General features: G+C 73.6%; 53 protein-coding genes and 1 pseudogene (1 of these 54 cut by a window edge). 25 read left to right on the top strand and 29 right to left on the bottom strand.

Annotated features, from left to right (window positions below; genetic code table 11):
• Window positions 1-1,723, top strand: a pseudogene (locus HIR71_RS02780) (hypothetical protein); the annotation flags it as partial.
• Here the strand turns inward: HIR71_RS02780 and HIR71_RS02775 are convergent.
• The gene (locus HIR71_RS02775; RefSeq protein WP_249051473.1) at window positions 1,720-2,238 is read right to left on the bottom strand and encodes a hypothetical protein; all 519 of its coding nucleotides are present in this window, start codon (window positions 2,236-2,238) and stop codon (window positions 1,720-1,722) included. The pseudogene HIR71_RS02780 and the gene HIR71_RS02775 sit on opposite strands and share 4 nt — an antisense overlap.
• A 200-nt stretch (window positions 2,239-2,438) precedes the next feature.
• On the opposite strand from HIR71_RS02775, the gene HIR71_RS02770 reads away from it, so the two are divergent.
• Complete coding sequence (locus HIR71_RS02770; protein ID WP_169323165.1) at window positions 2,439-2,687, top strand: WhiB family transcriptional regulator; 249 nt, start codon at window positions 2,439-2,441, stop codon at window positions 2,685-2,687.
• A gap of 89 nt (window positions 2,688-2,776) precedes the next feature.
• Here HIR71_RS02770 and HIR71_RS02765 read toward each other — a convergent pair whose 3' ends face one another.
• Window positions 2,777-4,231, bottom strand: coding sequence for a sensor histidine kinase (locus HIR71_RS02765; protein WP_169323229.1), 1,455 nt, complete (start codon window positions 4,229-4,231; stop codon window positions 2,777-2,779).
• Window positions 4,232-4,391: 160 nt separating this feature from the next.
• On the opposite strand from HIR71_RS02765, the gene HIR71_RS16650 reads away from it, so the two are divergent.
• From HIR71_RS16650 to HIR71_RS02720, 9 genes are all read left to right on the top strand, one after another.
• Window positions 4,392-4,895: a DUF2505 domain-containing protein gene (locus tag HIR71_RS16650; protein ID WP_311836044.1), complete on the top strand. Its 504-nt coding sequence runs from the start codon at window positions 4,392-4,394 to the stop codon at window positions 4,893-4,895.
• Between the two features lie 285 nt (window positions 4,896-5,180).
• Window positions 5,181-6,476: an ABC transporter substrate-binding protein gene (locus HIR71_RS02755; RefSeq protein WP_396030862.1), complete on the top strand. Its 1,296-nt coding sequence runs from the start codon at window positions 5,181-5,183 to the stop codon at window positions 6,474-6,476.
• Window positions 6,477-6,595: 119 nt separating this feature from the next.
• Window positions 6,596-7,585 (top strand): carbohydrate ABC transporter permease, encoded by a 990-nt coding sequence (locus HIR71_RS02750; RefSeq protein WP_169323161.1) that lies wholly within the window; start codon window positions 6,596-6,598, stop codon window positions 7,583-7,585.
• Window positions 7,582-8,490, top strand: a complete 909-nt coding sequence (locus tag HIR71_RS02745; protein WP_169323159.1) for a carbohydrate ABC transporter permease — start codon at window positions 7,582-7,584, stop codon at window positions 8,488-8,490. Before HIR71_RS02750 ends, HIR71_RS02745 begins: the two co-directional genes overlap by 4 nt.
• Window positions 8,487-9,938: a GH1 family beta-glucosidase gene (locus HIR71_RS02740; RefSeq protein ID WP_169323157.1), complete on the top strand. Its 1,452-nt coding sequence runs from the start codon at window positions 8,487-8,489 to the stop codon at window positions 9,936-9,938. The genes HIR71_RS02745 and HIR71_RS02740 overlap by 4 nt, the downstream gene beginning before the upstream one ends.
• 33 nt (window positions 9,939-9,971) lie before the next feature.
• Window positions 9,972-10,988: a LacI family DNA-binding transcriptional regulator gene (locus HIR71_RS02735; RefSeq protein WP_169323155.1), complete on the top strand. Its 1,017-nt coding sequence runs from the start codon at window positions 9,972-9,974 to the stop codon at window positions 10,986-10,988.
• Window positions 10,985-11,449, top strand: coding sequence for a fluoride efflux transporter FluC (locus HIR71_RS02730; RefSeq protein WP_311836043.1), 465 nt, complete (start codon window positions 10,985-10,987; stop codon window positions 11,447-11,449). The genes HIR71_RS02735 and HIR71_RS02730 overlap by 4 nt, the downstream gene beginning before the upstream one ends.
• Window positions 11,446-11,838: a fluoride efflux transporter FluC gene (locus HIR71_RS02725; protein WP_169323153.1), complete on the top strand. Its 393-nt coding sequence runs from the start codon at window positions 11,446-11,448 to the stop codon at window positions 11,836-11,838. Before HIR71_RS02730 ends, HIR71_RS02725 begins: the two co-directional genes overlap by 4 nt.
• A gap of 92 nt (window positions 11,839-11,930) precedes the next feature.
• Window positions 11,931-12,458, top strand: a complete 528-nt coding sequence (locus tag HIR71_RS02720; RefSeq protein WP_311836042.1) for a TspO/MBR family protein — start codon at window positions 11,931-11,933, stop codon at window positions 12,456-12,458.
• Window positions 12,459-12,473: 15 nt separating this feature from the next.
• Here the strand turns inward: HIR71_RS02720 and HIR71_RS02715 are convergent, their stop codons facing one another.
• Window positions 12,474-15,812, bottom strand: a complete 3,339-nt coding sequence (locus tag HIR71_RS02715; RefSeq protein ID WP_169323149.1) for a proline dehydrogenase family protein — start codon at window positions 15,810-15,812, stop codon at window positions 12,474-12,476.
• Between the two features lie 163 nt (window positions 15,813-15,975).
• Here HIR71_RS02715 and HIR71_RS02710 point away from each other — a divergent pair, with 163 nt between their 5' ends.
• The 4 genes from HIR71_RS02710 (at window position 15,976) to HIR71_RS02695 (ending at window position 19,783) form a co-directional block, all read left to right on the top strand.
• Window positions 15,976-16,584, top strand: a complete 609-nt coding sequence (locus HIR71_RS02710; RefSeq protein ID WP_169323147.1) for a dihydrofolate reductase family protein — start codon at window positions 15,976-15,978, stop codon at window positions 16,582-16,584.
• Between the two features lie 79 nt (window positions 16,585-16,663).
• Window positions 16,664-17,497, top strand: coding sequence for an AraC family transcriptional regulator (locus tag HIR71_RS02705; protein WP_249051472.1), 834 nt, complete (start codon window positions 16,664-16,666; stop codon window positions 17,495-17,497).
• 70 nt (window positions 17,498-17,567) lie between these two features.
• Window positions 17,568-18,365 (top strand): aldo/keto reductase, encoded by a 798-nt coding sequence (locus HIR71_RS02700; protein ID WP_311836041.1) that lies wholly within the window; start codon window positions 17,568-17,570, stop codon window positions 18,363-18,365.
• A 146-nt stretch (window positions 18,366-18,511) separates the two neighbouring features.
• Window positions 18,512-19,783, top strand: coding sequence for a Glu/Leu/Phe/Val family dehydrogenase (locus tag HIR71_RS02695; RefSeq protein WP_169323146.1), 1,272 nt, complete (start codon window positions 18,512-18,514; stop codon window positions 19,781-19,783).
• A gap of 43 nt (window positions 19,784-19,826) precedes the next feature.
• Here HIR71_RS02695 and hemQ read toward each other — a convergent pair whose 3' ends face one another.
• Both hemQ and HIR71_RS02685 read right to left on the bottom strand, forming a co-directional pair.
• Window positions 19,827-20,570 (bottom strand): hydrogen peroxide-dependent heme synthase, encoded by a 744-nt coding sequence (hemQ, locus tag HIR71_RS02690; protein WP_169323143.1) that lies wholly within the window; start codon window positions 20,568-20,570, stop codon window positions 19,827-19,829.
• Window positions 20,567-21,772: a ferrochelatase gene (locus tag HIR71_RS02685; protein ID WP_169323219.1), complete on the bottom strand. Its 1,206-nt coding sequence runs from the start codon at window positions 21,770-21,772 to the stop codon at window positions 20,567-20,569. The genes hemQ and HIR71_RS02685 overlap by 4 nt, the downstream gene beginning before the upstream one ends.
• Window positions 21,773-22,063: 291 nt before the next feature.
• Between HIR71_RS02685 and HIR71_RS02680 the strand changes: the two genes are divergently transcribed.
• Window positions 22,064-22,975, top strand: coding sequence for a serine/threonine-protein kinase (locus HIR71_RS02680; RefSeq protein WP_311836040.1), 912 nt, complete (start codon window positions 22,064-22,066; stop codon window positions 22,973-22,975).
• Window positions 22,976-23,017: 42 nt separating this feature from the next.
• Complete coding sequence (locus HIR71_RS02675) at window positions 23,018-23,587, top strand: NYN domain-containing protein (RefSeq protein WP_169323140.1); 570 nt, start codon at window positions 23,018-23,020, stop codon at window positions 23,585-23,587.
• Window positions 23,588-23,760: 173 nt separating this feature from the next.
• Here the strand turns inward: HIR71_RS02675 and HIR71_RS02670 are convergent, their stop codons facing one another.
• The gene (locus tag HIR71_RS02670; protein ID WP_169323138.1) at window positions 23,761-24,492 is read right to left on the bottom strand and encodes an ABC transporter permease; all 732 of its coding nucleotides are present in this window, start codon (window positions 24,490-24,492) and stop codon (window positions 23,761-23,763) included.
• Window positions 24,489-25,274, bottom strand: coding sequence for an ABC transporter ATP-binding protein (locus HIR71_RS02665; protein ID WP_169323136.1), 786 nt, complete (start codon window positions 25,272-25,274; stop codon window positions 24,489-24,491). Before HIR71_RS02665 ends, HIR71_RS02670 begins: the two co-directional genes overlap by 4 nt.
• 192 nt (window positions 25,275-25,466) lie before the next feature.
• Here HIR71_RS02665 and HIR71_RS02660 point away from each other — a divergent pair, with 192 nt between their 5' ends.
• From HIR71_RS02660 to HIR71_RS02650, 3 genes are all read left to right on the top strand, one after another.
• The gene (locus HIR71_RS02660; RefSeq protein WP_169323134.1) at window positions 25,467-26,153 is read left to right on the top strand and encodes a hypothetical protein; all 687 of its coding nucleotides are present in this window, start codon (window positions 25,467-25,469) and stop codon (window positions 26,151-26,153) included.
• A 1-nt stretch (window position 26,154) separates the two neighbouring features.
• Window positions 26,155-28,515, top strand: a complete 2,361-nt coding sequence (locus HIR71_RS17340; protein WP_169323132.1) for a hypothetical protein — start codon at window positions 26,155-26,157, stop codon at window positions 28,513-28,515.
• A 213-nt stretch (window positions 28,516-28,728) separates the two neighbouring features.
• On the top strand, window positions 28,729-30,354 hold the full coding sequence (locus tag HIR71_RS02650) for a molybdopterin-dependent oxidoreductase (protein ID WP_169323130.1): 1,626 nt from the start codon (window positions 28,729-28,731) through the stop codon (window positions 30,352-30,354).
• A gap of 139 nt (window positions 30,355-30,493) precedes the next feature.
• On the opposite strand, the gene HIR71_RS02645 is transcribed toward HIR71_RS02650, so the two are convergent.
• The 12 genes from HIR71_RS02645 to HIR71_RS02590 all read right to left on the bottom strand — a co-directional run bounded on the left by HIR71_RS02645 (window position 30,494) and on the right by HIR71_RS02590 (window position 42,096).
• Window positions 30,494-31,681, bottom strand: coding sequence for an acetyl-CoA C-acetyltransferase (locus HIR71_RS02645; protein ID WP_169323128.1), 1,188 nt, complete (start codon window positions 31,679-31,681; stop codon window positions 30,494-30,496).
• Window positions 31,682-31,769: 88 nt separating this feature from the next.
• Window positions 31,770-32,432: a CoA transferase subunit B gene (locus HIR71_RS02640; RefSeq protein WP_169323126.1), complete on the bottom strand. Its 663-nt coding sequence runs from the start codon at window positions 32,430-32,432 to the stop codon at window positions 31,770-31,772.
• A 2-nt stretch (window positions 32,433-32,434) separates the two neighbouring features.
• Complete coding sequence (locus HIR71_RS02635) at window positions 32,435-33,220, bottom strand: CoA transferase subunit A (protein ID WP_169323124.1); 786 nt, start codon at window positions 33,218-33,220, stop codon at window positions 32,435-32,437.
• Window positions 33,217-34,176, bottom strand: coding sequence for an alpha/beta fold hydrolase (locus tag HIR71_RS02630; RefSeq protein ID WP_311836039.1), 960 nt, complete (start codon window positions 34,174-34,176; stop codon window positions 33,217-33,219). The genes HIR71_RS02635 and HIR71_RS02630 overlap by 4 nt, the downstream gene beginning before the upstream one ends.
• Window positions 34,173-34,937, bottom strand: a complete 765-nt coding sequence (locus tag HIR71_RS02625; RefSeq protein WP_169323120.1) for a 3-hydroxybutyrate dehydrogenase — start codon at window positions 34,935-34,937, stop codon at window positions 34,173-34,175. Before HIR71_RS02625 ends, HIR71_RS02630 begins: the two co-directional genes overlap by 4 nt.
• The gene (locus HIR71_RS02620) at window positions 34,934-35,671 is read right to left on the bottom strand and encodes a TetR/AcrR family transcriptional regulator (protein WP_311836038.1); all 738 of its coding nucleotides are present in this window, start codon (window positions 35,669-35,671) and stop codon (window positions 34,934-34,936) included. Before HIR71_RS02620 ends, HIR71_RS02625 begins: the two co-directional genes overlap by 4 nt.
• Window positions 35,668-37,236, bottom strand: a complete 1,569-nt coding sequence (locus tag HIR71_RS02615; RefSeq protein ID WP_311836037.1) for a class I adenylate-forming enzyme family protein — start codon at window positions 37,234-37,236, stop codon at window positions 35,668-35,670. Before HIR71_RS02615 ends, HIR71_RS02620 begins: the two co-directional genes overlap by 4 nt.
• Window positions 37,233-38,429, bottom strand: coding sequence for a branched-chain amino acid ABC transporter permease (locus tag HIR71_RS02610; RefSeq protein ID WP_249051471.1), 1,197 nt, complete (start codon window positions 38,427-38,429; stop codon window positions 37,233-37,235). The genes HIR71_RS02615 and HIR71_RS02610 overlap by 4 nt, the downstream gene beginning before the upstream one ends.
• Window positions 38,426-39,301, bottom strand: coding sequence for a branched-chain amino acid ABC transporter permease (locus HIR71_RS02605; protein ID WP_169323118.1), 876 nt, complete (start codon window positions 39,299-39,301; stop codon window positions 38,426-38,428). The genes HIR71_RS02610 and HIR71_RS02605 overlap by 4 nt, the downstream gene beginning before the upstream one ends.
• Window positions 39,298-40,062 carry an ABC transporter ATP-binding protein gene (locus tag HIR71_RS02600; protein WP_169323210.1) on the bottom strand — a complete coding sequence of 255 codons (765 nt, stop codon included), beginning with the start codon at window positions 40,060-40,062 and terminating at the stop codon, window positions 39,298-39,300. Before HIR71_RS02600 ends, HIR71_RS02605 begins: the two co-directional genes overlap by 4 nt.
• Window positions 40,063-40,067: 5 nt before the next feature.
• Complete coding sequence (locus HIR71_RS02595) at window positions 40,068-40,832, bottom strand: ABC transporter ATP-binding protein (RefSeq protein ID WP_169323116.1); 765 nt, start codon at window positions 40,830-40,832, stop codon at window positions 40,068-40,070.
• Window positions 40,833-40,881: 49 nt separating this feature from the next.
• Window positions 40,882-42,096 carry a substrate-binding domain-containing protein gene (locus HIR71_RS02590; RefSeq protein ID WP_169323114.1) on the bottom strand — a complete coding sequence of 405 codons (1,215 nt, stop codon included), beginning with the start codon at window positions 42,094-42,096 and terminating at the stop codon, window positions 40,882-40,884.
• 281 nt (window positions 42,097-42,377) lie between these two features.
• On the opposite strand from HIR71_RS02590, the gene HIR71_RS02585 reads away from it, so the two are divergent.
• Window positions 42,378-43,412, top strand: a complete 1,035-nt coding sequence (locus HIR71_RS02585; protein ID WP_169323112.1) for an EAL domain-containing protein — start codon at window positions 42,378-42,380, stop codon at window positions 43,410-43,412.
• Here HIR71_RS02585 and HIR71_RS02580 read toward each other — a convergent pair.
• The 4 genes from HIR71_RS02580 to HIR71_RS02565 all read right to left on the bottom strand — a co-directional run bounded on the left by HIR71_RS02580 (window position 43,384) and on the right by HIR71_RS02565 (window position 46,254).
• Complete coding sequence (locus HIR71_RS02580; RefSeq protein ID WP_169323110.1) at window positions 43,384-44,028, bottom strand: YgjV family protein; 645 nt, start codon at window positions 44,026-44,028, stop codon at window positions 43,384-43,386. The two genes, HIR71_RS02585 and HIR71_RS02580, sit on opposite strands and share 29 nt — an antisense overlap.
• A 6-nt stretch (window positions 44,029-44,034) precedes the next feature.
• The gene (locus HIR71_RS02575) at window positions 44,035-44,274 is read right to left on the bottom strand and encodes a MoaD/ThiS family protein (RefSeq protein WP_169323108.1); all 240 of its coding nucleotides are present in this window, start codon (window positions 44,272-44,274) and stop codon (window positions 44,035-44,037) included.
• Window positions 44,274-44,738, bottom strand: coding sequence for a DUF6457 domain-containing protein (locus HIR71_RS16645; RefSeq protein WP_211373682.1), 465 nt, complete (start codon window positions 44,736-44,738; stop codon window positions 44,274-44,276). The genes HIR71_RS02575 and HIR71_RS16645 overlap by 1 nt, the downstream gene beginning before the upstream one ends.
• Before the next feature lie 85 nt (window positions 44,739-44,823).
• Complete coding sequence (locus HIR71_RS02565; RefSeq protein ID WP_169323105.1) at window positions 44,824-46,254, bottom strand: ThiF family adenylyltransferase; 1,431 nt, start codon at window positions 46,252-46,254, stop codon at window positions 44,824-44,826.
• Between the two features lie 63 nt (window positions 46,255-46,317).
• Between HIR71_RS02565 and rraA the strand changes: the two genes are divergently transcribed.
• The 4 genes from rraA (at window position 46,318) to HIR71_RS02545 (ending at window position 50,923) form a co-directional block, all read left to right on the top strand.
• On the top strand, window positions 46,318-46,887 hold the full coding sequence (rraA, locus tag HIR71_RS02560; protein WP_169323103.1) for a ribonuclease E activity regulator RraA: 570 nt from the start codon (window positions 46,318-46,320) through the stop codon (window positions 46,885-46,887).
• A gap of 86 nt (window positions 46,888-46,973) precedes the next feature.
• Window positions 46,974-48,032, top strand: coding sequence for an alpha/beta hydrolase (locus HIR71_RS02555; RefSeq protein WP_169323102.1), 1,059 nt, complete (start codon window positions 46,974-46,976; stop codon window positions 48,030-48,032).
• Window positions 48,033-48,135: 103 nt separating this feature from the next.
• A complete protein-coding gene (locus HIR71_RS02550) occupies window positions 48,136-48,921 on the top strand; it encodes a 3-hydroxybutyrate dehydrogenase (protein ID WP_169323100.1) in 786 nt (261 codons plus the stop codon).
• Between the two features lie 43 nt (window positions 48,922-48,964).
• Window positions 48,965-50,923, top strand: coding sequence for a helix-turn-helix domain-containing protein (locus HIR71_RS02545; RefSeq protein WP_211373681.1), 1,959 nt, complete (start codon window positions 48,965-48,967; stop codon window positions 50,921-50,923).
• Here HIR71_RS02545 and HIR71_RS02540 read toward each other — a convergent pair.
• From HIR71_RS02540 to HIR71_RS02515, 6 genes are all read right to left on the bottom strand, one after another.
• Window positions 50,895-51,485: a GNAT family N-acetyltransferase gene (locus tag HIR71_RS02540; RefSeq protein ID WP_169323096.1), complete on the bottom strand. Its 591-nt coding sequence runs from the start codon at window positions 51,483-51,485 to the stop codon at window positions 50,895-50,897. The two genes, HIR71_RS02545 and HIR71_RS02540, sit on opposite strands and share 29 nt — an antisense overlap.
• Window positions 51,486-51,742: 257 nt before the next feature.
• Window positions 51,743-52,744, bottom strand: a complete 1,002-nt coding sequence (locus tag HIR71_RS02535) for a branched-chain amino acid ABC transporter permease (RefSeq protein ID WP_169323094.1) — start codon at window positions 52,742-52,744, stop codon at window positions 51,743-51,745.
• Window positions 52,741-53,610 (bottom strand): branched-chain amino acid ABC transporter permease, encoded by an 870-nt coding sequence (locus tag HIR71_RS02530; protein ID WP_169323093.1) that lies wholly within the window; start codon window positions 53,608-53,610, stop codon window positions 52,741-52,743. The genes HIR71_RS02535 and HIR71_RS02530 overlap by 4 nt, the downstream gene beginning before the upstream one ends.
• An 88-nt stretch (window positions 53,611-53,698) precedes the next feature.
• Window positions 53,699-54,964: an ABC transporter substrate-binding protein gene (locus HIR71_RS02525; RefSeq protein WP_169323091.1), complete on the bottom strand. Its 1,266-nt coding sequence runs from the start codon at window positions 54,962-54,964 to the stop codon at window positions 53,699-53,701.
• 110 nt (window positions 54,965-55,074) lie between these two features.
• A complete protein-coding gene (locus tag HIR71_RS02520) occupies window positions 55,075-55,800 on the bottom strand; it encodes an ABC transporter ATP-binding protein (RefSeq protein ID WP_169323089.1) in 726 nt (241 codons plus the stop codon).
• Window positions 55,793-55,858, bottom strand: partial view of an ATP-binding cassette domain-containing protein gene (locus HIR71_RS02515; RefSeq protein ID WP_311836036.1) — the end only. 744 nt of this gene lie beyond the right edge of the window; 66 of the gene's 810 nt are visible here — the last part of the coding sequence; its start codon lies off the right edge, out of view; it ends in the stop codon at window positions 55,793-55,795. Before HIR71_RS02515 ends, HIR71_RS02520 begins: the two co-directional genes overlap by 8 nt.

The following is a 55,858-nucleotide window of genomic DNA, read 5'->3' as shown; positions in this document are numbered from 1 at the left end:
CCCGTCGCCGCGCCGCGGCGCGGTCGTCGACGCGCTGGTCGAGGCGTGTCGCTCAGCGGCCGTGGCCGTCGGCGCGCCGGCACCGTCGGCGCCATGGCTGCCTCCGCTCCCCGCCCGCGTGCTCGCCGACGAGCTGGCCGCGTGGGCGGACCCGCAGGCGGCGCGCGGCGGCCTCCCGATCGCACTCGTCGACCTGCCGTCGGAGCGCCGCCAGCTCCCGCTGCGATGGGTCCCGTCGTCCGGGCACCTGCTGGTCGTGGGGGCGCCTGGATCGGGGCGGAGCACCACGCTCCGGACTGCCGCGGTGGCCGCGCTCGGGCTCGGGTGGCATGTCCATGCCGTCGGACTGCCCGCCGACCTCACCCACGACCTCCTCCCCCACGTCGGCATGGGCACGGTGCTGGGCCTCGACGAGCCCCGAGCGCTGGCGCGCCTGATCGAGCTGCTCGGCGCCGAGCCCGACGCGCGGTCCGATCGCGATGCGCCACGTCGGCTGCTCCTGCTGGACGGGCTGGACGCCGTCGCCGAGCCGCTCGGCTCGATGGCGCGGGGCGCGGGGCTGGGCCGTCTGCTCGACCTGCTCCGCACGGGTCGCTCGCACGGGGTCGCGGTGGCCGCGTCCGCGGGTCCGGCCATGGGTGCCGGCGCACGGTGCGCCGCGCACCTCCCCGCGCGGCTCGTGCTCCCCGTGGGTGACCGTGGCGCCGAGGCGATCGCCGGCGTGCCCGCCGGACTCACCGGCGTCGGCCGACCTCCGGGCCGGGCGGTCTGGCTCCCGCCCCCCGCTGCGGCCGCCGAGCCGGCGGCGTGCGAGGCGGCACTCTGCCAGGTCGCACTCGCCCTCGCGCCGGCTGTGGTTCACGGGCCCAGCGCACACGGGTCCGCACCCGCTGGTCGAACGCAGGAACGCCCCGGTCGCGCGACCCGCCTCCTGCCGCTGCCCACCCGCGTGGGGCGGTCCGAGATGACCGCCGCCAGAGCGATCGCGCCGCCAGGCGTGGGTGGGCGGGCAGCTGCTCCGCGCCGATCGCCGGACGAGGTGGTCGTCGGCCTCGGCGGCGACACGGCCGAGCTGGTCCGGCTCGACGTGCGGCGCGGCGCGCTCGTCGTCGGACCGCCCGGGTCGGGCCGGTCGACGGCGCTGGCGGTCCTCGCGGAAGAGCTCCTCGCCGCGGGCAGGCCGGTCGCGATCCTCGCGCGCGACGGTCCCCTCCGGAGGCTCGGCGACGCACGCGTGCCGCAGTCCACCTGCGGGTTCGCCGTCGGCCGCGCCATGGAGCTCCTCAGCAGGACGGCGCCTGGGACGGTCGTGCTCGTGGACGACCTCGACGCGCTCGAGCAGCTGGCACCGACGGTGGCCGACCGCCTGACCTCGCTGGTCACCACCCTCGATCTCGCGAGCGCCGCCGCGGACGCCCACGACGGTGCTGATCGTGCGACCGGCCCGCTCACCGTGGTGGTCGGCGCGGCGCAGACGGTGCGGGCCGCGACGGCGTTCCGCGGCACCGTCGCGGCACTGCGCGGGGTCCGCTCCGGCATCGTGCTGTCACCCGGCGAGCCCGGGAGCGACGACGTCTTCGGGAGCGCGCTCGCCTGGCACGTCGACCCGGTCCGTCCGCGCGCGCCCGGTCGCGGTGTGCGTCAGCACGGCAGCGACCTCGTGCCCGTCCAGCTGCTCGACCCGACCGGCCCCGACGACGCCGGGCCGCGGCCTGGTCGCTAGGAGACCCCGCCCTCCCGCTCGCGACCGTGCACGGTGTGCGCGACGACCGACGGCAGCAGGAGGCCGATCACCACGACCACCGTGCTCACGAGCACGAGCGCTGCCCAGATGCTCGGCTCGACCCCCAGCCAACCGATCGCCATCACCGCGAGCAGGAGCTGCCACGTGATGACCGGTGACCGCGCCCACCGGTTCCCGCGCCACAGCGACCGGATCCCACCGACCAGCACGGCGGCGACCCCGAGCGCGAAGACGACGAGGAACACCGTCGCTGCGGGCAGCTCCGCCGCGCCGCGCACGAGGTCCACGAGCCAGGCGATCCCGAGCCCGACGAGAGCGGCCGCCTGCACGATGACCAGGAGCGCGACCGCGGCGAGTGCCCCCGGGGGCCGCACCGCGCCGGCAGCCGCGCCACGCGGATCGCTCGCCGCCGCGCCGCGCGGATCGCCCGCCGCGGGGACCGACGGATCGGGACCGGGTGTCGACGAGGCGCCGGGGCGCGGCTTTCGGGGCACGGGAACGACCCTACGGCGAGCGTCTCGGCAGGTCACTGCAGCGCGGAGTGTGATCAACGCCTCGCCGTCACGAGGACGAAACCTCCCCGTCACCCCTTGTGCGCCCTGTGCAGCAGGTGTGAACCTGTTGCAAGTTGTTCTCACCCCTGAACGAGCAGGCCCCGGTGGGCCTACTCGATGTGTGCCTTTGAGGAGATGTGATGGACTGGCGCCACCGCGCTGCGTGCCTCGACGAGGATCCCGAGCTGTTCTTCCCGATCGGCAACACCGGTCCTGCCCTGCTCCAGATCGAGGAGGCGAAGGCGGTCTGCCACCGTTGCCCCGTGATCGACACGTGCCTGAAGTGGGCGCTCGAGTCCGGTCAGGACGCGGGCGTCTGGGGCGGGCTCTCCGAGGACGAGCGCCGCGCGCTCAAGCGTCGCACCGCGCGCCAGCGCCGCGCCGGCTGAGCCTCTCGCCGAGCCGTCACGCAGACCCCGACGGCCGACGTCGTCGACGTCTCGTGCTCGGGGCTCGCCACGCTCGTGGGCTGGGCCGGTCACCTGGCCTCCCGCAGCGTGACCTCCAGAACCACCTGGGTCCCACCGCCCTCGCGCGGCAACCACTCGATCATCCCGCGCAGCTCGTTGGTCACGAGCGTCGAGACGATCTGGGTGCCGAGCCCGGTGCCCGCGCCTGCCCCGGCCGCGATCCCCGCGCCGTCGTCGGACACGACCACCCGGAGCAGCGGCCCGTCGCGCTCGGCGGACACCTCGACCGTGCCGCCGTCCGTCCTGGCGAGCCCGTGCTCGACGGCGTTGGTCACGAGCTCCGTGAGGACGAGGGCGAGCGGCGTCGCGTCCGCTGCGGGCACCATGCCGAAGGACCCGGTCGTCACCGTCCGCACCTGCCCCCCCGCCGACGCGACGTCCGCGGCCAGTCGCAGGCTCCGACCGACCAGGTCGTCGAACGGCAGCGACTCGTCGAGCGTCTGCGAGAGGGTCTCGTGGACGAGCGCGATCGTCGCCACCCGCCGCATCGCCTCCTCGAGCGCCGCGCGCGCCTCCGGTGACTCGAGCCTGCGGGCCTGCAGCCGCAGGAGCGCCGCCACCGTCTGCAGGTTGTTCTTGACCCGGTGGTGGATCTCCCGGATCGTCGCGTCCTTGGTGATGAGCTCGCGCTCGCGTCGTCGCAGCTCCGTCACGTCCCGGCACAGCAGCGCAGCACCGGTGCGGTGGCCGTTCTCGGTGAGCGGCATCGCGCGCAGGGACAGGCAGACGCCGCGCGTCTCGATGTCGGTCCGCCACGGCGCCCGCCCCATGACGACGAGCGGCATCGACTCGTCCACCGGCATCTTGTTCTCGATCAGCTCGGTCGTGACCTCGATGAGCGACCGACCGACGAGCGAGCCGAGCACCCCGAGCCGGTGGAAGCAGCTCAGCGCGTTGGGGCTCGCGTAGAGCACCTCCCCCTCGGAGTTGAGGCGGATCAGCCCGTCACCCACGCGCGGAGCACCCCGGCGCGAGCCGGTGGCCGAGTTCGGGACCGGGAACTCGCCCCGCCCGACCATCCCCATGAGGTCGTCCGCGACCTCGACGTAGTTGAGCTCGAGCCGGCTCGGGGTGCGCGCCCCGCCGAGGTTGGTCTGCCGGGCGACGACGGCGATCGCCCGCCCGTTGAAGACGACCGGCATGGCCTCCTCGCGCACCGCGTACGACCCGAACCACCGCGGCTCCCGGGAGCGCTGCGGTCGCACCTCGGTGAGCGCGAGCTCGAGCTGCGGACGCAGCCCTTCGGGGGCGTGCGACCCCACGATGTCGTCGTAGTGGACCGTCGGCCCGGTGCTCGGCCGGCACTGCCCGATGGCGACGAAGTCGCCGTCGCGCGTGGGGAGCCACAGCACCAGGTCGGCGAACGCGAGGTCGGAGACGACCTGCCAGTCGCCGATGAGCAGGTGCAGCCAGTCGGCCTCCGCGGCGTCGAGGTCGGCGTACCGCGACACCAGGTCCGTCATCGTGGGCACGCCGCACAGCCTAGACAGCCGCCGGAGCCGTCCGAGCCGCCGTCCGGCACACGGCCGGCGCAACCCTTCGATAGCCTCGGGGCACAGATCCACGGTCCCGCGCGGACCAGCCGGTCGCGCTGCGACCGGCGTCGAAGGAGGCCGAGTCCCGGTGCACGTCCATGTTGAGCTGCGCTACCCCGCCCCGGTCGACGCCGTGGTGCGCATGCTGGCCGACCCGGGGTACGGGCGGGCCAAGGTCGAGGCGAGCGGCGGCGTCGTGCAGCAGGTCGACGTGACCGACGAACCCGGCGGCGGGTTCGCCGTCACCATGCGCCGGTCGATGCCCACGGACGACATCCCCGCCAACGTCCGGCACTTCGTCGGCGCCAGCCTCGACGTCCTGCAGGTCGAGGCGTGGGAGGGGCCGGGACCCGACGGCAGGCGCGGAACCGTCGTCGTCGAGATCGCCGGGGCGCCCGTGCGCCTCACGGGCACGGTGCGGCTCACGGCGGACGGTCCGGACGCCAGCGTGGTCGTGTACGACGGCGACGTGAAGGCGTCCGTGCCGCTCTTCGGCGCGGCGATCGAGGAAGCCGCGGCGCGTGCCGTGCGGCACGCTCTCGAGGCCGAGCAGCCAGTCGGCGTGGAGTGGCTGGCCTCCCCAGGCGCGTAACGATCCGGTCACGGCTTACCAACGAGGGCTCGCTGATCTGCACAGACGCGCGCTCGCAGGGGACCGGCCGCGCTCCCCCAGCGCCAGGGCTTGACACCGCAGCGCTCCGGGGTGGAACCTCCACGCAATCCGTGGGAGCGCTCCCACGTCCCCATGGTGAGAGCGCTCCCACACCGCGCCGGGACCTGCCGGCCACGAAGCACCACCGCGATCCTCGGCGTCCTCGAGGCCGCGCTTGCAACGCACGCACGGTGACGACGCCGTGCGCCTGACGAAGGAGTCATCGTGCGCAAGACCACCAGCAAGACGTGGGCCCTCGCTGCGGGCGCGACCGGGATCGCGATGATCGCCGCCGCGTGCGGCGCCGGGACGGACGACGACGGCGCCGCCGGAACCGGGGGCGACAAGATCACGCTGACCGTCGCGACCTTCAACGAGTTCGGGTACGAGGAGCTGTTCGAGGAGTACATGGACCTGAACCCGAACGTCGTCGTCGAGCACAAGAAGGCCGCGACCTCGAACGAGGCACGGGACAACCTCAACACCCGCCTGGCGGCCGGCTCCGGCCTGTCCGACATCGAGGGCATCGAGGTCGACTGGCTCCCCGAGCTGATGCAGTACCCCGACAAGTTCGTCGACCTGACCGACCCCGAGGTCGACGGCCGGTGGCTCGGCTGGAAGACCGAGGCCGCCACCACCGAGGACGGCACGCTGATCGGCTACGGCACCGACGTCGGCCCCGAGGCGGTCTGCTACCGCGCCGACCTGTTCGCGGCGGCCGGCCTGCCGACCGACCGCGCGGAGGTCGCGGAGCTGCTGGAGGGCGACTGGGATCGCTACTTCGAGGTCGGCCAGCAGTTCACCGCCGCCTCCGACTCGGCCTGGTTCGACTCGGCCGGCGCCACTTACCAGGGCATGATCAACCAGGTCGAGAACGCGTACGAGAAGGACGACGGCACCGTCATCGGGATCGACAACCCCACGGTGAAGCGCCTCTACGAGGACGTCCTGACCGCCTCGGTCGACGACGACCTGTCGGCCCACCTCGCCCAGTGGAGCGACGACTGGTTCGGCGCGTTCCAGGACGGCTCGTTCGCGACCATGCTGTGCCCGGGCTGGATGCTCGGGATCATCGAGGGCAACGCAGCCGGCGTGACCGGCTGGGACATCGCCGACGTCTTCCCCGGTGGTGGGGGCAACTGGGGCGGCTCCTACCTCACCGTGCCGACGCAGAGCGAGTACCCGGAGGAGGCCAAGGAGCTCGCGAAGTGGCTCACCGCCCCGGAGCAGCAGATCAAGGCGTTCAAGGCCAAGGGCACGTTCCCGAGCCAGGTCGAGGCGCTCGCCAGCGACGACCTGCTGAGCACCACGAACGAGTTCTTCAACGGCGCCGAGACCGGGCGGATCCTCGCCAACCGCGCCGCGGCCGTCACGGCGTCGCCGTTCAAGGGCCCGAACTACTTCGCGATCCACCTCACGGTCTCCGACGCCCTCACGCGGGTCGACGTGGACGGGACGGACGACGCCGCGTCGTCGTGGCAGAAGGCGCTCGACGCCTACGCGACACTCGGCCTGAGCTGACCGCTCGTCCCGGGCCGGGTCGCGCACGTCGCGCGACCCGGCCTCCGGCGGAGCCGCGGCCGCACCCGCACGGTCGCAGCCGGCCCGCGCCGTCGTCGTCCCCCTCCGTGAGGAGCGTCATGTCCGTCATCACTCCGCCGAGGCGGGCCACGCCGCCCGAGCCGGCCCACCGCGAGCCGCGCCGCCTCGGGCTCGCCGGCCGCACCGGCCGGTGGGACGTCCGGCTGTCCCCCTACCTCTACATCTCGCCGTTCTTCCTGCTGTTCGCCGTCACCGGCCTGTTCCCGCTGGCGTACACCGCGTTCGTCTCGGTGCACGAGTGGCACCTGATCGGCGGTCAGGGGGCGTTCGTCGGGCTCCAGAACTACGTCGACGTGGTGCAGGCTCCACGGTTCGCGACCGCGCTGCGCAACACGTTCAGCATCTTCCTGCTCTCGTCCGTCCCCCAGGTGATCGCTGCCATCGCGATCGCCGCGATCCTCGACGCGAACATCCGGGCCCGGACGTTGTGGCGCATGGGGGTGCTGCTGCCGTACGTCGTCGCGCCCGTCGCGGTCTCGCTGATCTTCTCCAAGGCGTTCGCCGACCAGGGCGGGATGGTCAACACGCTGCTGGCGACGGTGGGCGTCGGCCCGATCCGCTGGCACGCCGACCCGCTGTCCAGCCACGTCGCCATCGCGACGATGGTCAACTTCCGGTGGACCGGCTACAACGCGCTCATCTTCCTCGCGGCGATGCAGGCCGTGCCGCGTGACCTGTACGAGGCCGCGGTGATCGACGGCGCGAACCGGGTCCGCCAGTTCTTCTCCGTGACGGTCCCGATGGTCCGCCCGACCGTCGTCTTCGTCGTCATCACCTCGACCATCGGCGGCCTGCAGGTCTTCGACGAGCCGCGCCTGTTCGACCAGCTCGGCCAGGGCGGCGCCGACCGGCAGTGGATGACCGTGACCATGTACCTCTACGAGCTCGGCTGGGGCGCCCAGAAGAGCTTCGGCAAGGCGGCCGCGGTCGCCTGGATCCTCTTCCTGATCATCGTGGTGATCGGGCTCGTCAACTTCGCGCTCACCCGCCGTCTCGTGTCGGGTTCGGGTCACGGGGGCAGGCGATGACCTCGGTCCCGATGATCCAGCAGACCGCAGGCGCCGGGGCGGCGCGGGCGGCCGCACGCCGACGCGGGCTCACGGGCGGGACCCACCGTCGGCCGGGGTGGGTCACGTACGCCCTCCTCGCCGTCGTGCTCGCGGCCTCCGCCTACCCGCTCTACTACGCGCTGCTCCTCGCGTCGTCCGACGCCGTGACCATCGCGCAGAACCCCGTGCCGTCGCTCGTCCCCGGACCGAACCTGGTCGAGAACATCGGCCGGGTTCTCGGCTCCGACATCAACTTCTGGCCCGCCGTGCTCAACAGCGTGGTCGTGGCGGTCGTGACCTCGGTGTCGGTGGTCATGTTCTCGACGCTCGCCGGGTTCTCGTTCGCGAAGCTGCGGTTCCGCGGGCGGGCCCCGCTGCTCGTGTTCGTCATCGCGACCATGGCGGTGCCGACGCAGCTCGGCATCGTGCCGCTGTTCATCGTGATGTCGAAGCTCGGGTGGACCGGCTCGCTGACGGCGGTGATCGTCCCGGGGATGGTCACCGCGTTCGGCGTGTTCTGGATGACCCAGTACCTGCGCGAGGCGCTGCCCTACGAGCTCGTCGAGGCCGCGCGGATCGACGGGTGCTCGATGATCCGGACGTTCTGGCACGTGGCGCTGCCTGCGGCCCGGCCGGCGGCGGCCATGCTCGCGCTGTTCACGTTCGTGGGCTCGTGGACCAACTTCTTCTGGCCGTTCATCGTGCTCGGCCCGGGCAACCCGACGCTGCCCGTGGCGCTGCAGCTGCTGCAGGCGTCGTACTTCAAGGACTACTCGCTGATCATGGCGGGGGTCGTCGTCTCGACGCTCCCCCTGGTCCTCGTCTTCATCGTCGCCGGCAGACAGCTGGTGTCCGGAATCATGCAGGGAGCGGTCAAGGGATGACGAACCACACGCAGGTCGACGCGACGCAGGCGGTGCACTTCCCGCCCGGGTTCCTCTGGGGAGCCGCCACCGCCGCCTTCCAGATCGAGGGTGCGGCGCACGAGGACGGGCGGCGGGACTCGATCTGGGACACGTTCAGCCGCGTGCCCGGCGCGGTCGCCGACGCCCACCACGGTGACGTGGCGTGCGACCACTACCACCGCATGCCCGAGGACGTCGCGCTCATGGCGGACCTGCACCTCGCCTCGTACCGGTTCTCGACCTCGTGGGCGCGGGTCCGGCCCGACGGCGGCGCGGTGAACCCGCTGGGCCTGGACTTCTACTCCCGTCTGGTGGACGAGCTGCTGACCCGCGGCATCGCGCCATGGGTCACGCTCTACCACTGGGACCTCCCCCAGGCGCTCGAGGACCGGGGGGGCTGGACCAACCGCGACACGGCCTACCGCTTCGCGGAGTACGCGGTCACGATGCACGAGGCCCTCGGCGACCGGGTGGACGTCTGGACCACGCTCAACGAGCCGTGGTGCTCGGCGTTCCTCGGCTACACGGCCGGGGTCCACGCACCCGGGCGGCAGAGCCGCGAGGACGGGCTCGCCGCCGCCCACCACCTGCTGCTCGGCCACGGGCTCGCGGTGCAGGAGCTGCGCTCGCGCGCGCCTCAGGCCAGCCTCGGGATCACGCTCAACCTCACGGTCGCGGACCCGCTCGACCCGACGGACCCGCGCGACGTCGAGGCGGCACGCCGGATCGACGGCCAGTTCAACCGAATCTTCCTGGACCCCCTGCTGCGCGGCGCCTACCCCGCCGACGTGCTCGACGACGTCGCCCCCTACGGGCTCCTCAGCCACGTCAAGGACGGCGACCTCGCGGTCGTCTCGACCCCGATCGACGCTCTCGGCGTGAACTACTACCACGGCGAGGCCGTCAGCCACCGACCGCCGCCCGCCGGGCACAGCGGGCAGGCTCCGGTCAGGCGGCCGACGTCGTCCCCCTTCCCGGCGGCGCACGACGCGCACAGCCACCCGCGCGGGCTCCCGGTCACCGGGATGGGGTGGGAGGTCCAGCCCGAGGGGCTGACCCGCCTGCTGCTGCGCCTGCAGGAGGAGTACACGGGGCCGGCGGGCGTCGCGCTCTACGTGACGGAGAACGGCGCGGCCTACGACGACGTCCCGGACGCGGACGGGTACGTGCAGGACGACGACCGCCTCGCCTTCGTCGACGCGCACCTGCGCGCGGTGCACGACGCCGTCGCGCACGGCGTCGACGTGCGCGGGTACTTCGCGTGGTCGCTGCTCGACAACTTCGAGTGGGCCTGGGGCTACCACCAGCGCTTCGGTATCGTCCGGGTGGACTACGACACCCAGGTGCGGACCCCCAAGGCGAGCGCCCGCTGGTACTCGTCGGTGGCTCAGACGAACGCCGTGCCCCCGCGGGACCAGCGCGCCTGAGCGCGGGGCCACCACGACGAGAGAGGCCAGGGCGTGAGCGCAACCCGCCGTGCCGCGCCCACCCTGGAGCAGGTCGCCGAGCGGGCCGGCGTGTCCCGATCGACGGCGTCGCGCGCGATCAACGGAGGACTGCGGGTGTCCCCCGAGGCCCAGGCCGCCGTGGACGCGGCGGTCCTCGAGCTCGGTTTCGCGCCCAACCGTGCCGCGCGCTCGCTCGTCACGCGCCGGACGGACTCGATCGCGCTCGTGATCCCCGAGCCGGACGAGCGGGTGCTGTCCGACCCCTTCTTCGCGGGCACCATCAACGGCCTCGGCTCCGTGCTGCACGAGACGGACCTCCAGCTCGTGCTCGTCATGGCGCGGCCGGCCGACGTCGCGACGCGGACGGTGCGGTACCTGCGCGGCGGGCACGTGGACGGCGTCGTCGTCGTGTCGCACCACCGCGACGACGTGCTCGCGACCGAGCTCGAGCAGGCGGGCGTGCCCACCGTGTTCGTGGGCCGGCCGTTCCAGCACGGGCACGTGCGGTACGTGGACGTCGACAACACCGCCGGCGGCCGCATGGCGGCGGAGCACCTCGTGCGCGCCGGGCGTGCCCGCATCGGGACCGTCGCCGGGCCGCAGGACATGTCCGCGGGGCTCGACCGCCTCGCGGGCTGGTCGGCCGCGCTCGCCGACGCGGGCATGGCCGCCGACGCCGTCGCGTACGGCGACTTCACGAGCGCCGGCGGCGCCCGTGCCGCGTCGCGCCTGCTGGCCGAGCACCCGGACCTGGACGCACTCTTCGTCGCCTCGGACCTCATGGCCGCGGGGGCGCTGGGCGTCCTGGCCGACGCCGGTCGACGGGTGCCCGACGACGTCGCCGTGGTCGGCTACGACAACCTCGCCGTGGCGACGTCGACCACGCCGGCGCTCACGACCGTCGTCAACCCGGTCGTCGCGATGGCGCGGACGGCGGGCGGGCTGCTGCTCGACCTGCTCGCGGGCGAGGCGGTGCCCGAGGCGCCGGTGGTGTTCGCCCCCGAGCTCGTCGTCCGGGCCTCGGCGTGACGGAGCCACGCACGCCGCCCGGGGTCGCGGCCGCGCCGGCGGCCGTCCCCACCCTGGCGCGGCCCCACCGGTTCGCGCTCGTGGGCCTCGGTGGCGCCGTCGGCGGGGTGCTGCGGCACGGTCTCACCCTCGCGGTTCCCGACCCGCCGGCCGGGTTCCCCTGGACGACCTTCGCGATCAACGTCGTGGGGTCGTTCGCCCTCGGGCTGCTGCTCGCGGGACTCGTCGGGCGGCGGGGGGCGTCCGCGTGGGTCCGACCGGCCCTCGGCACAGGGCTGCTGGGCGGTTTCACCACGTTCTCCGCCTACGCGCACGCCGTGGACCTGCTGGCGACGGGCGGGCACGTCGCCGTCGCCGCGACGTACCTCGTCGCGTCCCTCCTCGGCGGGATCGGCGGAGCCGCCGTCGGTCTCGGGCTGGGCGCCCGGCTGCCGGTGCGAGACCAGAGGCGGGTCGCGTGACCGAGCTGCTCGTCGCCCTGGGTGTCGGCGTGGGGGCCGGCGTCGGCGCCCAGCTGCGGTACGCCGTCGAACGTGTCCACGCGCGGGCCCGGACCCGACGCGGGCTGACCGTGCCGACCTTCCCCTGGGCGACCCTCACGGTGAACGTCGTCGGGTCCGCGCTGCTCGGCCTCGTCGCGGCCCTCGTCGTGCGCGCCGGCCTCGACGCACGCTGGCTGACCGTGCTCGGAACCGGTGTCGCGGGTGGCCTGACGACGTTCTCGACGCTCAGCCTGGACCTCGTCGAGCTCGTGCGGCAGCGGCGGTACGGAACGGCGGCCCTCGACGTGGCTCTCCACGTCGTGCTCGGGATCGGTGCCGCGGTCGGGGCGTTCCATCTCGTGCCCTGACTGCGGCGTGCCCTGACTTGCGGCGTCCCTGACTTGCGGCCCAGATGCTCATGGGCACGTCGCGGCGTAGCGTCCTGGGCATGGTGCCTGGGGTGGCGAACGCACAGCGTGACTTCGACCGACGCCGTGCCGCGGTCGCGCGCACGCAGAAGGCGCGGCGACGGTGGCGCGGCGTGGTGGTGACCGGCGCCGTCGCGGCTACCGCCGTCGCCGGGTCGATCGGCACGTCCACGGACACCGCCTGGTTCCGGAACCTCGACAAGCCGCGCTGGTACCCGCCCGCGGTGGCGTTCCCGACCGCGTGGACGGTGCTCTACGCGCTGATCGCCTGGGCCGCGACGCGGGGGCTGAACCGCGCGGACCGCCGAGGACGGCGGCGCATCGCGGCGCACCTGGCGGCCAACCTCGGGCTCAACGCGGCGTGGTCGTGGACGTTCTTCCGCGCGCGGCGACCGGGGCTCTCGCTCGGGACGATCCTGGCCCTCGACGCGTCGAACGTGGCGCTCGTCCGCGCGGTGGGCCGGCACGACGCGACCGCCGGGGCGGCGCTCGTGCCCTACGTCGGCTGGACGGCGTTCGCGACGGCCCTGACCGAGGAGCTCTGGTACCGCAACCGCTGACGACGACCCACGCCCTCAGGACCCGCGCGGGTCTGGCGCGACGTGGCCGAAGCGGTGGAGCGTGCGGCTGATCGCCTGCTCGCGCACGACCGTCAGCAGCTCGCGCCGACCGCTCGCGAGGACCGGCCCGTCGAGCACCGTCACCTCGCCGACCCGCGTGCGGGCCGCCTCGCGCAGCCCGGGCGCGGCGCCGATCGTACGGATGCGCCCCGTGACCTCGCCGGCCCGGACCCGGGTGGCGAACGCCGCGTCGTCCTCGGCCGCCGCGCGGCTCACGGTGACCGGGACCCCGGCCCGCCGGGCAGCCGCCACCACGCGCGTCACCTCGCGCTCGCGAGCGCCCGCGCCCACCCGGACGGTCAGGTGCGGCACGGGCCGGTACCGGAACACGTTCGCCTCGACGTGCAGGCCGCTCGGGTCGTGCTCGACGCCGAGCTCTCTGCCCCACCACCGCGCGTCGTCAGCCTCCGCCCACGCCAGCCACGCCGCGTCGGCGTGGGCTCCCTCGCCCGCCGGGACCTCGGGGCCGTCCGACCACGTGCCGAGCGCCGCGACGTAGTTCGGACCGCCCGCCTTGGCGCCCGGGCCGACCGACGACGCCTTCCAGCCGCCGAACGGCTGGCGCCGCACGATGGCCCCGGTGATGTGCCGGTTGACGTACGCGTTGCCGACCTCGACCCGGTCGAGCCACGTCTCGATCTCCTCCTCGTCCAGCGAGTGCAGCCCACCGGTCAGCCCGAAGGTCGGAGCGTTCTGCAGCGCGATCGCCTCGTCGAGCGTCTCGACGCGCATGACCCCGAGGACCGGCCCGAACACCTCGGTCAGGTGGAAGGACGACCCGGGCTGCACGCCGTACTTGACGCCCGGCGTCCACAGCCGGCCCTCGTCGTCGAGGCGGCGCGGCTGCACCAGCCACTCCTCCCCCGGGTCGAGCGTCGTCAGCGCGCGCAGCAGCTTGCCCGACGCCGGCTCGGTGAGCGGGCCCATCGTCGTCGCGAGGTCGGTGGGAGGGCCGACGGCGAGCGACGTCACCGCGTCGGCGAGCTGGCGGCGCAAGCGGTCCGAGCGCCCGGCCGAGCCGACGAGGATCAGCAGCGACGCCGCGGAGCACTTCTGCCCGGCGTGCCCGAACGCCGACCGCACGACGTCGGCGACAGCGAGGTCGACGTCGGCCGAGGGCGTGACGACCAGTGCGTTCTTGCCCGACGTCTCCGCGAGCACGTCGAGGTCCGCGCGCCACGACGAGAACAGCTCGGCCGTCTCGATCGACCCGGTGAGCACGACGCGCGCGACGTCCGGGTGCGTGACGAGGCGCCGGCCGATCTCGCCCTCGGGCGACAGCACGACCTGCAGGACGTCGCGCGGCACCCCGAGCTCGTCCATCGCCCGGTGCACGGCCCCCATCGCGACCTGGACGCAGCGCGGGGTCTGCGGCGCGGGCTTGACCAGCACCGGGCTGCCCGCGACCAGCGACGACAGCACCGAACCGACCGGGATGGCGACCGGGAAGTTCCACGGCGGCGTGACCACGGTCAGGCCCTCGGGCCGGAAGCGCGCGCCGGGTACCGCGCCCTCGGCGAGCTGCGCGGCCTGCTCCGCGTAGTACCGCGCGAAGTCGACCGCCTCGCTCACCTCGGGGTCGGCCTCGCCGACGGTCTTGCCTGCCTCCTGGACCATCGTGGCCACGAGGTCGCCGCGCGCCTCCTCGAGGTGACGGGCCGCGAGCCGCAGCACCTCGGCGCGGTCGTGCGGGGAGGTCGCGGCCCAGCGCTCGCGCACCGCGTGCGCGCGGGCGACCGCCGCGTCGACGTCGTCCACCGACGCGATCCGGATGCCGTCCGGCACCCGCACGTCCCGCACCAGCACCTCGGCGGCCCAGCGCCGCGACCGCGCGACGGCCGGGTCCGTGTCGGCGGCGTTCTCGAACGGCGCGTCTGCCGGTGCGGCGACGGCGGGCCGACGCGGCTGACGTCGCGGGTCGAGGGACAGGCCGACGCTGTCGCGCACCGACGCCAGGAACGCCGCGCGCTGACCCGCGAGGCGGTCGCCCGGGACCGCGCCCTCGCTGCCCGCGGTGCTCGCGAACAGCGCGTGCAGGAAGTTCTGCTCCGCCGCGTTCTCCTCGAGCCGGCGGATCAGGTACGAGATCGCGACGTCGAAGTCCTGGCGCGCGACCACCGGCGTGTACAGCAGGACCCGGCCGACGTCGTCGCGCACCGCCCGGGCCTGGGCGGGGGCCATGCCCTGCAGCATCTCGACGTCGAGCGACTCGCTCACCCCGCGCGCCTCGGCGAGCAGGTGCGCGTACGCGACGTGGAAGAGGTTGTGGCTCGCGACGCCGATCCGCACCGCCGCGGTGCGCTCGGGGCGCAGCGCGTGCTCGACCAGACGCACGTAGTTCGCGTCGACCTCGGCCTTGGTCCCGTAGGGCGCCTGCGCCCAGCCGTGCAGCTCGGCCTCGACCCTCTCCATCGCGAGGTTGGCACCCTTGACGAGCCGCACCTTCACGCGCGCGCCCCCGCCGGCGACCCGGCGCTCGGCCATCGCGGTGATCTCGTCGAGCGCCCCGAGCGCGTCGGGCAGGTAGGCCTGGAGCACGATCCCCAGGTCGAGGTCGCGCAGCTCGGGGTCGAGCAGCAGCTGCTCGAAGACCTGCGTCGTCAGCGCGAGGTCCTTGTACTCCTCCATGTCGAGGTTGAGGAACGTCCCGCTGCGCTGCGCCGCCAGGTACAGCGGACGAAGCCTCGCGACGACGCGATCGCGGCTCGCGGCCGTGTCCCAGGTCGAGAGCTGGCTCGCCACCGCGGAGACCTTGATCGACACGTAGTCGACGTCAGGGCGCTCGACCAGCGCGCGCACGCGCTCGAGGCGGCTCGTCGCCTCGGCCTCGCCGAGCACCGCCTCGCCGAGCAGATTGAGGTTGAGCCGGAAGCCCTCGGCCCGTGCGGCGGCGATGTGCGCGCCCAGCCCCGGCCCGGCGTCGGCCACGAGGTGACCGACCAGCTGGCGCAGGCGCGCGCGGGCCGCGGGCACGACGACGCCCGGCAGCACGGGCGCGACCCGGGTCCCGACGCCGAGCATCGCCCGGTCCACGGGACCCAGGAAGCCGCCCGCGGCGTCGGTCCACGCGGCGAGGCCCGCGAGCTCACGCGCCGCGACCGCCTGGTCGTCGGGCCGCGCGACCCGGTCCACGAACCGCACGGCGAGCTCGAGCCCCGCGGGGTCGGAGACGAGCGCCGCGAGTCGTCCGGTCGTGCGCTTCTCGCGCGCCGTCTCGCCGGCGGCGGTCGCGGCGACCCAGCGGTCGGCGAGCGCGACGGCGGACTCGGTGAGGGTCGTGGTGTCGATGGTCATGCGACGAGTCTGCTGCTCGGGCAGCCGGTCGTCTTGTACCGATCCCTCGGGATGCCTGGGGGACGCGTACGACGCGACCGCGAGCCCAGCGATGAGTCCCGGCGTCGGGGGCGGTCTGACGAGTGCCGGACGGACCGGCGCACCGCACCAGGAGGAACCCCTCATGCGCAGGCTCATCGTGACCACGTTCGTGACGCTCGACGGCGTCATGCAGGCGCCGGGCGGGCCGGACGAGGACACCAGCAGCGGATTCACGCACGGGGGGTGGACGGTGCCGTTCTTCGACGAGCAGGTCGGCGCCTTCATGGAGACGACGACGGGGGTGCCCTTCGACCTGGTGCTCGGCCGCCGGACCTACGACATCTTCGCGGGGTTCTGGCCCACCGCCTCGCAGGAGGAGGGGGCGAGGCCCCTGAACGACGCGACGAAGTACGTCGCGTCCCGGGGACGTCCGGAGCTCACGTGGGAGCGCTCGGTCCTGCTCGAGCCGGACCCCGTCACGGCCCTGCGGGCGCTCGTGCAGGAGGACGGGCGCGAGCTGCAGGTGCACGGGAGCAGCGACCTGATCCAGACGCTGCTGGCGACCGACCTCGTCGACGAGTACCGCGTGCTCGTGTTCCCCGTGCTCGTCGGGCCGGGCAAGCGGCTCTTCGGCAGCGGCACCGCCCCGCGCGGGCTGCGGCTCCTCGAGAGCCAGGTGTCCGGGTCGGGCGTGGTGATGTCGCGGTACGCCACCGCGGGCGAGGTCCGGACCGGGACGTTCGGGGCCTGAGCCCGCACCTCCCCTTCCCGTCCAGGCTGCGTCGCAGGGGCGGCGAACCGCGCACGTCGCTTGTACTGTCCCGACTGACATGCCCCCACGCCCGCACGCCCCGAGCCCGCCCTCCCGCGAGGCCCCCGTCTCCTGGCCGGAAGCGGTCACGCTCCTCGCCGCGCTGAGCCCGGACATGGTGCTCCTGATGGACGAGCTCAGCGCGACGATGTTCTGCGCCAAGGACGTCACAGGGCGGTACGTCGCCGTGAACCAGGCGTTCGTCGACCGGACGGGCGAGCGCTCGCGCCGGGATGTGCTCGGGCGCCGGGCCGAGGACCTCTTCATCACGCAGCTGGCCGAGCGCTACGCCCAGCAGGACCACGACGTGCTCACGTCGGGCCGCGCGCTGCGGAACGCGCTCGAGCTGATCCGGCGGCCCGGCGGGGTGCCGGGCTGGTACCTCACGTCCAAGCTCCCGGTGCGGGTGGGCGGGGAGGTCGTCGGTCTCGTGAGCGTCTCCCAGGACCTGCGGACCTACGACGCCGCCGACGCCGTTGTGAGCTCGCTGTCGCGCGTCGTCGACCTGGTGCACGAGCGGATCGCCGAGCCGGTGTCCGTGGCCGAGCTCGCCGCCGCGGCGGGCTGCTCCACCTCGACCCTCGACCGGCGGATGCGCCGGGTGTTCTCGCTGTCTGCGCAGCAGTTCGTGCTGCGGACGCGCATCGACCACGCCGCGGTGCTGCTGACCTCGACGGACCTGCCGATCGCCCGCGTCGCGGCCGAGTCGGGGTTCTACGACCAGGCGGCGTTCACCCGGACCTTCGGCCGCCTCACGGGCGAGACCCCCGCCCAGTTCCGTCGTCACCGCGTGCCGCCGACGCCGGCCGGATCGATCACCCCGCGCGGGTCCCCGGAAACCGCGGACGGCTGACGCGAGCCGTGCGGGTCGGCGTCCCGAGGTGGCCGTCGACGTGGCCCGGGCCGCAGGTCATCATGGGTCGGTGACCGGAGCCCCCGTCCCGACCCTCGCGCTGCGCGGCGCCGACATCCCGATGCTCGGCCTCGGCACCTGGAAGGCCGAGGGTGACGAAGCCGGGCGGGCCGTCACCACGGCGCTCGAGCTCGGCTACCGCCACGTCGACACGGCGACCATGTACGGCAACGAGGACGAGGTGGGACGGGGCATCGTGCGCGCAGGTGTGGACCGCGCCGACGTCTTCGTCACGACCAAGCTGCCGCCCGAGCGCGCCGGCCGCGAGCGCGAGACCCTCGAGACCTCCCTGCGCCTGCTCGACATGCCCTACGTCGACCTGTGGCTCGTGCACTGGCCGCCGGACCGCCGGGCCGCTCCCGCCACGTGGGCTCGGTTCATCGAGCTCCGCGACCAGGGGCTGACCCGCGCGATCGGCGTCTCGAACTACTCCGTCGCGCAGATCGACGAGCTCGTGGCCGCCACGGGCGAGGCGCCGGCGATCAACCAGGTCCCGTGGAGCCCGGGCGACTTCGACGCCGACCTGCTCGCGACGCACGCCGAGCGGGGCGTCGCGGTCGAGGGCTACAGCCCGTTCCGGCGCACCGATCTCGCCGACCCCGTCCTCGCCGAGATCGCGGCGTCGCACGGCGTCAGCGCCGCCCAGGTGGTGCTGCGCTGGCACCTCGAGCACGACGTCGTCGTCATCCCGAAGTCGACGAACCGCGAACGGATCGGCGCGAACCTCGACGTCCTCGGCTTCACGCTCTCGCCCGACGAGGTCGCGCGGATCGACGGGCTGAGCACGAAGGCCGCCACGGCTCGATGAGCGGGCCGCGTCCGCAGCTGCTGGTGGAGGTGCCGGTTGACCCGCGCGCCGTCCGAGGTGGCAGGGTGGGGCGCGCGGAGACCCCGCGACAGGTCGGCGACGGTGCCGACCGGCGCCCCACCGCCGACACCTGGAGGTCGACCGGCATGACCGTGCCCGGCAAGCTCGCCCACCCACGCTCCAACCCGCTCGAGACCGCCCGCGCCCAGCTCGCGACGGCGATCGAGCTGCTCGGCCTCGACGAGGGCATGCACGAGATGCTCGCCACGTCACGCCGGGAGATCGACGTGGCGATCCCGCTGCGGCGCGACGACGGCCGGACGGAGCTGTTCCGGGGCTACCGCGTGCAGCACAACATCTCGCGCGGCCCGGGCAAGGGCGGCCTGCGCTACGCGCCCGGTGTCGACCGCAACGAGGTCCGCGCCCTCGCGATGTGGATGACGTGGAAGTGCGCGATCGTCGAGCTGCCGTACGGCGGCGCCAAGGGCGGCGTGACGATCGACCCCCGGCACTACTCGCAGGGCGAGCTCGAGCGCGTGACCCGGCGGTACACGAGCGAGATCATGCCGATGATCGGCCCGGAGCGGGACATCATGGCGCCCGACATCGGGACCAACGAGCAGACCATGGCCTGGGTCATGGACACGTACTCGGTCAACCAGGGCTACACGATCCCGGCCGTCGTCACCGGCAAGCCGCTCACCGTGGGTGGGTCGCTGGGCCGGGCGACCGCGACGTCCCGCGGCGTCGTGCACGCCACGCGCGCGGCGCTGGCCGACGCCGGGGTGGGGCTCGACGAGGTCCGCGTCGCGGTGCAGGGCTTCGGCAAGGTCGGGTCGCACGCCGCGCGGTTCTTCGCCGAGGCGGGCTCGACCGTCGTCGCCGTGAGCGACCAGTACGGCGGCGTCCACGCGGCCGACGGCCTCGACGTCCCGGCGCTGCTCCGGCACGTCGAGACCACCGGCAGCGTGGTCGGCTTCACGGACGCCGATCCCATCGACAACGACACGCTGCTCGGCCTCGACGTCGACGTCCTCGTCCCGGCCGCCGTCGAGGGCGTGCTCGACGAGGAGACGGCCGCCACGGTCAAGGCGCGCTGGGTGGTCGAGGGCGCGAACGGCCCGACCACCGGCGCGGGCGACCGCGTGCTGTCGGAGCGGGGCATCGTCGTGGTGCCGGACATCCTCGCCAACGCCGGCGGCGTCGTCGTCTCCTACTTCGAGTGGGTCCAGGCCAACCAGGCGTACTGGTGGACCGAGCGCGAGATCGAGGAGCGGCTCGAGCAGCGCATGCTGTCGTCGTACTCCGCGGTCGCTCAGGTCGCACGCGCCGAGGGCATCAACCTGCGCGACGCGGCGCTGACCATCGGGGTGCGCCGGGTCGCCGAGGCCCACCAGATCCGAGGCCTCTACCCCTGACCGGAGCGCCGCACCCCGGAGCGCAGCGCCGGTGGGCCGATCGTCAGTCCGTGGGCTGGCGGTCGGCCCACTCCCCGAGCGTGACGCGCGGGCCGGTGTAGAACGGGACCTCCTCGCGCACGTGCCGGCGCGCCTCGGTCGCGCGCAGCTCGCGCATGAGGTCGACGATGCGGAGCAGCTCGTCCGCCTCGAACGCGAGGATCCACTCGTAGTCGCCGAGCGCGAACGCCGCGAGCGTGTTGGCCCGGACGTCGGCGTAGTCGCGTGCCGCCTGCCCGTGCTCGACGAGCATCTGGCGGCGCTCGGCGTCGGGCAGCACGTACCAGTCGTAGGAGCGCACGAACGGGTACACGCACAGGTAGTCGCGCGCGGGCTCGCCCGCGAGGAACGCGGGCAGGTGCGCCCGGTTGAACTCCGCGGGGCGGTGCAGCGCGGCGACCGACCAGACCGGCAGCAGGTGCCGACCGAGGTCGCTCTTGCGCAGGCGCTGGTACGCGCCCTGGACGGCCTCGATCGAGTCGCCGTGCCACCAGACCATGAGGTCGGCGTCGGCCCGCAGCCCCGCGACGTCGTACCAGCCGCGCACCTGGAGGTCGCCACCGCCGTCCGCGACCGCACGCTCCGCCTCGGCGACGAGCTCGGCACGCTCGGCCGCGTCGTCGGGCAGGACCTCCTCGAGCGCGAAGACCGAGAACATCGCGTAGCGGATGGTGTCGTTCGGGTCCGGGGCGGTGGCCCCTGCCGTGGCCCCTGCCGTGGCGCTGTCGGTCGTCGTGCCGGCGGTCATCGTGCGTCTCCTGTCATCGTCGTGTCTCGTGTCGTCACGGGTCCAGCGGTCGTCACGGGTCCGGCGGTCGTCGCCAGCCACTCGGTGGGGTCGGAGTCCTCGCCGCACGCGGCCGGGACGCCGCTCTCGACGCCCGCGCGCAGGAGGCAGCAACCGGTGTGGCACACGTCGGGCCACGCGCCGAGCGAGCCGGCCGTCACGCGCTCGACGGGCTCCCCGTGCTCGTGGCGCTCGGCCGCCGCGCGCTCGAGCACCAGGTCGACCAGCCCGGCCACGAACGGCTCGCGCGTCGAGACGGTGCCCGCGCGCACGGCCCGGATCCCGACCTCGCGCGCGGTCTCGAGCGCCTCGGTGTCGAGGTCGAACGCGACCTCCATGTGGTCCGAGACGAAGCCGACCGGCGACAGGACCGCGGCGCGCGTCCCGGCGCCGGCCAGCTCGCGCAGCAGGTCGTTGACGTCGGGCTCGAGCCACGGCTGGCTCGGCGGGCCCGAGCGCGAGCAGTACGCGAGCTGCCACGCGACCTCGCGGCCGAGCCGCCGGCCGACCTCGGCCGCGACCAGGGCGGCGACGTCGAGGTGCTGGGTCCGGTAGCTCGGACGGCGCGCGCCCGAGGCCTCCTCCATGGTCGTGGGGATGGAGTGGGTGACGAACACGAGCGGGGCGTCCGCGGCGTCCTCGGCCAGCTCGTCGTACGCCTCCAGCACGGCGTCGGCGTTCGCCCGCACGAAGCCCGGGTGGTTGAAGTAGTGGCGCAGCTTGTCGACCGCGAGCACGGTGCCGGGCGTCGCGTCGTCGTCCCCGTCCGCGCGCACCTGGTCGGCGAGCTCCGCGAGCGAGGCCGCGAGGTTCTCGCGGTACTGCCGGCAGCCGGAGTACGAGCCGTAGGCGCTCGTCACGATCGCGAGCACGCGCCGGGCGCCGCCCGCACGCAGGTCCGCGAGCGCCTGCGTCGTGTACGGCTCCCAGTTGCGGTTCCCCCACGCGATGGGCAGGTCGACACCCCGGCGGGCCAGCTCGGCGCGCAGGGCGTCGACCAGCGCGAGGTTCTGCGCGTTGATCGGGCTGCGGCCACCGAAGTGGTGGTAGTGCTCGCCGACCTCGACGAGCCGCTCCTCGGGGATGTTCTTGCCGCGGGTCACGTTCTTGAGGAACGGGAGCACGTCCTCGGGGGCGTTGGGGCCGCCGAACGAGTAGAGCATCAGCGCGTCGTACGGGCCGGCGTCGGGCGCGGGCTCCAGGGCCGGCTCGGTCACCGGATACCCTGTGGTCTCGTCGGGCGCGACATCGGCAGGGACGTTCGAGGGGGTCACCCCCCGATCATCCCATCGTCGCCGCCCACGCGGCCCCGCAGGGTCGCCGGGGTGACCGGGATCACCGAAGGCCACCCCGGGCACGGGGTTCACCCCGCCTCGGGATGCGCCCCCCGACGCATGCTCCTACCGTCGAGAAGCGGTCGGGAGACGTGCCGCACACGATCTGGAGGGCCGGTGGTGACTGACAGCGCTGTGCTCGTCGGCACCACGCTCGGCCGGCGCTTCCGGCTGGGTCCGCACCTGGGCAGCGGCGGGATGGGCGACGTCTTCCGCGGCACCGACGACCGGCTCGAGCGCCCCGTGGCCCTCAAGGTGTTCTCGCTCGCGGGCGCGAAGCCCCGCGAGATCCGGCGCTACGCCGACGAGGCGCGCACCCTGGCCAGCCTCTCGCACCCCGGGCTCGTCGCGCTGTACGACGTCGGGGCGGACACGGGCCCGGGCGACGAGCCGCTCGGCTACCTGGTCATGGAGCTGGTCGAGGGGCCGACCCTCCGGGAGCGCATCGCCGAGGGACCGATGGACCCGGTCGAGGTCGCGGACATCGGCCGTCAGCTCGCGGACGCGCTCGGGCACGCGCACGCCGCCGGGGTGGTCCACCGGGACATCAAGCCGGCGAACGTGCTGCTCAGCGACGAGACGGTCCTGCGTGGGCAGTCCGACGCCCCGACGACGACGACGAAGCTCGCCGACTTCGGCATCGCCCACTCCCCCTCGTCCGGGTCGCGGTCGGCCCTGCACCAGACGCTGCCGACCGAGGCCACCCTCGGCACCGCGAGCTACCTCAGCCCCGAGCAGGCGCTCGGGCGCCCGATGGACGCGGCGTCCGACGTGTACTCGCTCGGTCTCGTCCTGCTCGAGTGCCTGACGGGCGAGCGGGCGTTCCCCGGCGGCGCGCTGTCGAGCTCGCTCGCGCGGCTCCTCGCGCCGCCCGAGATCCCCGCCGGTCTGGGCCGTGGCTGGTCGACGCTGCTGACGGCGATGACCGCCGAGGACCCGGACGAACGGCCGGGCACCGCCGCGGTCGCCGCGCGCCTGCGGACGCTGCGCCGCCCGCCGCTGTGGGACCGGGTCGCCGAGCGGCTCGACTGACCGCAACTGACCGGCGGCCGCCGCGCCCCCTACGCTGGGCCGGTGCAGACAGACGACGGGCGCACGACCTACGTGCTGGTCGACGGCGAGAACATCGACGCGACGCTGGGGTCCCAGATCCTCAACGGGCGGCCGACCCCCGAGCAGCGTCCGCGCTGGGAGCGCATCCTCGACTTCGCGCAGCGGCGGTGGGAGCAGCCGGTCAAGGGCTTGTTCTTCCTGAACGCGTCGAACGGCACCATGCCGATGTCGTTCGTGCAGGCGCTCGTCGCGATCGGCTTCCAGCCCATCCCGCTCGCGGGCGCGTCGTACGAGAAGGTCGTCGACATCGGGATCCAGCGCACGCTCCGGGCGTTGCGCGACCGGACGGGCGACGTGCTCCTCGCGAGTCACGACGGCGACTTCGCGGCCGACCTCGGCACGCTCCTCGGGAGCGACCGCCGGGTCGGCCTGCTGGTGTTCCGCGAGTTCACGAGCAGCGGGCTGACGCAGCTGACCGACCGCGGCCTCGAGGTGTTCGACCTCGAGGGTGACGTCCGCGCGTTCAACGTCACGCTGCCCCGCCTGCGGATCATCCCGCTCGAGGAGTTCGACCCGCTGCGCTACCTGTGAGGAGGTCGCTGTCCAGCCGTTGCTGACGGAGCACCAGGAGCAACGCCAGGATGACGGCGGCGATCAAGGCGGGGTTTGCGGCGGGCGGCGGACGGGCGAGGACGGCACGACGGACGAGGGGTCGCGCGAGCCACCCGACGAGGGTTCGCACGCCGGTCCGTCTCGCCGAGGCGTCAGGCCGTCCGGCGCCGCAGGGTCCGTGCGCCGACGACAAGCGCCACCAGCACGAACCCCGCGATCACGACGACGTCACCCCAGATCGCGTCCACGTCCGGGTCGCGCGCGAGCGACTGGAGCGCGTCGACGCCGTAGGTGAGAGGCAGCACGACCGAGATCGCCTCGAGCAGGGCAGGCATCTGGTCCCGCGGCAGGATCAGCCCGCCCAGGATGATCTGGGGGAAGAGGATCGCCGGCATCATCTGGACGGCCTGGAACTCGGTCCGCGCCACCGAGGACGCCGCCACGCCCAGGGACGTGCCGAGCAGGGCGTTCAGCACCGCCACGAGCACGAGGGCGGGCACCGGCCCCACCACGTCCATCCCGGACACGACGACGGCGAAGAACGTCACGACGACGGCCTGGACGGTCGCCAGCAGCCCGAACGCGAGCGCGTAGCCGACGACGACGTCCCCGCGCCCGACCGGCAGCGTCATGAGCCGCTCGAGCGTGCCGCCCAGCCGCTCGCGCAGCATCGTCACGCTCGTCACGAGGAACATCACGAGGAGCGGGAACAGCCCGAGGAGCGTCGGCCCGATCGTGTCCAGCACCGGCGTCCCGTCGAACATCCAGGCGACCAGGCCGATCAGCAGGCACGGCAGGAGCATGATCAGCACGACGGTGCGGGGATCGTGCCGGACCTGGCGCAGCACGCGCGCCGCTGTCGCGAGCGTCATCCGGGCGCTCATCGCGCCGCCTCCGACGCACCCTCGACGAGCGCGAGGAACGCGTGCTCGGCGTAGGCCGTGCCGGTCCGCTCGAGCAGCGAGGCGAGCGTGTCGTCGGCGAGGATCGCGCCGTCGCGCATGAGGAGCAGCCGGTCGCAGCGCACGGCCTCGTCCATCACGTGACTCGACACGAGCAGCGACGCGCCGCTCGCGGCGAGCCGCCCGAACAGGTTCCACAGGTCCCGCCGGAGCACGGGGTCGAGCCCGACGGTCGGCTCGTCCAGCACGAGCAGACGCGGGCTGCCCAGGAGGGCGGCGGCGAGCGACACACGCGAGCGCTCGCCTCCCGACAGCGTGCCGACGCGGCGTCCCGCGCCCGCGGTGAGGTCGACGGCGTCGAGGACCCGGGCGACGTCGTCGGGCCCGGTCCGCAGCAGCGTCGCGAAGTACCGCAGGTTCTCGCCGACCGTGAGGTCGGGATACACGCTGGGCGCCTGGGTGACGTAGGCGACCTCGCGGCGCAGCGACGGGTCGCCCGCCGGCCGACCGAGCACCTCGACCGTCCCGGCGGCGACGACCTGGACGCCGACGATCGCACGCATGAGGGTCGTCTTGCCGCTGCCGCTCGGGCCGAGGAGCCCCACGACCGCTCCCCCCGGCACCGTGAGATCCAGGGAGCGGATCGCCTCCGTGGCGCCGCGCACGACGCGCAGGCCACGGATCCGGACGACGGCGTCGGCGCGCGAGCCGGGTCCCGGTCGCCCCCCGGAGCTCCGGACCTGCTCCGCGACGTGCCTGGCCATGGGGCATCCTCCCGCCCCGCCACGACGCCGGCTGCGGCGGCCCAGGTCACGGGACCATAACGATCTACCTGATACTCCCGCCGAAGTACCTAGTACTCACTGTTCTGGGTCGGTGGCGCGCTGCTAGACATCGCGAGGCTCCTGTCCTGGCGCCGCGGCCACGCCGGCCGCAGTCACCACAACGAGGTGGTCATGAGACGTCACGCGCTCCCGGGGCTCGTCCTCGCGGCCCTCGCGGCCCTGCTGGTCCTGCTGTCCGACGCCCTCGGCCTCGACGTCGAGGGCGTCGCGCTGCTCGGCGCCGCTCTCGGCGCGGTGGTCGGCCTCGTGCCGGACCGGTCGCCCGCCCAGCGCGTCGGCGCGTTCGGGGTCGGCTTCGCAGCCGCCTGGGTCGGCTACCTGCTGCGGGCTGCGTTCCTGCCCGACGCCGCGAGCGGCCGTGCGGTCGCCGTGCTGGTCGTGCTGCTCGTGTGCCTCGTCGTCGCAGGCACGACGGCGGGCCGCCTCCCCCTGTGGGCGACCCTCGTCGGGGCTGCGGCGATGGTCGGCTCGTACGAGAGCGCCTACACCCTCGACCCCTCGTCGTTCGTCTCGACGTCGCCCGCGTCCGCGACCGCGGTGCTCGTGTGCGCTGCGGGCGGGTTCCTCGCCACCGTGCTGCTCGGCGCCCAGATCGAGCGCGACCGCGCGCACGAACGTGGCGCCGAGCCGGTCGCGCTCGCGCAGCACGCCGTCGAGCACCCGGCCGAGGACGCCTCCCCGGCGCTGCAGTCCTCCGCGCCGGTCCCCGCGGCGGCCACGAACGGCACGGACGTCTACCACCCGCGCGCCGCCGCGACGAGCAGCGCGCACCACCTCGACCGCACCCCGGAGGCCTGACGTGCGCCTTGCCCGCACCCGCACCACCGCCGCCTCGCTCGGCGCGGCCGCCGTCGTCACGGTGCTCATCGGCGCCCTGACGCTCCCGGCCGGCGCCGCCACCACGACCGGCGACGGCGACGTCACCGTGACCAACACCGAGACCGTCCAGGTCAGGCTCGACGCGACCGGCGGCCTGCGCGAGGCACGCGTCTACGAGCAGCTCGCACTCACGGGGACGGGCACGACACGCGTCGTCAACCCCGTCTCGAGCCAGGGCCTGCGCAACCTCGACGGCTTCGGCCGGTTCTCGGTCGAGGACGGCGCGGTCGTCACCGAGGTCACGGTCGACGGCGACCGCCGGCTGCGCTCCGTGAGCGACTTCGACGGCGACCTGCCCCTCCGGATCGAGGTGACCCACCTGCTCGACGGCGAGGAGGTCGAGCCGCGCGACGTCGTCGGCCGCTCCGGGACGCTCGAGGTGCGCTACAAGGTCACCAACGTGACCGGGCGCTTCGAGGACGTCACGTACGACGACGGCACCGGGACGCGGGTCACCACGTCGGCCGAGACGGTCCTGCCGATGATCGGCCAGCTCGTCACGACGCTCCCCCCGACGTTCACGGACGTCACGTCGGGCGAGGCGAGCATCGCGGGCGACGGGCGCGGCGGCACCCGGATGACGTACCAGATGACGCTGTTCCCGCCGATCGGCTCGCCCACGGTCGAGTTCGGCTACACGGCCCAGGTGCGCGACGCCGTCGTGCCGCCCGCGACCGTGACCTCGCTGCCGGTCTCGCCGCTCGCGAGCCCGTCCTTCAAGGGCGGCTCGGCGAGCCTCAAGTCCGGTGCCGACAGCGGCGTGCGGCTCACCGCGGGCGCCATGGAGATCGACGCGAACCTGCTCCGCCTGCACGACGGCGCGGCGCAGCTCCTCGACGGCCTGCTCCAGCTGCGCGCGGGTGCGGACGAGCTCTCGGCGGGGCTGCGGGACGAGGCGGTGCCGGGCGCCGACCAGATCGCCGCCGGGGCCGGGCAGCTCGACGCCGGCCTCGCCGAGGCCAGCAGCAAGGCGCCGGCGCTCATCACCGGGCTCGAGCAGGTCTCGGCCGGCCTCGACAAGGTGGACGCCGGGCTGGTCACGATGTACGGCACCGTCGGGGAGCTCCCCGCGAAGGCGAAGCCTCTCCGGGACGGGATCGCGCAGCTGCAGGCAGGGATCGGCACCAAGGCTGCCACCGGCACGCTGCTCAACGGTGTCGACCAGCTCCGCCTCTCCATCGGCGAGGCCGGACCCGGCCTCGGTGTGCTTGCGGCGGGGGTGTACAGCACCGACCCGGGTGCGCCGGGCGCCTACCAGAAGCTCTCGTGCGCGATCGAGGTGCTCACACACCTCCGCGACGGCGCCACGCCGGCGACGAGGCAGCCGTGCTACGCGAGCAGCCCGCTCGGAGCCGGCGTCCGCCCGCCGATCGCACCCGAGCTCGACCCGATCCACCAGGCGCTGCTGACCAGCCTCATCGACCAGCTGACCGCCGGCGTCGGTCTGCTCGCGAACCCGGCCAGGCTGGGCGACCCGAACTCGATGGAGTTCATCACCGGCCCGAAGCCTGCCGGCGCGGACGCCACACTGCAGCGGGGCCTGACGTACATCCAGGGTCGCCTGCAGAACCTCGCGACACCGGGTCTCGCCAGGATCGAGTGCGGACTGAGCAGCGCTTCCCTGCCCGGCGTGTGCGACACGGCCAGGCCGGGCCTGCTGGAGGGCCTCAGCGCGATCGACGGCGGCGTGACGAAGCTCGTCACGGAGGTCGTGTCGGGGGTCCAGGGCGGCATCGGCAGCGCCTCCGACACGCAGGCGAACGCCACGCTCCGCGGCGGCCTGAACTCGCTCGAGGACGGCGTGGACCAGATCGCCGCCGGCGGGCAGACGCTGATCAGCGGCCTGAACCAGCTGGGCGACGGGGCCGGGAGGCTCAGCGCCGGTGCCGGCGACCTCGCGAACGGACTCGCGGACGCGGCCGACGGCTCCGGGTTGCTCGCCGAGGGGCTCGGGACCGCGGCGGAGTCCGCGCCGCAGCTCGTCGACGGCGCCCAGCGGCTCTCGGTCGAGGGCACGTCGCAGCTGGTGGCCAACGGCAAGGGCACGTCCGCCGACTACGGGGTCAAGTACGCCGTGATCGAGGCCGGCGCCGCGCGGGCCGCCGAGGAGGGCATGGCCTACGGCGCGCCCGAGGGTGCCGCGGGCGCCACCGCGTACTCGATCGAGATCGCGGGGGTCGACGGCGGCGGCGCGGGCAGCGCGGGCCGTGGGCTCGCGGCGGTGGGCCTGTTCGCCGGTGGCCTCGGCCTCGCCGGCCTGGTACGGCGCCAGACGGCGTGAGCCACGACCCGCGTCAGCCGGGCTGACGCGCACGACCGGCGGGTCCCGCGAGAGTTCCCCTGCTCCCGCGGGACCCGCCGCCGACCAGGCCCGGCGGTGAGTCCCCCCTGCTCCCGCCGGGCCTGTGGGTACCTACGGGCCCTTCCCTGGCCTGGCCTCCTCTCCTGGCCTACCACCCGACGCAGGCTGGTCAGCGGCCGGATACTCGTCGGTATGCGCCTCACCACGCCGACGACGGCCGGGTCGCGCGACCAGCACGCCGGGTCCGTCCCGGTCGCCGTCGCGCGCGGGCTCGCGGCCCTCGCCGGGGTCCTCGCGGCCGCCGTGACGCTCGGCGTCGCGCACCTCGTCGCCGCGCTGGTGGCGCCGGAGGGCACCCCGCTGATCGCCGTCGGCGAGGCGTTCATCGACCTCACGCCGGCCTGGCTCAAGGATGCGGCGATCGCGGTGTTCGGCACCGCCGACAAGGTGGCTCTGCTGGTCGGGATGGCGCTCGTCGTCGCGGCGCTCGCCGCGCTGGCGGGCGTGCTGGCCCGCCGGCGCTGGGGGCTCGGGGCGACGCTCGTCATGGCGCTCGCTGCGGTCGGCGGGCTCGCCGCGATGTCCCGGGGCGACGCCGGCGCGTTGGCTCCGGTCCCCAGCATCGTCGGCGGCGCGGCGGGGCTCGTCGCCCTGCGGTCGCTCCTGCGCCGGATCCCGGATCCGCCCGCCGCGCCGGTCCCGGCCGAGACCGCCGCCGTCGACCTCCGTCCGCTGCCCCCGCCCGGTGCGCTCGCTCGACGCTCCTTCCTCACCGCCGCCCTGGTCGCGGCGGGCATGGCTGCCGTCTCGACCGCGGGTGGCCGGCTGCTCGGTCAGGTCGTGCGCACCGCCGATGCGGCCCGGGCCGCGCTGCGGCTCCCCCGGCCTGCCCGGGCGGCGCCCCCGCTCCCGGCCGGCGTCGAGGCCGGGGCGCCCGGCGTCGTGCCGTTCGTGACCCCGAGCTCCGACTTCTACCGGATCGACACCGCCCTCCTCGTGCCGCAGGTCGACCCCGGGACCTGGGAGCTGCGCGTGCACGGCCTCGTCGAGCAGGACGTGACGCTGACGTTCGCCGAGCTGATGGGGTCGGACCTCGTCGAGGCCTGGGTGACCCTGGCGTGCGTGTCGAACCCCGTGGGCGGCGACCTCGTCGGCAACGCGAAGTGGCTCGGGTACCCGACCCGCGAGCTCCTCGCGCGCGCCCGGCCTCGGCCCGAGGCGGACATGGTGCTGTCGACGAGCGCGGACGGGTTCACCGCGTCGACGCCGCTCGCGGTGCTGACGGACTCGCGGGACGCGCTGCTGGCGGTCGGGATGAACGACGAGCCCCTCCCGCTCGCCCACGGCTTCCCGGTCCGGATGGTCGTGCCGGGGCTGTACGGCTACGTCTCGGCGACCAAGTGGGTGGTCGACCTCGAGGTCACCCGCTTCGCCGACCGTCGCGCCTACTGGACCGACCGAGGCTGGTCCGCCGAGGGCCCGATCAAGACGGCGTCGCGCATCGAGGTGCCCCGGCCCGGCACCCCGCTGCGCGCAGGACCCGTCGTCGTCGCCGGCACCGCCTGGGCGCAGCACCGCGGCATCACCGGCGTCGAGGTGCGGGTGGACGACGGCGCGTGGGAGCCCGCCGCCCTGGCGGCGGAGGCGTCCGTCGACACCTGGCGCCAGTGGTCCTACCGGTGGGACGCCAGCTCGGGCGACCACCGGCTGACGGTCCGCGCGACGGACGGGACCGACCGCGTGCAGACCGCCGAGCGCGCGAGCCCGGCCCCGGACGGCGCGAGCGGCTGGCATGCCGTCGACGTCACCGTCGAGTAGGCGTGCTCAGCCGCTCGTCGCCGGGCGGGTGGTCTCGGGCGGGGCGGGTGGTCTCGGCCGGGGCGGGGCGGTCTCGGCCGGGGCGGGGCGGTCTCGGGCGGGGCGGGGCGGTCTCGGGCGCGGTGTGGAGTGCCGCCCCTCAGCGGTGGAGCAGCAGCGCGTCGCCCTGACCGCCGCCGCCGCACAGCGCGACGGCGGCGCGGCCGCCACCACGGCGCGCGAGCTCGTGCGCCGCGTGGACCACGAGGCGCGCACCAGAGGCGCCGATCGGGTGGCCCAGCGAGATCGCGCCCCCGTGGAGGTTGACCTTGTCGCTCGACACCCCGAGCTCGAGCATCGACTGGACCGCCACCGCGGCGAACGCCTCGTTGATCTCGATCACGTCGAGCTCGTCGGCCGTCCAGCCCGCGCGCGCGAGCGCAGCCTTGATGGCCTGGGACGGCTGCGCGTGGAGCGAGTTGTCGGGGCCTGCGACCTGGCCGTACGCCCCGAGCGTCGCGAGCCAGGTGAGGCCCTTGGCCTCGGCGTTGGCGCGCGTGGTGAGCACGACGGCGGCAGCGCCGTCCGTCAGCTGCGACGAGTTGCCGGCGGTGATGGTGCCGTCGGGCGAGAACGCAGGCCGGAGCCGCGCGAGGGTCTCGACGGTCGTGTCCGGGCGGATGCCCTCGTCCGTCCGGATCACGATCGGGTCGCCCTTGCGCTGCGGGACGCTGACCTCGGCGATCTCGTCGTCGAAGGCGCCCGACTCCCACGCGGCCGCGGCGCGCTGGTGCGACCGGGCCGCCACCTCGTCCTGCGCCTCGCGCGTGAGCTGCAGACCCTTGTTGTGGCGCTCGGTCGACGAGCCCATGGACTCCTGGTCGAAGGCGTCGGTCAGGCCGTCGTGGTCGGTGTGGTCGAGCGCCGCGACGCTGCCGAACTTCCAGCCGTTGCGCGCGCCGGGCAGCAGGTAGGGCGCGTTCGTCATCGACTCCTGCCCGCCCGCCACGACGACGTCCGCGTCGCCGAGCCGGATCATGCGCGACGCCTCGATGATCGCGGCGAGCCCCGAGAGGCACACCTTGTTCACCGTGACGGTCGGCACGTCCCACCCGATGCCGGCCGCGATCGCGGTCTGCCGGGCGGGGTTCTGCCCCGCGCCCGCCTGGAGGACCTGACCCATCACCACGGCGTCGACGGCCTCGGGGCCCAGGCCCGACCGCTCGAGGGCCGCGCGCACGGCGACGGCGCCGAGCTGCACGGCCGTCAGCGAGGCGAGCTGGCCGGAGATCCGGCCCTGCGGCGTGCGGGTGGCGGAGAGGACGACGATCTCATCACGGTCGGACATGCGAATCACTCCTGGTGCGGGTGGGTCGGCTCTCGAGGGCGGACCGGACGCGCGCGGGCTCTGTGCGCACGCGCGTCCGGTGAGCTCGTCAGACGGGGACCGGGACCTCGCTGAGGTCGGGGTCGACGGCGAGCTCGGGCTCGGTGGCGGCGCGGACCTCGTCGACCGTGACACCGGGCGCCAGCTCGCGCAGGACGAGTCCGTCGGGGGTGACGTCGATGACGGCGAGGTCGGTGATGATGCGGTTGACGACACCGCGCCCGGTCAGGGGCAGCGAGCACTCGTGGAGGATCTTGGGCGAGCCGTCGCGCGCGCGGTGCTCCATGAGGACGATGACCTTGCCCGCGCCGTGGACGAGGTCCATCGCACCTCCCGGGCCCTTGACCATCTTGCCGGGGATCATCCAGTTGGCCAGGTCCCCCCGGACCGAGACCTGCATCCCGCCCAGGATCGCCGCGGCGACCTTGCCGCCTCGGATCATCCCGAAGCTCAGCGCCGAGTCGAAGAACGCGGCGCCGGGGAGCACCGTGACGGTCTCCTTCCCGGCGTTGATCAGGTCCGGGTCGACCGCGTCGTCGGTCGGGTAGGGCCCGACGCCGAGGATGCCGTTCTCCGACTGCAGGACGACGTGCCGGTCCGCGGGCACGTAGTTCGGCACGAGGGTCGGCAGGCCGATCCCCAGGTTGACGTAGGAGCCGTGCTCCAGCTCCAGCGCGGCACGCGCCGCCATCTGCTCGCGGGTCAGGGCCATGCTCACGCCTCCTGGTTCGACGCGCGGACGGTGCGCTTCTCGATGGGCTTCGGGATGTCGTGGCCCACCTCGACCACGCGGTGCACGAAGACGCCCGGCAGGTGGACCGCGTCGGGGTCGATCTCGCCCGGCTCGACGAGCTCCTCCACCTGGGCGATGGTGATGCGTCCGGCCATCGCGGCGACGGGCGAGAAGTTCCGGGCCGACTTGTTGAAGACGAGGTTGCCGTGACGGTCGCCGCGCAGCGCGTGGACGAGCGCGAAGTCCGTGGCGATGGCCTCCTCGAGGACGTGCTCGCGCTCCTCGCCCCGGACCGTGAAGCTGCGCACCTCCTTCGGCTGCGACGCGACCGCGATCCCGCCCGCGCCGTCGTACCGGCGCGGCAGCCCGCCCTCGGCGACCTGCGTGCCGACACCGGTCTGCGTCCAGAAGGCCGCGATCCCCGAGCCTCCGGCGCGCAGCTTCTCCGCCAGCGTGCCCTGCGGCGTGAGCTCGAGCTCGAGCTCGCCCGAGAGGAACTGGCGCTCGAACTCCTTGTTTTCGCCGACGTACGACGAGATCATCTTGCGGATCCGGCCCGCGCCGAGCAGCACACCGAGGCCGAAGCTGTCCGTCCCGCAGTTGTTGCTGACGACCGTGAGCTCGCGCGCACCGTTGGCCAGGATCGCCTCGATGAGGGCGATCGGGTTGCCCGAGAGCCCGAACCCGCCGACGGCGAGCGTGGCGCCGTCGGTGACGTCCGCGACCGCCTCCTCCGCCGAGCCGATGACCTTGTCGAGCCCGCTCATGGGTGTACCTCCGCAGGGTGCTCCGCGCCGCGTCCGCCGACGGCGCCGACCGGTTCGCCGGACGCAGCGAGCGCCTGGCGGATCTCGGCGGTGACGGCGTCGACGCCGTGGTCGCTCATGATGATCGTGTAGTGGTTCACGTCGTCGACCTCGACGGCGCGCAGGACGGGCAGACGACCGGACCAGACGGTCACCTGGTCCGGGGAGTATAGGCCGGGCGGCTCGTCCATGAGGCCACGCGGCGCCCGCAGGAACACCGTCGGGTGCACCAGCCCGTCGAGCGCGGCCACCAGCGACGGGCCCGAGTGCAGCTCGGCCGTGTCCTCCTCGACCGCGGCGTAGGCGGTCGCCGGGTGCAGCTCGGGCTCGACGCCCTCGAGGTCGTAGTCGACGTACTGGGCCATGGTGTCGTTCCACCCCTCGCCGAAGGCGGGGTGCGCGCGCCAGAACGCCCGGTAGCTCGCCCGGTCCGGGAACGTCATGGCGAGCCGCTCCGCCGCCGGCCCGAGGATGGCGCGCACGAGCGCGTCACCCGTCAGGCCCGGAGGCGCCGCGAGCGGCAGGCCGCCGTCGATGAGGACGAGCGAGCGCACGCGGTCGGCGTGCCGGTGGGCGAACACGGCCGAGACGAAGGCCCCCATCGAGTGCCCCACCACGACCGTGCGCCGCACGCCGAGCGCGTCGAGGACCGCCGCGAGGTCGTCCGCGTGCTGCGGCATCCCGTACGGTCCCGGGAGGTGCGCGCTGCGCCCGCGCCCGCGCAGGTCCGGGGCGATGACCCGGACACCGGGCAGGGCCGCGGCCACCATGGGCCACGCGCGGTGCGACGCCGTGACCCCGTGCACCGCCAGGATCGTCGGGGCGCCAGCATCCTCAGGACCCCACACGCCGACGCGCAGCCGACCGCCGCGCACCGGGACGTCCAAGGTCCGGTAGCCCTCGCTCACGGCCGTCACCGTGCGCTCCATCCGCCGTCGATCACCCAGGACGCGCCCGTGACCATGCCTGCCTCGTCGCCCGCGAGGTACGCGACGACGCCCGCGACCTCGGACGGCTCCACGAGGCGCTTGATCGCGCTCTCCGTGAGCAGGACCTTGGCGAGCACCTCGGACTCCGGGATCCCGTGCACCCGGGCCTGGTCGGCGATCTGCCGCTCGACGAGCGGCGTGCGCACGTAGCCCGGGTTCACGCAGTTGCTCGTGACGCCGTGCGGGCCGCCCTCGAGCGCGGTCACCTTCGACAGCCCCTCGAGACCGTGCTTGGCAGCGACGTACGCACCCTTGTAGGGGGAGGCGACGAGCCCGTGGACCGACGACAGGTTGATGACGCGGCCCCACCCGCGCCGGTACATCCCCGGCAGCGCCGAGCGGATCAGGAGGAACGGCGACTCGAGCATGAGCCGGGTGATGAGCCGGAAGTCGGCGACGGCGAACTCCTCGAGCGGGCTCACCCGCTGGACGCCCGCGTTGTTGACGAGGATGTCCGTGTCCAGCACGTGGTCGGCCAGGGCGTCCGTGTCGGCCAGGTCGACCTCCCACGCCGTCCCGCCCACCTCGTCGGCCAGGGCCTTGGCAGCGGGGCCGTCCAGGTCGGCGACGGTCACGTGCGCACCGCGCGCCGCGAGCTCGCGCGCGCATGCCGCGCCGATGCCGCTCGCGCCCCCCGTCACCGTCGCGGTGCGGCCGGCCAAGCTCCCGGCCGCGCTCGTCGCCGTCATGTCTGCTCCGTCCTGTCGTCCGACCTGTCGTCCGTGTCGTGCGGGTGGTGCCCGTCCTGCGGGTCCTGTCGGTCCAGGGCCACCGCGGCGAGCCCGCGCTGGATGAAGCCCATCACCTGGTCGAAGACGTCCGGGGGGACGTCCATGGTGTCGGCGGGCCCGGGCTCCGAGTCCGAGTCCATGGCTCCCGCCGCGGCCCACCGGACCCAGCGCATGCCGACGAGCTCGCCGATGCCCATGAGCACCCAGGCGGCGACGGTGGGGTCGACGTCACCGATCTCACCGGACGCCCGGGCGGCCGTGAGGCCCTCGATGTACCCCTCGACGATGCGGGTGTAGTGCATCCGGAACGCCGCCGGCGACACGAACTCCGCCTGCCGCACGATGCGGTACAGCGCGGGGTGCTCGGCCGTGAACCGGAAAAAGGCCCGGAACCCCGCCCGCTCGGCCTCGATGCGGTTCGGCGCGGCCTCGGTGGCCTCGGCCATGGCGTGCCGCACCCGCCGGTTGAGGTCCTCGACGACCTCGTCGAAGATCTCCAGCTTGCCGTCGAAGTACAGGTAGAAGGTGCCCAGGCCGACGCCGGCGTGCTCCGTGATCTTGACGATCGACGCGTCGTGGTACCCGACGTCGGCGAACACCTGCTCGGCCGACTCGACGAGCCTGGCACGCGTGCGGTTGCCGCGGGCCGTCCGGGGCGCCGCGCGCGGCACGGTGCGCGGGACGGCAGTCACACGAGCTCCTTGAGAAGGGTGTGGCGGGAGATCTTGTCGAGGCTGGTGTGCGGCAGCGACGGGACGAACCGGATCTGCGTCGGCACCTTGAAGGCGGCGAGCTCCCGCGCGCAGTGCGCACGCAGGTCCTCGGAGTCCGTCGCGACGCCGCGTCGCAGCACGACGTGGGCCACGCCCACCTCGCCCCAACGCGCGTCGGGGACGCCCACGACGGCGGCCTCGGCGACCGCGGGGTGGCGTGCGAGCACCGCCTCCACCTCGGCCGGCGAGACGTTCTCCCCGCCCGTGATGAAGATGTCCTTGATGCGGTCGACGACGGAGAAGTACCCGTCCTCGTCCCGCTCGACGAGATCCCCGGTGTGCAGCCACCCGCCGGCGAGCGCCCGTTCGGTGGCCTCCGGGTCGCGGAAGTACCCCGCGAAGACCCCCGGGCCGCGCACGAGGAGCTCACCGCGTCCGGCACCCTCGACGACCTCCCCCGTCACGACGTCGCAGAGGGCGACCTCGACGTGCGGGTACGGCTTCCCGGCGCACCCGACGCGGGCCCGTGCCTCGTCGTCGGGCAGGCACAGGACGTTGGGGGACGCCTCGGTGAGGCCGTACCCCTGCGTCAGCGCGACGCCGCGCTCGTGCCAGGTCCGCAGCAGCGGCGCCGGCATCGACGCTCCACCGACCACCGCCTGCCGCAGGCTCGACACGTCGGTGGTGGCGAAGTCCGGGTGCTCGGCGAGCAGCAGGTAGTTGGTCGGGACGCCCATCATCGTGGTCACCCGGCGCTCGGCGAGGAGGTGGAGCACCCGGTCGGGCTCGAACGTGCGCTCCAGGACGACCGTCGCGCCCATCCACCACGCCAGCAGCGGCTGGATGTTCCACCCACCGACATGGAACTGCGGCAGGACCGCGAGCACGACGTCGCGGCTCGAGATCTCGATCGTGCGTCCCAGCGACAGGTTGGTCCAGAAGCAGTTCGCGTGCGTGAGCAGGACGCCGCGCGGGTGTCCCTCGGTGCCCGACGTGAACATGAGCAGGAGGGGGTCGTCGTCCTGCACCGGGCGGTTGTCGAGCTCGACCGCGCTCTCCGGGTCCCGCCGACGCGTCGGCCGAGGTGCCCGGCGTTCGACACCGCTGGGACCGAGCCGCGCGCTGCCCGGAGGGGCGGCGAGGCGTTCGAGCGCCGCCGTGGCGAGCGCGTCGAACTCCTCCTCCACCAGCAGCAGGGCCGGGTCGGCCTGGTCGAGCTGGGCGGCGAGCTCGCGGGGCGAGAGCCGCCAGGACAGCGGCACGAGCACCAGCCTCGCCTGCGCGCAGGCGAAGAACAGGACCACGTGGTCCGCGCTGTTGCCCGTGATCGTCGCGATCCGGTCCCCGACGCCGTACCCGGCCGCGCGCAGCCGGCGGGCGAGTGCCGATGCCCGGCCGTCGAGGTCCGCGTAGCGCAGACTGACACCACGGTCGTCGATCGCCACCCGTGCCGGGGTGGCGATGGCACGATCCCGGGTCCAGCGGCCGAGCGTGTGCAGACCGGCTCCACGGAGCAAGTCGTCGCGGTGCCAGGTGCCGGTCACACCACTTCCTCCAGCAACGTCCGTGGATCGGCCTTGCCGGTGCGGCGGCGGTTGCGGGCGTCGACTCGTCCGACCGCGCCGGCGATGCCACCGGGCAGGAAGAGCACCACGAGGATGAAGAGCGTGCCGAGGAGGAACAGCGGCTCGGACAGCGGGATGCGCAGGACCGACGGCAGCTCCTCGATCCAGGCGGAGCTCGCCAGGGCGTTCAGGCGCTGGTCGAGCAGCGTGTACAGCACACCGCCCACGATGGCCCCCCACCGCGACCCGACGCCACCCAGGACGACCATGACCAGCAGGGTCAGGGTGAAGTCGGTGGAGATCGCTCGGGGGACGGCGCCGCTCTGCAGCAGCAGGTTCGCCATGCCGACGACCGTCGCCAGCACGCCGGCGACCACGAACGCGATCAGCTTGATCACGTAGGGCCGCTGCCCGATGACCCGCACGCGGAGCTCGTTCTCGCGCGTCGCGGCCATGAGGTGACCGGCGCGGGAGTGCTCGATCCACGCGACGACCGCGTAGACGAGCAGGAGCACGACCAAGGCGACCCAGTACAGGTACTTCGTGTTCACGACACCGACGAGGAGCTCGGGAAGACGGTCCGTGTTGAGAGCCAGTCCTTCCTCACCACCCGTGAGGCGGTCGGGGTTGCGGCGGACGATCACGGAACCGGCCTGCGCGAAGGCGAGCGTGACCATGGCGAACGAGATGCCCGTCACCCGCAGGCTGACCGCGCCGGTCAGAGCCGCCAGGACCAGGCCGATCACCAGCGTGACGCCGATCGCCGGGAGAAGTCCCATCTGAGCCCGGTCGAGCAGGATCGCCAGGCCGTACGCCCCGGCCGCGAAATAGAGCGCGTGCCCGAACGAGAGCAGGCCCGAGACCCCGAAGAGCAGGTGATAGCTCAGCGCGAGCGCCGCGGTGAGCAACGCGAACGCGAGGACCTGGAGAGCTCCGGGCGTGTACGTCGGCCCGGGGAGGATGCCCGGGAGCGACAGGTTGAGCAGCGGGAGGACGGCGAGCAGCACGACGAGCGCGGCCCCCGCGACCCACGTCGTCAGCGTCCGTGCGGACGGTGCCGCACGACCCCCGTCCCCACCGGGCGATGCCGCCGGCGACTGCTCGGACTCGCGTCGAACCGGGCTCTGGGCGCCGTGCTCGGCGTCGCGGACCATCTCGTTCTCCCGCATCATGCCTTCTTCCCGAGGAGACCCGACGGGCGGGTGAGGAGGACGACGGCGAGGGCCAGCACGACGGCCAGGTCCCCGGTGCCCCCGGCGTAGAAGTTCGCGAACTGCTGCAGGAGCGCGACGGCCACCGAGGCGATCGCGGCACCGGTCAGCGACCCGAGACCACCGATCACGGTGACGATGAAGGCGAAGATGAGCAGCGAACCACCGAGGAGCGGCGAGACGTACCCGAAGAAGTGCGACGCGAGGACGCCCCCCAGACCGGCCGCCGCGCCTCCGACCGCGAAGACGAGCGTGAACGCCTTGCGGACGTCGATGCCGAGGGCCGTCACCATGGAGCGGTTCTCGACGCCCGCCCGGATGATCAGGCCGAAGCGGGTGAACTTGAGGAACGCGACGATCGCGAGCAGCACGAGCACCGCCACGAAGATCACCATGAACCGGTCGTTGGGGATGCGGGCGCCGGCGATCGACGTGGTCTGCTCGAGCCAGGCCGGACCGGTGATGAACACCGGGTCGGTGCCCCAGATGCCCTCGAACAGTGCGACGGTCGCGAGGCCGAGGCCGACGGTCACGAGCACCTGCTCGATGTGCCGCTCGTAGAGGCGGCGGACCAGCAGGAACTCGGTGAGCGCCGCCATCACGGCACCGACCGCGGCGCCCAGCACCAGCGACAGCAGGAACGTGACCCAGCTGTCGGCGCCCGTGCGGCGGGCGATCTCCCACCCGGCGAACGCACCGAGTGTCAGGAACGACCCGTGGGCGAAGTTCAGGACGCCCATCAGGCCGTAGATGAGCGAGAGCCCGGAGGCCACGAGGAAGTAGAGCGCGCCCAGACCGAGTCCGGTGATGGCGAGCAGGACGACGGTGCTCACTGGCGTACCTCGGGGTTCAGGGCCGACGCGTGGGGCGCGGGCGCGGGCTGGTTCGAGTCGTCGCCGCCGTGCACGCCGAGCAGGCGCTTGGTGAGCTCCTCGTCGGCGAGGAGCGCCTGCGCGGACCCGGTGTGGACGACGCGGCCGCCGGCCAGCACGACGGCTCCGGCGGCGAGGCGCCGGACGACCTGGAGGTTCTGCTCGACCAGCAGGATCGGCACGGTGCGGGCGGCCTCCTCGAGGGTCTCCGCCACCTCGGCCACGATCTTCGGCGCGAGCCCCTTGGTGGGCTCGTCGACGAGGAGCAGCTCGTTGTCGTTGAGCAGGGCGCGGGCGAGGGACACCATCTGCTGCTGGCCGCCGGAGAGCGTGCCCGCGAGCTGGGCCGAACGCGCGACCAGGTCGGGGAAGAGCTTCTCGACGAGCTCGCGGCGCGGGTTGTCGTCACGCTCCGCGAGCCGCAGGTTCTCCGCGACCGTCAGCGAGGCGAAGACCTCGCGGTCCTCGGGCACGTAGCCGACCCCGCGGGTGACGATCTTGTGGGTGGGCTCGCCGTCGATCCGCTCGCCGGCGAGCGTGACCTCGCCGGAGCGCTCGATCAGGCCCAGGATCGCCTTGATCGTGCTGGTCTTGCCGACGCCGTTGCGGCCCAGGAGGGCCGTCACGCCGAGCGACGGGACCTGGAAGCTGATGTCCTCGACGACCTGCTGACCGGCGATCCGGGCGCTGAGCGTGCTGACAGTCAGGATGGGAGCGTGCAAGGCGCTCACACCGCCTCCCCGAGATAGGCGCTCTGCACGGTCCGGTCCGCCATGACGACGTCCGGGGTGTCGCACGCGAGCAGCTGGCCGTGATGCATGACGGCGACCCGGTCGACCAGCCCGAGCACCACCTCCATGTGGTGCTCGACCATGAGCACGGTGCACCCGTGCTCACGGTGCACCCGCCGGATGACCTGGCTCAGCCCGGGCACGTCGCCCGACGCCACACCGGCCATCGGCTCGTCGAGCAGGATGACGCTGGGTTCCGTCGCGAGGAGGACCGCGATCTCGAGCTTGCGCTTGTCGCCGTGCGAGAGGTCACCCGCGGCGTCGCCCGCCTTGTGGGACAGGCCCACCTCGGCAAGTCGTTCGCGCGCGTCGCGGGTGGCCTCGTCGCTCGACGTCGGGTACCTCAGGACCGACAGCGCGCCGCCGAAGCGGATCTGCGCTGCGAGCCGGACGTTCTCGAGCGCCGAGAGCCGCGGGAAGAGGCTCGAGGTCTGGAACGTCCGCCCCAGCCCACCCCGCGCTCGCTTGTGGATCGGCTCGCCGGTGACGTCCCTGCCCTCGAACCAGACCGTGCCGCCAGTGGGACGCAGCACGCCTGAGACGAGGTTGAACAGGGTCGTCTTGCCGGCTCCGTTGGGGCCGATCACCCCGAGCATCTCTGCCTTCCCGACCTGCAGCGTCACATCCGTCAGGATGCGAGCGCCACCGATCTGGAGGCTGAGACCCTCGACGGCGAGCGCGGGGGAGCTGGTGACGGACATGACTACCTTCCGAGGTGAGAGAGGTGAGACCTGCGCTGGTGCGGCGCCGTCACGCCTTCTCGGGCGGAGCGACGTCCTCGGGCGCGACCTCGGCGATGAGCGACGGGGTCCAGGTGCCACCGGACTCGCTGAGGCGCGCCTGGTACATCGGCTGGAGCATCGCGTGGTCGCTCGCGCGGACCGTGGTCTCGCCCTTCGGGCCCTGGAACGTCCAGCCCTCGAGCGCCGTGATCATGGCCTCGACCTCGCCGCCGCCCTTCTCGATCGCCCGCACGATCATCTGGGCGGCCACGAAGCCGTCCGGGGAGAACAGGTCGGCCTGCGAGCCGGCCGCCTCGATGGCCTCCACCATCGCCGTGTTGACGTCGTTGTCGGCCGCCTCGGGGAAGTAGTAGGAGAGGAAGCTGATCTTGGAACCGGCCGGGCCGTACGCGCCGTAGGTCGAGCGGTCACCCAGGCCGGTCACGACCGGCGCGGCGTCGAAGACACCCTGCTGGTCGAGCGCCTGCCACATGGCGCCGGAGGTGGCGCCGGCCCAGGCGGCGAAGATCAGGTCCGGAGCGGCGTCGACGGCCTGGCGCGCGAACGGCGTGAACTCGGTCGCGTCCTCCGGGACGAGGATCGAGGTGACCTCGGCGCCCTTGGCGCCCAGGACGGCGTCGACGGCCGCGAGGTTGCCCTGGCCGAACGCGTTGTCCTGCGCGAAGACGAGGACCTTCTTGCCGGCGGGGTCGATGAACGTGCCGGCGGTCGCCACGTCCTGCAGGCTCTGGCGGCCCGAGCGGAACGTGTACTTGTTGACACCCTGGATCGCGTCGGTCGCGGCCGGGCCGGAGATGAAGAGGATCTTGTTCTGCTCGGCCTGCTCGGCGAGCTTGAGCGCGATGCCCGACGCCGTCGAGCCCGCGATGATCGGGTAGCCCTGGCCGATGAAGTCCTTGGCGAGCGAGACGGCCTTGTCGGCGTCGCCCGTGTCGTCCGCGTACGAGACCTTGATCTCGCGGCCGTCGATCGTGCCGGTACCGTCCGTCGCGTAGTCCAGGCCGGCCTCGAAGCCCTCGAGGTACGCCTTGCCGTAGGCCGCGAGCGGACCCGTCTTGGAGTAGACGATGCCGACGTCGACCGGGTCCTTGGTCGCCGTCTCGGACGCGGCACCGCTCGGTGCGTCGCCGGGGCTGGTGTTGGTCGAGGGCGCACAGCCGGCCATGAGGACTCCAGCAGCTGCCAGCATCGCGACCATGAGGCGCTTCTTTGTGACCTGCATGGGACCGCCTTCCCGTGAGAGACCCGTCGACCCTCGAACATGAAAGCCGATTCGGGTTGCAGGAATCATGTGGCTGCGGTCACATGGTGTCAAGTTCCTGGCACGCGCCCGGCGACACGGGCGGCACAGGGCGGGCACGCACGCCCCCACTTCACCCGACGACGGTCCCGCGCAGCCGTGCCAGGGCCCGGCCGGGTTCGCACATCCTTGACTCGATCCCTCATCCCCCCGTCAACCGCGCCGATGACTGCTCGGACGACATGATCACGGGGAGGCACGGGGTGACGGGCGACCGAAGGCTGGGCTCGTTCGTCGTGGTCACCGGCGGCCTGGGCGTGGCGATCCTGGCGGCCGCCTCGGCCGACGACCTGGCGCACCTGGCGCACCTGGCGCAGGCGGACGCGGACGAGCGGTGGCGCGCGACAGGCATCCTGCTCGCCTGCCTCCTGCTGCTGGTCGCAGGGATCGCGTACCGGGCCGCCTCGCTGGACCAGGGTCGGACGTTCCGGGAGCTGCTGCTCCGCGTGTCCGCGGAGCAGCAGGAGCAGCAGCGCCGTGAGACGTTGCACCGTGAGGTGCTCGCGGTGATGGAGCCGGGCGCCATGCACATGGTGTTCCAGCCGATCACCGAGGTCGGCACCGGCCGGGTGCAGGGCTACGAGGCGCTGGCACGGTTCCCCGAGCACGGCCCCGACCACTGGTTCCCGGCCGCCGAGGAGGTCGGGCTCGGCACCCGCCTCGAGCTGCGCGCGATCGAGCTGGCGCTGGCGACCGGCCTGCCACGCGTCCCCGCCGACCAGTACGTCTCGGTCAACCTCTCGGCCACCACGCTGCTCGACCCCGCGCTGCTCGAGCTCATCGACCCCGGCGTCGGCGACCGCGTGGTCGTCGAGCTGACCGAGCACTCCATGGTCGCGGTGTACGACGACGTCGTCGCGGCGCTCCCGGCGCTGCGCGCACGCGGGGTCCGCCTCGCGATCGACGACCTGGGCGTCGGGTACGGGTCGATGGGCCACGTCGTGCGGCTCTCCCCCGACCTCGTCAAGATCGACCGTTCGCTCATCACCGGCATCTCGGTCGACAACGCGCAGAGCAGCTTCGTCGCGGCGATGGTGGCCTTCACCGCGGCGATCGGCGTCTCGCTCCTCGCCGAGGGCGTCGAGACCGAGGGCGAGGCGCAGTCGCTGCACCAGCTCGGCGTCGGGCTCGCGCAGGGCTGGCACTTCGGCCGGCCGTCGGACCTGGGCCCGACGCCGGAGCCCGCCCGGGCGGCGTCCCCAGGTTCCGTCAGCGCGACTGGGCTCCGAGCGGACTGACGTCCCGGACCCAGCCGTCGCCGTCGGGCCGGAAGCCGACGCGCGGCAGGTAGCCCTGGGGGTCGCGGATGCCGGGCGGCGCCACGAGGCGCCGGAAGCCGCGCTCGGCGAAGACCCCGCTCCGGCGGTACACGAACTCGCCCGGGGTGAAGTCCCGGAACCGCGGCGACACGTAGTCCAGCTCGACCTGCCCGACGCCCGCGCCGGCGTCGTGCCCGAGCACGACGCCCACGGTCTCGTCGCCACGGACGACGAGGAAGGCCCACCGCTGCGGGAGCGTCGGGTCCCACACGAAGTCGGGCTGGAACGCGCGGATGTCGTCGGTGTGCACGCGCAGCACGTGCGCGAGGTAGGTGTCCGTCGGGTCGACCTCGATGACCTCGTACGCCGCGGCGTCGTGGCGCTCGCGCTGGAGCCGGACGAGCCAGTAGACGTTGATCAGCGCGATGACGCCGTTCATCGCGACGAACGGCCAGATGCCGAGCACCGCGTTGTACCCGGTGGCGAGGACCGAGCCGACCAGGTTGAGCACCCGGAACCGCCAGACCCGCACCTGCGTCAGCGACAGCACGACCAGTGCGGACCCGACCCAGCCGACGACCTCGAGCCACGGCACGCTCGCTCAGCCCCCCGCGAACGGCGGCAGGACGTCGACGACGTCGTGGTCGGCCAGGCGGTGCGTCTCGTCGTCGACCCGGCGGCCGTCGACGAGGAGCGAGCAGCGCGTCAGGACACGCTCGAGGTCGGGTCCGTGCGCACCGACCATCGCGGCCCGCAGCGCCCCGACCGTGGGGGCGTCGAGGGGCTCGGACGCGCGGCCCGCGGCCTCGGCGGCGGCGGCGAAGTACCGGACGGTCGCCATCAGCTCTCCTCCCGTGGCCGGTCGGCCCAGTCGCGGGCAAGGGCGCCGACGCGCTCGACGAGGTCGTCCAACGCGACTGCACCCGCCTGATCCGCACCCGCCTGACCCGCGCCCCGCTGATCCGCACCCGCCTGACCCGCGCCCCCGTGACCTGCGTCCTCATGACCCGCGCGACTGGCCCCGGCGGCGTACCCGACCAGGAACGTCGTGAGCGGTGCCGCGGGACGGTCGACGCCGTGCGCCGCGTCGCGCGCGAGGTCGAGGACCAGGGCCACGTCGACGACGTCGCGCGGGATCTCGAGCTCCGCCACCACCGCAGCCACCCACTCCTCGAGCCGCCCCGCGGTGCCCGCGCGGCTCGCCGGACGGGCGCTCCCCGCTCCGTCAGCGGCTGCGGTCACGGGTGGGTTCGCGGGGCGGTTCGCGGGTGCGCCACCGGGCGCTCGTCCCAGCACGTCGTCCATCCCTACCTCCTTGGCCGGTCATCGTCGCACGGTCCGCCGGGCTGGGCCGGGACCCGCGTGCCCGGGCCCGTCACGTCCCGCGACATCAGTAGCGAGCGGCCGAGGGCTCGACGGCGTCGACCCAGGCCAGGACACCGCCCGCGAGGTGGGCGACCTGCGTGAAGCCCGCCGCCGCGAGGGCCCGCGCCGCGCGCTCCGAGCGCGCGCCGCTGCGGCAGTACAGGACCAGCCGCCGGTCACGCGGGAGCTCTGGGAGCGCCTCGCCCGTGAGGATGCGGGCGAGCGGCACCGAGCGGGAGCCGGCGATCACGACGATCTCGCGCTCCTCGGGCTCGCGGACGTCGACGACGACGAGACCCGGGTCCCGGCCCTCGCCGGCGACCTCGCCCGCACCGACCCCCGCGAGCGCGTCCGCGAGCTCGCGCGGGCTCAGCGTGGGGACGGCCTGGTCCACGTGCAGCGCGTCGTCGGCGGGCCGAGCATCCGCTGGCACAGCGTCCTCGGCAAACACAGCGTCCTCGGCAAGCACAGCGTCCTCGGCAAGCACAGCGTCCTCGGCAAGCGCATCGTCCTCGGCGAGCACAGCGTCGTCGGCCGCCCTTCCGCCGCCCTGGAGCCGGACCTCCGACCAGCGCGCGGCGAGCCCGTCCAGCACCAGCACCCGGCCGAGCAACGGCTCCCCCGCGCCCGTGATGAGCTTGACCGCCTCGGTCGCCATCACCGTGCCGACCTGGCCGCACAACGCGCCGAGCACCCCGGCCTCACCGCAGGACGGCACGCTCCCGGCCGGCGGGGGGCTCGGGAAGAGGTCGCGCAGCTGCACGGGCGGGACACCGCTCGAGGCCGGGGGTCGACCCCAGAACACGGACACCTGCGCGTCGAACCGCAGCACCGAACCCCACACCTCCGCCAGACCCAGCCGTACGCAGGAGTCGTTCACGAGGTACCGGGTGGCGAAGTTGTCGGTGCCGTCGACCACGAGGTCGTAGCCGCGGAGCACGTCGTCCACCGTCTCGCGGGTCAGGCGGACGTCGTGCAGCACGACGTCGAGGTCGGGGTCGACGGCGAGGACGGCGTCGCGCGCGCTGTCGAGCTTCGGGCGGCCCACGTCGGACCGGCCGTGCACCACCTGGCGCTGCAGGTTGCTCACGGCGACGTCGTCGAAGTCGACGATCCCGAGCCTGCCGACGCCGGCCGCGGCGAGGTAGAGCAGCACGGGCGCGCCGAGGCCCCCGGCGCCGATGACGCACACCCTCGCGGCGCGCAGCCGGCGCTGCCCGTCGCGTCCGAGCGCGGGCAGGAGGAGGTGGCGCGAGTACCGCTCGACCTCGTCCCGGGTCAGCGGCGGCCCGGGCTCGACGAGCGGCGGGACCCGGACGGCAGTGACCGCGCCGTTGCGACCGTCGGCAGCCGCAGCGCGCTCCTCGGCCCTGCGGCTCGCGCCGGCCGGGCGGCCCTCGGCAGCCGTGCCGCCCACCGGCGGTGCGGCACCCACCGCTGCGGGACGTGACGCCATGGGTCGAGCGTAGCCGTCGGTGGATACTGCCCCGCGTCGCCGTCGATCACGAGGAGCCCACCCATGACGACCGTCCCGACCGAGCCCGCCCACCCGACCGAGCCCGCCCACCCGACCGAGCCCGCCCACCCCACCGAGCCCGCAGTCCCGACCGAGCCCGCCGGCCCCACGACCGCCGACCTCCACGACGAGCGGGGTCCGGAGCTCGAGTCGTGCGACCTCCAGCTGCGCCAGCTCGGCGGCCGGGCGCACTTCCGGGGCACCGTGGTCACGATCCGCTGCCACGAGGACAACGCGCTGGTCCGCAGCGTGCTCGCGGAGCCGGGTCACGGCCGCGTCCTCGTGGTGGACGGCGGCGGCTCGCTGCGCACCGCGCTCCTGGGCGACCGGATCGCGGCGTCCGCGGTCGCGAACGGGTGGGCGGGCGTCGTCGTGCACGGCGCGGTGCGCGACGTCGCGGTGCTCCGGACGCTCGACCTGGGCATCAAGGCGCTCGGCTCGAACCCGCGCAGGAGCGCGAAGACGGGAGCGGGCGAGCGCGACGTCCCGGTCGGCTTCGGTGGGGCCGTCTTCACCCCGGGCTCCGAGCTGGTGAGCGACGACGACGGGATCGTGGTCCTTCCGGTGGACTGACGCCCGACTCCCCCGCGCGGGAGCCCCCGACGTGCTACACACGGCACACGCCTGGTCAGACCCGCGTCCTCACCACGGAGGCCCCCATGCCGCAGCTCCTTCCCGGTCTCGAGCAGACCACGGTCGTCACGTCCCGGGCGCGGCTCGCCGCGATCACGCGGCCGGACCGCGTCGACGGTCAGCCGGTCCTGTTCGTGCACGGCAACGTGTCCTCGAGCCTGTTCTGGCAGCAGTCGCTGCTCGACGTGCCCGAGGGCTACCGGCCCCTCGCGGTGGACCTGCGCGGCTTCGGGGACAGCGAGGCGCTGCCGGTCGACGCGACGCGCGGCGTGCGTGACTACAGCGACGACCTCGCCGCGCTGGTCGAGGCGCTCGAGCTCGGTCCGTGCCACCTCGTCGGGTGGAGCATGGGCGGCGGGGTCACGCTCCAGTACCTGCGTGACCGCCCCGACCAGGTGCGCTCACTGACCCTCGTCAACCCGGTGTCGCCGTACGGCTTCGGAGCGACGCGGGGCCTGGACGGCGACCTGACCGACCCGGACGCGGCCGGCGCGGGCGGCGGCAGCGTGAACCCCGAGTTCGTCCGGCGCCTCGCCGCGCACGACACGTCGGCCGACGACGCCGCGTCGCCCCGACGCGTCCTGCTGTCCTACTACGTCAAGCCGCCCTTCGTCCCCGAGCTGCTGGACGTCTACGTCGAGTCGATGCTGAGCACCCACGTCGCCGACGGCGTCTACCCCGGCGACAGCGCCACGGTGCCCGGCTGGCCCGGCTTCGGGCCCGGTCCGCGCGGCGTGCTCAACACGATGGCGCCCACGTACTTCCGGATCGACGACCTGCACCTGATCGACCCGAAGCCGCCGATCGCCTGGTTCCGTGGGGCCGCGGACCAGATCGTCAGCGACACGTCGGCGTTCGACCTGGCTCACCTCGGCTCGCTCGGTGTCGTGCCCGGCTGGCCCGGCGCGGACGTGCTCCCGGCGCAGCCCATGGTCGCCCAGACGCGCGCGGTCCTCGAGCGGTACGGGGCCGCGGGCGGCCGGTGGACCGAGGTCGTGTTCGACGACGCCGGGCACAGCCCGCACCTCGAGGCCCCGGCGGACTTCGCGAAGGCGCTCGCGGAGAGCCTCGACGCCGGTCGTTGACGATTCCGCGCGCGGACCTGTGTGCGCCCGCCACTCCGCGGGGTCCAACTGCATGGCGCAAGCACACGGATCGGAGCGCTTCGTCGCCATAACGTGACCTGGCATGAGCACCCAGCCACCGGCGGCCGGCCAGTCGGGCACGCCAACCTTGCGCGGACGACGGGCCATCGTGACGGGTGCCGCGAGCGGCATCGGTGCGGCCTGCGTCGAGCGCCTGGTCGCCGCGGGCGCGCACGTGGTGGCGGTCGACCGCGACCGCGCGGCCCTCGACAGGCTCGTGGCGAGGGTCGACGACGTCACCCCCGTCGTGTGCGACCTCGCCGACCTCGACGCCGTGGACGCGTTGCCGGGAGACGTCGACATCCTCGTCAACAACGCGGGCGTCCAGCACGTCTCGCCGGTGCACGAGTTCCCGCCGGAGCGGTTCTCGTTCATCCTCCGGCTGATGCTCGAGTCACCGTTCAGGCTCGCCCGCCTCGTGCTCCCCCACATGTACGCGCAGGAGTGGGGCCGCATCGTCAACGTGTCGAGCGCGCACGGGTTGCGGGCGAGCCCCTTCAAGTCGGCCTACGTCTCCGCCAAGCACGGGCTCGAGGGGCTCAGCAAGGTCATCGCGGTCGAGGGAGCGCCGCACGGCGTCACGAGCAACTGCGTGAACCCGGCGTACGTCCGCACCCCGCTCGTGGAGAAGCAGATCGAGGCGCAGGCGCAGGCGCACGGCATCGAGCCGGACGACGTCGTGAGCACCGTGATGCTCGGCCGCGTCGCCGTCAAGCGGCTCATCGAGCCGTGGGAGGTCGCCGACATGGTGGCGTTCCTGTGCGGGCCGGCCTCCGCGTCGGTGTCCGGTGCGTCGTTCGCGATGGATGGCGGATGGACCGCGCAGTAGACGACAGGCAGGGGGCCATGGTGGAGCGCGTCGGGGTGAGGCCGTGACGACGGTGGGCGGCCGGGTCGGTGCTGCCCCGCAGACGGCGCTCGAGCTGCTGCGCCTGCTCGCCGAGGACGCGCCGGCCGAGCTGCTCGAGCAGCAGGCTGCTCAGGTCGAGGCGGCGAACCCGGGCGCGGGGGCTGCCGCGCGGCCGCTCGCGCTCCGCGTCCGCGCCGTGCTGGACGCCCGGCGGCGCCGCGAGGCCGAGCTGAGCGCGCTCGTCGACACGGCCCGCGAGCTGGCCTCCATGCGCGACCCGGGCCACGTGCTCGAGGCGATCGTCCGCCGCGCCCGCACGCTGCTGGGCACCGACGTCGCGCACCTGACGCTGCACGACAAGGCGCGGGGTGACACCTACATGCGCGCGACGGACGGCGCCGTCTCCCCCGTGTTCAAGTCCGTGCGACTACCGCTGGGCACAGGGCTCGGCGGGCTCGTCGCCCAGACCAGGCGCCCCTACTGGACCACCGACTACTTCGCGGACCTCCGGTTCCAGCACGCCGAGAAGCTGGACAACGCGGTCGCGGACGAGGGTCTCGTCGCCATCTGCGGCGTGCCCCTCCTCGTCGACGAGGAGTTCGTGGGCGTGCTCATGGCGTCCAACCGGAGCCCGCGACCGTTCACCCACGAGGAGGTCTCGCTCCTCGGGTCACTCGCGGCCCTCGCCGCGGTCTCCATCGTGCAGGCTCGCGCGGCGGCCGAGACCCAGGAGGCGTTGTCGGCGCTGTCGGTCGCGTACGAGACCGTGCGCCGTCAGGCCACCGCGGCGGAGCGCGCGGCGACCGCGCACGACCAGTTCGCCCAGATCGTGCTCTCCGGCGGCGGGGTCGACGACATCGCGTCGGCCCTCGCCGAGCTGCTGGGCGGCTGGGTGGTCGTCCTCGACGCCCGGGGACGGCGCACGGCTGCCCACGGGGAGGGCCCGCCACCCGAGACGGGCGGCACGGACCCGCTCGCGACGAGTGCCGCCGTCCGGGCGTCCGACTCGTCGGGGCGGCTCGCCGCCTCGGGCGGCATCTGGGCCGCCGCCGTCGCAGCCGCGGGCGACCGGATGGGCACGCTGGTGCTCGGCGGCCGCCAGCCCCTCGACGCGAACGACCAGCGCACGGTCGAGCGCGCCGCCGTGGTCACCGCGCTGCTGCTGCTGTTCCGCCAGCAGGCGTCCGAGAGCGAGCTGCGGGTGCGGACCGACCTCCTCGCCGACCTCCTCTCGCCCGACGCGTCCACCGCGCACGTGACGACGCTGCCGGCGCGCGCCCGCCTCCTCGGGATCGACCTCAGCGAGCCGCACGTCCTCGCGGTGTGCCAGCCGGCACCCGGGCAGTCGCGCCGGAGCGTGGTCGTCGCTGCGGCTGAGCTCCTCGAGGAGCTCACCGCTCCCGGGCGCGGTCGTCCCGGCCATCCCGGCCTTGTCGGCGAGCACGCCGGCGACGTCGTGGTTCTGGTCCCGGGAGGTGACCCGTCCACCGTGGCGACCCGGCTCGCGGAGCGGCTGAGCGGCGCGGGCACACCGGTGACGGTCGGCGCCGCCGGTCCGGTGGTGCCCGAGAACGGGCTGCGCGAGGCGTACCCCGAGGCCGTCCGGACGTCGCAGGCCCTCATCTCGCTCGGCACACCCGGCCGAGGGGCCTGTGCGACCGACCTCGGCTTCGCCGGGCTCGTCGTGGGCGGCACGCCCGACGTCGGACGCTACGTGACGTCCGTGCTGGGACCGCTGCTCGACTACGACGCCCGACGACGCAGCGACCTCCTCGGGACCGTCGAGGCGTACTTCGCGGCGGGCATGAGCCCGAGCCGGGCGGCGGGCGCGCTGCACGTCCACGTCAACACGGTCGCGCAACGGCTCGAGCGCGTCGCGCACGTCCTGGGCCCGGACTGGGCCGCGCCGGGGCGCGCCATGGAGGTCCAGCTGGCGCTTCGCCTCCATCGGCTCAACGGGACGGCCCCGCGCGATCGCTGAGCGTCGAGCTCGCGCACCACGTCCGGGCGCCGAGCCGGTAGAGCACGTGAGGGGCGACCGGGTGCCCGCTCGGGACGCGGGGATGGAGGAAGTCACCGTCGGGATCCCGCCGCATCCCGAGCCGCTCCATCACGGCCTGTGACCGCGCGTTGGTACGCGCCGTGAACGAGACGATCTCGCCGAGGCCCAGGTAGCGGAAGCCGTGCTCGACGGCGTGGCGGGCCGCCTCGGTCGCGTAGCCGCGGCCCCATGCCCAGCGAGCCAGGCGCCAGCCGACCTCCGTGCAGGGCCCGAACGAGGCGGGCCACGTCGGCACCGCGAGGCCGGTGAAGCCGGCGAACGCGCCAGCGTCCGCGCCCTCGGTGACCTCGAGCGCCCACAGCCCCCAGCCGTCCCGTTCGAGGACCGCGTCGGCCCGGGCAGCGAGCGCGTCGCTCGCCGCCCGGTCCAAGGGCGCGGGGAAGTGCGCCATGACCTCCGGGTCGGCGTTCAGCTCGGCGAACGGGCCGAGGTCGTCGGCCCGCCAGCGCCTCAGGTGCAGGCGTGGCGTCCGGATCTCCATCGGACCAGTGTGCCGCGCGCCCACCGACGATCCGCCCCCGGGACCGGTCGGAAGTGGATCGGGCGGCCCGTGACCGGGCGCGGCCCGTGGACCGGGCGGCCCGTGGACCGGGCGGCCCGTGGACCGGGCGGCGCGTGGCGGCGGCGCGTGGCGGCGGCGCGGACGGCGCGAGGGGTGCCACGCCTGAGCGTCGCACCCCTCTGCCGTGCCGGTGCCGACCCGACCTCGCACGGACGCCGGCCGGCCTCATGACCTCGCTACGTCCGAGATCGGAACCGTGCCTTGAGGTCACGAACGGTGCCCCAGATGCCGCGGCGGAACGCGAGCACGACGATGACGAACACCGTGCCGGTGATGATCCCGATGCCCTCGAAACCCGAGGTCGCGAGCCAGTCCTCGAGCATGACGACCAGCGCGGCACCGATCGTGCCGCCCCACAGCGTGCCGATCCCGCCGAGCACGGTGATGAGCACGACCTTGCCCGACGTCGTCCAGTTCAGCTCCTGCAGCGACGCGAAGCCGTGGCTGATCGAGAACAGACCACCCGCCGTGCCGGCCAGGCCCGCGGACATCACGAACGCCATGACCTTGTACCGCTGGACGTCGTACCCGAGCGCGCTGGCGCGCGCGGGGTTGTCCCGGATCGCGACCAGCACCTTGCCGAACGGCGAGTGGATGATCCGCCAGGCGGCCCACATGCCGAGCAGCACGATCGGTAGGCCCGCGTAGTAGAAGTAGAACGGGTCGGTCTCGATCAGCTCGATGCCGAAGAAGTTCCGCGGGATGCCCTGGAGCCCGTTCTCGCCGCCCGTGACGTCGCGCCACTGGTTCGCGAAGAAGTACAGCATCTGGGCGAAGGCGAGCGTCACCATCGCGAAGTAGATGCCGCTGCTGCGCACCGAGAGGAAGCCGATCGGCACCGCGAGCAGCATCGCGAACAGCGCGCCGACGAGGATGGCCACCGGGAACGGCACCCCGACGTTGATCGCGACGAGGCCCGTCACGTAGGCCGAGCCGCCCCAGAAGGCGGCGTGGCCGAACGAGAGCAGTCCCGTGAACCCGAGCAGCAGGTCGAGCGCGATGGCGAAGAGCGCCCACGCCGCGATGTCCATGGCCAGCGGCGGGTACACCAGCCACGGGAGCGACAGCGCGGCCAGGAGCCCGACCGCCAGCAGGACCCAGCGGAGCGGGCTGCGCCGGGACGCCAGGTGGTTGGCCGCCGCGGCGACGCTCGTGATCGTTGTGGGGGCCGACGTCATCGCGACTCCTCCCGTCCGAAGAGACCTGATGGCTTCACCAGGATGACCAGGGCCATCACCACGAAGATCACGACCTGCGCGAAGGTCGGCGCGTACGCCTGGCCGAACGCCTCGACCAGCCCCACGAGGAAGCCGGCGACGACGGCGCCCAGCACCGACCCCAGCCCGCCGATCACGACCACGGCGAAGAGGATGATGACGAAGTTGCTGCCCATGTCGGCGGTGATGGCGCGGAACGGCGCCGCGAGGACGCCCGCCAGGCCGGCGAGCGCGATGCCGAAGCCGAACACCGGGGTGACCCAGCGGCCGACGTCGACGCCGAGCGCGCGGGTCAGCTCCGGCCGCTCCGTCGACGCCCGGACGATCATGCCGATCCGGGTCTTGGTGAGGAGCAGCCAGACGAGGACGCAGACGACCAGCGAGAACGCGAAGACGAACAGCTGGAAGGTCGGGAGCCGGACGTCACCCACGGTGACCTGACCGCTGAGGATCTCGGGCCGCGTGTACGGCAGGCCCGAGACGCCGTACTGCCGCTTGATCAGGTCGACGAGCACGAGGCTCAGGCCGAACGTCAGCAGGAAGTTGTAGAGCGGGTCGAGCGCGACGAGGAATCGCACGAGCAGCCGCTCGAGCAGGATGCCGAACACGAACATGATGAGCGGCACGACGACCAGCGCCGGCCAGAAGCCGAGGCCGAAGTTCTGCAGGAGGAGCGCCGAGACGACCGCGCCCAGCATGTAGCACGCGCCGTGGGCGAAGTTCACCACCCCGAGCACACCGAAGATGACGGCCAGGCCGAGCGCGGCGAGGGCATAGAAGCTCCCGGCGGCCAGTCCTTGGACCGTGTACTGGAGGATCTCGTTCATAGGTCCTTTTTCCTGTGTCGCACCGCGACGGTTGGCGGGACTGCGGGGCGGGCGTCCCGGGACCTGCGTCCCGGGACGCCCTCCGTCGTCAGCTGCCGAGGTTGCAGCCCGCGGCGATGGAGTCCTCGACCGGGCGGAACGCCTCGCTCGCGTCGATCGTGGCGAGGATCTCCTCGTAGTCCCAGTCCTCGCTCACGGATGCCTCGTCCTTCACCTTGGCGAGGTAGGCGTCGTGCACGACGCGGTTGTCCTCGGCGCGGAACTCGCCGTTGCGCAGGAACACGTCGTTGACCTTGTACCCCTGGAGCTCGCTCACGATGGCGTCCGCGTCGTCGGTGCCCGCACGCTGGACGGCGTCGAGGTACTGCTTGGCAGCCGAGTAGTTCGCCGCGTGCGCGAACGAGGGTCGGGTGCCCGTGATCTCCATGAACCGGTCGGCCCACTCACGGTTCTCGTCGTCGTAGTTCCAGTACCACGCCTCGGTGAAGGTGGTCCCGGCGAACTGGTCGACACCGAGCGAGTTGATGTCGGTGATGAACATGAGGCCGACCGCGAGCTCGATGCCCTGGTCCCGCAGACCCGCCTCGTTGTACTGCTTGACGAAGTTGATCAGGTCACCGCCGGCCTGCATCGAGCCGATGACGTCGGGGTTGCTGGCGGCCGCCTTGGTGAGGAAGGTGGCGAAGTTGTCGTTCGGGAACGGCGTCGGGATCGCCTCGACGACCGCGCCGCCCGAGCCCTCGATCGCCGTGGTGAACGACTTGGTCATGTCCTGACCGAACGCGTAGTCCGGGTAGATGATCGACCAGTTGGTGCCGCCCTGCTCCGTCACGGTCTTGCCCGTGCCGTTGGCGAGCATGTACGTGTCGTAGGCGTAGTGGAACGTGTACTTGTTGCACTGCGCGCCCGTGAGCTCGGTCGTCGCCGCGCCGATGTTGAAGTAGAGCTTCTTGTTCTCCTTCGCCTGCGTCGCGACGGCGAGCGCCGCGGACGAGGCCGGGACGTCGAAGATGGCGTCGGCCTTGTTGCGGTCGTACATCTCCTGCGCCTTGGTGTTCGCCACCTCGGGCTTGTTCTGGTGGTCCGCGGTGATGACCTCGATCTCGGTCGCCACCGCGTCGTCGCCGTACTCGGCCTTGTAGTCCTCGACGGCCATCTTCACGGCCTCGACGCTGTTCGGGCCCGAGAGGTCCTTGTACACGCCGGACTGGTCGTTGAGGACGCCCAGCACGACCTTGCCGTCGGTCAGCTCGTCCTCGCCCGTCTGGGCCGTCGGCCCGGCCTGCCCGCACGCCGCGAGGAGCAGCGCGCCGGACAGCGCCGCAGCGGCCGCCGTGGTGGTCTTGTGTCGCATGGTTCGGTGTCTCCCTCGTGAGAGCGACGCCGCCGTTGGCGCCGCGAGTGGTGGTGCGTTGTGCGTGGACCGCGTGCGGGTTCGCCGCGAGCCGGTCGTGGTGTGCCTGGTCACATCCCGAGGTGCTCGAGCAGCTCCTCGCGTCGTTCCTTGAACTCGGTGTTGCCGAGGTGCTCGACAACCCGGCCCTGTGCGAGCAGGTAGTGGCGGTGCGCCACGGTGCTCGCAAACCTGACGTTCTGCTCGACAAGGAGCACGGCGACACCGTCCGCAGAGACGGTGCGGATGATCTCGCCGATGCGCTGGACGATCACGGGCGCGAGGCCCTCCGTCGGCTCGTCCAGGAGCAGGATCCGGGCGCCGGTGCGCAGCACCCGCGCGATCGCCAGCATCTGCTGCTCGCCGCCCGAGAGCGTCGTGCCGGGTGCCGCGCGGCGGTCCGCGAGCACGCCGAACGAGTCGTAGATGCGCTCGAGCGGCCAGGCGTCGGCCCCCGTGACCGGCGGGAGGAGCAGGTTCTCCTCGACCGTCAGGGTCGCGTAGACGCCGCGGTCGTCCTGCACCCAGCCGAGGCCGGCCCGCGCGCGCCGGTGCGGACCCTGCTTCGAGAGGTCGGTCCCGTCGAACCGGACCGCGCCCTCCTGGTGCTTGTGCAGGCCCATCACTGAGCGCAGCAGCGTCGTCTTGCCGGCGCCGTTGCGGCCGACGAGCGTGACCACCTCGCCGGCGCCCACGTGGAGCGAGACGTCGTTCAGCACCCTCGCCTCGCCGTACCACGCGGACAGTCCCTCGACCACGAGTCCGTCGTCGAGCGAGGCCGCCTTGGGCTCAGTCATCCTGTTCCTCTCCCAGGTACGCGGTGATCACCCGCGGGTCGGTCCGGACCGCGTCGTA

Source organism: Cellulomonas fimi (genome assembly GCF_012952065.1).
Lineage (GTDB): Bacteria > Actinomycetota > Actinomycetes > Actinomycetales > Cellulomonadaceae > Pengzhenrongella > Pengzhenrongella fimi_A.
Note: the sequence above shows the minus strand (reverse complement) of the source record. Positions and strands in the feature narration are given on the sequence as shown.

Excerpts from the sequence above, each read along its gene's own strand:
- HIR71_RS02770 (WP_169323165.1), top strand. The coding sequence starts at position 2,439 with ATGGACTGGCGCCACCGCGCTGCGTGCCTCGACGAGGATCCCGAGCTG.
- HIR71_RS02765 (WP_169323229.1), bottom strand. The coding sequence starts at position 4,231 with ATGACGGACCTGGTGTCGCGGTACGCCGACCTCGACGCCGCGGAGGCC.
- HIR71_RS02750 (WP_169323161.1), top strand. The coding sequence starts at position 6,596 with ATGTCCGTCATCACTCCGCCGAGGCGGGCCACGCCGCCCGAGCCGGCC.
- HIR71_RS02745 (WP_169323159.1), top strand. The coding sequence starts at position 7,582 with ATGACCTCGGTCCCGATGATCCAGCAGACCGCAGGCGCCGGGGCGGCG.
- HIR71_RS02740 (WP_169323157.1), top strand. The coding sequence starts at position 8,487 with ATGACGAACCACACGCAGGTCGACGCGACGCAGGCGGTGCACTTCCCG.
- HIR71_RS02715 (WP_169323149.1), bottom strand. The coding sequence starts at position 15,812 with ATGACCATCGACACCACGACCCTCACCGAGTCCGCCGTCGCGCTCGCC.
- HIR71_RS02710 (WP_169323147.1), top strand. The coding sequence starts at position 15,976 with ATGCGCAGGCTCATCGTGACCACGTTCGTGACGCTCGACGGCGTCATG.
- HIR71_RS02705 (WP_249051472.1), top strand. The coding sequence starts at position 16,664 with ATGCCCCCACGCCCGCACGCCCCGAGCCCGCCCTCCCGCGAGGCCCCC.
- HIR71_RS02695 (WP_169323146.1), top strand. The coding sequence starts at position 18,512 with ATGACCGTGCCCGGCAAGCTCGCCCACCCACGCTCCAACCCGCTCGAG.
- hemQ (WP_169323143.1), bottom strand. The coding sequence starts at position 20,570 with ATGACCGCCGGCACGACGACCGACAGCGCCACGGCAGGGGCCACGGCA.
- HIR71_RS02685 (WP_169323219.1), bottom strand. The coding sequence starts at position 21,772 with ATGCTCTACTCGTTCGGCGGCCCCAACGCCCCCGAGGACGTGCTCCCG.
- HIR71_RS02670 (WP_169323138.1), bottom strand. The coding sequence starts at position 24,492 with ATGAGCGCCCGGATGACGCTCGCGACAGCGGCGCGCGTGCTGCGCCAG.
- HIR71_RS02665 (WP_169323136.1), bottom strand. The coding sequence starts at position 25,274 with ATGGCCAGGCACGTCGCGGAGCAGGTCCGGAGCTCCGGGGGGCGACCG.
- HIR71_RS02660 (WP_169323134.1), top strand. The coding sequence starts at position 25,467 with ATGAGACGTCACGCGCTCCCGGGGCTCGTCCTCGCGGCCCTCGCGGCC.
- HIR71_RS02650 (WP_169323130.1), top strand. The coding sequence starts at position 28,729 with ATGCGCCTCACCACGCCGACGACGGCCGGGTCGCGCGACCAGCACGCC.
- HIR71_RS02645 (WP_169323128.1), bottom strand. The coding sequence starts at position 31,681 with ATGTCCGACCGTGATGAGATCGTCGTCCTCTCCGCCACCCGCACGCCG.
- HIR71_RS02640 (WP_169323126.1), bottom strand. The coding sequence starts at position 32,432 with ATGGCCCTGACCCGCGAGCAGATGGCGGCGCGTGCCGCGCTGGAGCTG.
- HIR71_RS02635 (WP_169323124.1), bottom strand. The coding sequence starts at position 33,220 with ATGAGCGGGCTCGACAAGGTCATCGGCTCGGCGGAGGAGGCGGTCGCG.
- HIR71_RS02625 (WP_169323120.1), bottom strand. The coding sequence starts at position 34,937 with ATGACGGCGACGAGCGCGGCCGGGAGCTTGGCCGGCCGCACCGCGACG.
- HIR71_RS02610 (WP_249051471.1), bottom strand. The coding sequence starts at position 38,429 with ATGATGCGGGAGAACGAGATGGTCCGCGACGCCGAGCACGGCGCCCAG.
- HIR71_RS02595 (WP_169323116.1), bottom strand. The coding sequence starts at position 40,832 with ATGTCCGTCACCAGCTCCCCCGCGCTCGCCGTCGAGGGTCTCAGCCTC.
- HIR71_RS02590 (WP_169323114.1), bottom strand. The coding sequence starts at position 42,096 with ATGCAGGTCACAAAGAAGCGCCTCATGGTCGCGATGCTGGCAGCTGCT.
- HIR71_RS02575 (WP_169323108.1), bottom strand. The coding sequence starts at position 44,274 with ATGGCGACCGTCCGGTACTTCGCCGCCGCCGCCGAGGCCGCGGGCCGC.
- HIR71_RS16645 (WP_211373682.1), bottom strand. The coding sequence starts at position 44,738 with ATGGACGACGTGCTGGGACGAGCGCCCGGTGGCGCACCCGCGAACCGC.
- HIR71_RS02565 (WP_169323105.1), bottom strand. The coding sequence starts at position 46,254 with ATGGCGTCACGTCCCGCAGCGGTGGGTGCCGCACCGCCGGTGGGCGGC.
- rraA (WP_169323103.1), top strand. The coding sequence starts at position 46,318 with ATGACGACCGTCCCGACCGAGCCCGCCCACCCGACCGAGCCCGCCCAC.
- HIR71_RS02555 (WP_169323102.1), top strand. The coding sequence starts at position 46,974 with ATGCCGCAGCTCCTTCCCGGTCTCGAGCAGACCACGGTCGTCACGTCC.
- HIR71_RS02550 (WP_169323100.1), top strand. The coding sequence starts at position 48,136 with ATGAGCACCCAGCCACCGGCGGCCGGCCAGTCGGGCACGCCAACCTTG.
- HIR71_RS02540 (WP_169323096.1), bottom strand. The coding sequence starts at position 51,485 with ATGGAGATCCGGACGCCACGCCTGCACCTGAGGCGCTGGCGGGCCGAC.
- HIR71_RS02535 (WP_169323094.1), bottom strand. The coding sequence starts at position 52,744 with ATGACGTCGGCCCCCACAACGATCACGAGCGTCGCCGCGGCGGCCAAC.
- HIR71_RS02530 (WP_169323093.1), bottom strand. The coding sequence starts at position 53,610 with ATGAACGAGATCCTCCAGTACACGGTCCAAGGACTGGCCGCCGGGAGC.
- HIR71_RS02525 (WP_169323091.1), bottom strand. The coding sequence starts at position 54,964 with ATGCGACACAAGACCACCACGGCGGCCGCTGCGGCGCTGTCCGGCGCG.
- HIR71_RS02520 (WP_169323089.1), bottom strand. The coding sequence starts at position 55,800 with ATGACTGAGCCCAAGGCGGCCTCGCTCGACGACGGACTCGTGGTCGAG.